47 protein-coding genes (2 of these 47 only partly in view) are annotated in these 57,671 nt (G+C 33.1%); 28 read left to right on the top strand and 19 right to left on the bottom strand.

The annotated features are described in order from the left end of the window. The 4 genes from ACFWV9_RS15065 to ACFWV9_RS15050 all read left to right on the top strand — a co-directional run. Positions 1-990, top strand: partial view of a pyruvate dehydrogenase complex dihydrolipoamide acetyltransferase gene (locus tag ACFWV9_RS15065; RefSeq protein WP_411896059.1) — the 3' portion only. It extends 624 nt beyond the left edge of the window; 990 of the gene's 1,614 nt are visible here — the last part of the coding sequence; its start codon lies beyond the left edge, outside the window; it ends in the stop codon at positions 988-990. 163 nt (positions 991-1,153) lie between these two features. Continuing rightward, the gene (locus ACFWV9_RS15060) at positions 1,154-3,049 is read left to right on the top strand and encodes a sensor histidine kinase (RefSeq protein WP_411896058.1); all 1,896 of its coding nucleotides are present in this window, start codon (positions 1,154-1,156) and stop codon (positions 3,047-3,049) included. A 27-nt stretch (positions 3,050-3,076) separates the two neighbouring features. After that, complete coding sequence (locus tag ACFWV9_RS15055) at positions 3,077-3,700, top strand: response regulator (protein WP_411896057.1); 624 nt, start codon at positions 3,077-3,079, stop codon at positions 3,698-3,700. Positions 3,701-3,784: 84 nt separating this feature from the next. Then, positions 3,785-5,416, top strand: coding sequence for an ELWxxDGT repeat protein (locus ACFWV9_RS15050; RefSeq protein WP_411896056.1), 1,632 nt, complete (start codon positions 3,785-3,787; stop codon positions 5,414-5,416). A 153-nt stretch (positions 5,417-5,569) separates the two neighbouring features. Here ACFWV9_RS15050 and ACFWV9_RS15045 read toward each other — a convergent pair whose 3' ends face one another. After that, entirely contained in the window at positions 5,570-5,893 is a 324-nt protein-coding gene (locus ACFWV9_RS15045) for a hypothetical protein (protein ID WP_411896055.1), read from the bottom strand. On the opposite strand from ACFWV9_RS15045, the gene ACFWV9_RS15040 reads away from it, so the two are divergent. The 7 genes from ACFWV9_RS15040 to ACFWV9_RS15010 are packed head-to-tail and all read left to right on the top strand — an operon-like array spanning position 5,892 to position 15,492. Next, positions 5,892-6,905, top strand: a complete 1,014-nt coding sequence (locus ACFWV9_RS15040; RefSeq protein ID WP_411896054.1) for a M28 family metallopeptidase — start codon at positions 5,892-5,894, stop codon at positions 6,903-6,905. The genes ACFWV9_RS15045 and ACFWV9_RS15040 overlap by 2 nt on opposite strands. Beyond that, positions 6,895-7,581, top strand: coding sequence for an SDR family NAD(P)-dependent oxidoreductase (locus ACFWV9_RS15035; protein WP_411896053.1), 687 nt, complete (start codon positions 6,895-6,897; stop codon positions 7,579-7,581). Before ACFWV9_RS15040 ends, ACFWV9_RS15035 begins: the two co-directional genes overlap by 11 nt. Next, on the top strand, positions 7,582-8,229 hold the full coding sequence (locus ACFWV9_RS15030) for an HAD family hydrolase (RefSeq protein ID WP_411896052.1): 648 nt from the start codon (positions 7,582-7,584) through the stop codon (positions 8,227-8,229). It abuts the gene before it with no gap. Positions 8,230-8,257: 28 nt separating this feature from the next. Next, complete coding sequence (locus tag ACFWV9_RS15025; protein WP_411896051.1) at positions 8,258-12,295, top strand: FG-GAP-like repeat-containing protein; 4,038 nt, start codon at positions 8,258-8,260, stop codon at positions 12,293-12,295. Positions 12,296-12,325: 30 nt separating this feature from the next. Beyond that, positions 12,326-12,925, top strand: a complete 600-nt coding sequence (locus ACFWV9_RS15020; protein WP_411896050.1) for a SprT-like domain-containing protein — start codon at positions 12,326-12,328, stop codon at positions 12,923-12,925. Further along, a complete protein-coding gene (locus tag ACFWV9_RS15015; RefSeq protein WP_411896049.1) occupies positions 12,922-14,004 on the top strand; it encodes a mannose-1-phosphate guanylyltransferase in 1,083 nt (360 codons plus the stop codon). The genes ACFWV9_RS15020 and ACFWV9_RS15015 overlap by 4 nt, the downstream gene beginning before the upstream one ends. A gap of 6 nt (positions 14,005-14,010) precedes the next feature. After that, complete coding sequence (locus tag ACFWV9_RS15010; protein WP_411896048.1) at positions 14,011-15,492, top strand: DUF389 domain-containing protein; 1,482 nt, start codon at positions 14,011-14,013, stop codon at positions 15,490-15,492. A gap of 5 nt (positions 15,493-15,497) precedes the next feature. Here the strand turns inward: ACFWV9_RS15010 and ACFWV9_RS15005 are convergent, their stop codons facing one another. Next, positions 15,498-16,265 carry an ABC transporter ATP-binding protein gene (locus ACFWV9_RS15005; protein WP_411896047.1) on the bottom strand — a complete coding sequence of 256 codons (768 nt, stop codon included), beginning with the start codon at positions 16,263-16,265 and terminating at the stop codon, positions 15,498-15,500. After that, a complete protein-coding gene (locus tag ACFWV9_RS15000) occupies positions 16,265-17,002 on the bottom strand; it encodes an MlaE family ABC transporter permease (protein WP_411896046.1) in 738 nt (245 codons plus the stop codon). The genes ACFWV9_RS15005 and ACFWV9_RS15000 overlap by 1 nt, the downstream gene beginning before the upstream one ends. Before the next feature lie 113 nt (positions 17,003-17,115). On the opposite strand from ACFWV9_RS15000, the gene pafA reads away from it, so the two are divergent. Next, positions 17,116-18,759, top strand: coding sequence for an alkaline phosphatase PafA (gene pafA, locus ACFWV9_RS14995; RefSeq protein ID WP_411896045.1), 1,644 nt, complete (start codon positions 17,116-17,118; stop codon positions 18,757-18,759). Here pafA and ACFWV9_RS14990 read toward each other — a convergent pair. The 4 genes from ACFWV9_RS14990 to gcvP all read right to left on the bottom strand — a co-directional run bounded on the left by ACFWV9_RS14990 (position 18,756) and on the right by gcvP (position 24,195). Next, on the bottom strand, positions 18,756-19,604 hold the full coding sequence (locus ACFWV9_RS14990) for a glycosyltransferase family 2 protein (protein WP_411896044.1): 849 nt from the start codon (positions 19,602-19,604) through the stop codon (positions 18,756-18,758). The genes pafA and ACFWV9_RS14990 overlap by 4 nt on opposite strands. Positions 19,605-19,629: 25 nt before the next feature. Then, positions 19,630-20,151 carry a methyltransferase gene (locus ACFWV9_RS14985; RefSeq protein ID WP_411896043.1) on the bottom strand — a complete coding sequence of 174 codons (522 nt, stop codon included), beginning with the start codon at positions 20,149-20,151 and terminating at the stop codon, positions 19,630-19,632. 29 nt (positions 20,152-20,180) lie between these two features. Beyond that, positions 20,181-21,239, bottom strand: coding sequence for a 3-oxoacyl-ACP synthase III family protein (locus ACFWV9_RS14980; protein ID WP_411896042.1), 1,059 nt, complete (start codon positions 21,237-21,239; stop codon positions 20,181-20,183). Between the two features lie 106 nt (positions 21,240-21,345). Then, the gene (gcvP, locus tag ACFWV9_RS14975) at positions 21,346-24,195 is read right to left on the bottom strand and encodes an aminomethyl-transferring glycine dehydrogenase (protein ID WP_411896041.1); all 2,850 of its coding nucleotides are present in this window, start codon (positions 24,193-24,195) and stop codon (positions 21,346-21,348) included. A 172-nt stretch (positions 24,196-24,367) separates the two neighbouring features. On the opposite strand from gcvP, the gene ACFWV9_RS14970 reads away from it, so the two are divergent. Next, positions 24,368-25,150 (top strand): hypothetical protein, encoded by a 783-nt coding sequence (locus ACFWV9_RS14970; RefSeq protein ID WP_411896040.1) that lies wholly within the window; start codon positions 24,368-24,370, stop codon positions 25,148-25,150. Here ACFWV9_RS14970 and ACFWV9_RS14965 read toward each other — a convergent pair. Further along, entirely contained in the window at positions 25,130-25,390 is a 261-nt protein-coding gene (locus ACFWV9_RS14965) for a hypothetical protein (protein WP_411896039.1), read from the bottom strand. The two genes, ACFWV9_RS14970 and ACFWV9_RS14965, sit on opposite strands and share 21 nt — an antisense overlap. 3 nt (positions 25,391-25,393) lie before the next feature. After that, complete coding sequence (locus tag ACFWV9_RS14960) at positions 25,394-25,948, bottom strand: sigma-70 family RNA polymerase sigma factor (RefSeq protein ID WP_411896038.1); 555 nt, start codon at positions 25,946-25,948, stop codon at positions 25,394-25,396. 222 nt (positions 25,949-26,170) lie between these two features. Between ACFWV9_RS14960 and ACFWV9_RS14955 the strand changes: the two genes are divergently transcribed. Genes ACFWV9_RS14955 through ACFWV9_RS14940 form a run of 4 tightly spaced genes read left to right on the top strand, consistent with a single transcriptional unit; the run spans position 26,171 to position 32,673 of the window. Then, on the top strand, positions 26,171-26,905 hold the full coding sequence (locus ACFWV9_RS14955; protein ID WP_411896037.1) for a hypothetical protein: 735 nt from the start codon (positions 26,171-26,173) through the stop codon (positions 26,903-26,905). Between the two features lie 29 nt (positions 26,906-26,934). Next, a complete protein-coding gene (locus ACFWV9_RS14950) occupies positions 26,935-29,673 on the top strand; it encodes a carboxypeptidase-like regulatory domain-containing protein (protein WP_411896036.1) in 2,739 nt (912 codons plus the stop codon). 4 nt (positions 29,674-29,677) lie between these two features. Beyond that, on the top strand, positions 29,678-30,910 hold the full coding sequence (locus tag ACFWV9_RS14945) for a DUF4249 domain-containing protein (protein ID WP_411896035.1): 1,233 nt from the start codon (positions 29,678-29,680) through the stop codon (positions 30,908-30,910). A gap of 5 nt (positions 30,911-30,915) precedes the next feature. Further along, positions 30,916-32,673: a hypothetical protein gene (locus ACFWV9_RS14940; protein WP_411896034.1), complete on the top strand. Its 1,758-nt coding sequence runs from the start codon at positions 30,916-30,918 to the stop codon at positions 32,671-32,673. On the opposite strand, the gene ACFWV9_RS14935 is transcribed toward ACFWV9_RS14940, so the two are convergent. The 8 genes from ACFWV9_RS14935 to ACFWV9_RS14900 all read right to left on the bottom strand — a co-directional run bounded on the left by ACFWV9_RS14935 (position 32,670) and on the right by ACFWV9_RS14900 (position 40,418). Continuing rightward, on the bottom strand, positions 32,670-33,854 hold the full coding sequence (locus tag ACFWV9_RS14935; RefSeq protein ID WP_411896033.1) for a hypothetical protein: 1,185 nt from the start codon (positions 33,852-33,854) through the stop codon (positions 32,670-32,672). The genes ACFWV9_RS14940 and ACFWV9_RS14935 overlap by 4 nt on opposite strands. A gap of 117 nt (positions 33,855-33,971) precedes the next feature. Then, positions 33,972-34,361 (bottom strand): hypothetical protein, encoded by a 390-nt coding sequence (locus ACFWV9_RS14930; RefSeq protein WP_411896032.1) that lies wholly within the window; start codon positions 34,359-34,361, stop codon positions 33,972-33,974. A 358-nt stretch (positions 34,362-34,719) separates the two neighbouring features. Next, positions 34,720-35,145: a hypothetical protein gene (locus ACFWV9_RS14925; RefSeq protein ID WP_411896031.1), complete on the bottom strand. Its 426-nt coding sequence runs from the start codon at positions 35,143-35,145 to the stop codon at positions 34,720-34,722. A gap of 66 nt (positions 35,146-35,211) precedes the next feature. Then, positions 35,212-35,715 (bottom strand): GbsR/MarR family transcriptional regulator, encoded by a 504-nt coding sequence (locus tag ACFWV9_RS14920; RefSeq protein ID WP_411896030.1) that lies wholly within the window; start codon positions 35,713-35,715, stop codon positions 35,212-35,214. A 47-nt stretch (positions 35,716-35,762) separates the two neighbouring features. Continuing rightward, complete coding sequence (locus ACFWV9_RS14915; RefSeq protein ID WP_411896029.1) at positions 35,763-36,539, bottom strand: hypothetical protein; 777 nt, start codon at positions 36,537-36,539, stop codon at positions 35,763-35,765. A 27-nt stretch (positions 36,540-36,566) separates the two neighbouring features. Further along, positions 36,567-38,597, bottom strand: a complete 2,031-nt coding sequence (locus ACFWV9_RS14910; protein WP_411896028.1) for a M3 family metallopeptidase — start codon at positions 38,595-38,597, stop codon at positions 36,567-36,569. A gap of 183 nt (positions 38,598-38,780) precedes the next feature. Then, complete coding sequence (gene purE, locus ACFWV9_RS14905) at positions 38,781-39,260, bottom strand: 5-(carboxyamino)imidazole ribonucleotide mutase (RefSeq protein ID WP_411896027.1); 480 nt, start codon at positions 39,258-39,260, stop codon at positions 38,781-38,783. A 3-nt stretch (positions 39,261-39,263) separates the two neighbouring features. Beyond that, positions 39,264-40,418, bottom strand: a complete 1,155-nt coding sequence (locus tag ACFWV9_RS14900) for a 5-(carboxyamino)imidazole ribonucleotide synthase (protein WP_411896026.1) — start codon at positions 40,416-40,418, stop codon at positions 39,264-39,266. A 148-nt stretch (positions 40,419-40,566) separates the two neighbouring features. On the opposite strand from ACFWV9_RS14900, the gene ACFWV9_RS14895 reads away from it, so the two are divergent. From ACFWV9_RS14895 to ACFWV9_RS14870, 6 genes are all read left to right on the top strand, one after another. After that, entirely contained in the window at positions 40,567-41,676 is a 1,110-nt protein-coding gene (locus ACFWV9_RS14895; protein WP_411896025.1) for an adenylate kinase, read from the top strand. Between the two features lie 84 nt (positions 41,677-41,760). Next, positions 41,761-42,759, top strand: a complete 999-nt coding sequence (obgE, locus tag ACFWV9_RS14890) for a GTPase ObgE (protein ID WP_411896024.1) — start codon at positions 41,761-41,763, stop codon at positions 42,757-42,759. Between the two features lie 12 nt (positions 42,760-42,771). After that, positions 42,772-43,485 (top strand): ion transporter, encoded by a 714-nt coding sequence (locus ACFWV9_RS14885; RefSeq protein WP_411896023.1) that lies wholly within the window; start codon positions 42,772-42,774, stop codon positions 43,483-43,485. Between the two features lie 48 nt (positions 43,486-43,533). Continuing rightward, positions 43,534-44,055 (top strand): DUF4136 domain-containing protein, encoded by a 522-nt coding sequence (locus ACFWV9_RS14880; protein ID WP_411896022.1) that lies wholly within the window; start codon positions 43,534-43,536, stop codon positions 44,053-44,055. A gap of 73 nt (positions 44,056-44,128) precedes the next feature. Then, on the top strand, positions 44,129-44,683 hold the full coding sequence (locus ACFWV9_RS14875) for a DUF664 domain-containing protein (protein ID WP_411896021.1): 555 nt from the start codon (positions 44,129-44,131) through the stop codon (positions 44,681-44,683). A 21-nt stretch (positions 44,684-44,704) separates the two neighbouring features. Next, the gene (locus ACFWV9_RS14870; protein WP_411896020.1) at positions 44,705-45,988 is read left to right on the top strand and encodes a hypothetical protein; all 1,284 of its coding nucleotides are present in this window, start codon (positions 44,705-44,707) and stop codon (positions 45,986-45,988) included. A gap of 57 nt (positions 45,989-46,045) precedes the next feature. On the opposite strand, the gene ACFWV9_RS14865 is transcribed toward ACFWV9_RS14870, so the two are convergent. Together ACFWV9_RS14865 and ACFWV9_RS14860 are read right to left on the bottom strand one after the other, a co-directional pair. Beyond that, complete coding sequence (locus tag ACFWV9_RS14865) at positions 46,046-46,417, bottom strand: DoxX family membrane protein (RefSeq protein WP_411896019.1); 372 nt, start codon at positions 46,415-46,417, stop codon at positions 46,046-46,048. A gap of 87 nt (positions 46,418-46,504) precedes the next feature. Next, on the bottom strand, positions 46,505-52,570 hold the full coding sequence (locus tag ACFWV9_RS14860; RefSeq protein ID WP_411896018.1) for an alpha-2-macroglobulin family protein: 6,066 nt from the start codon (positions 52,568-52,570) through the stop codon (positions 46,505-46,507). A gap of 179 nt (positions 52,571-52,749) precedes the next feature. Between ACFWV9_RS14860 and ACFWV9_RS14855 the strand changes: the two genes are divergently transcribed. From ACFWV9_RS14855 to ACFWV9_RS14835, 5 genes are all read left to right on the top strand, one after another. Continuing rightward, the gene (locus tag ACFWV9_RS14855; protein ID WP_411896017.1) at positions 52,750-53,703 is read left to right on the top strand and encodes a tetratricopeptide repeat protein; all 954 of its coding nucleotides are present in this window, start codon (positions 52,750-52,752) and stop codon (positions 53,701-53,703) included. A gap of 117 nt (positions 53,704-53,820) precedes the next feature. Next, positions 53,821-54,492, top strand: a complete 672-nt coding sequence (locus tag ACFWV9_RS14850; RefSeq protein ID WP_411896016.1) for a TetR/AcrR family transcriptional regulator — start codon at positions 53,821-53,823, stop codon at positions 54,490-54,492. Positions 54,493-54,496: 4 nt separating this feature from the next. After that, positions 54,497-56,158, top strand: a complete 1,662-nt coding sequence (locus ACFWV9_RS14845) for a peptidase domain-containing ABC transporter (RefSeq protein WP_411896015.1) — start codon at positions 54,497-54,499, stop codon at positions 56,156-56,158. A gap of 11 nt (positions 56,159-56,169) precedes the next feature. Continuing rightward, a complete protein-coding gene (locus ACFWV9_RS14840; protein WP_411896014.1) occupies positions 56,170-57,519 on the top strand; it encodes an HlyD family secretion protein in 1,350 nt (449 codons plus the stop codon). Positions 57,520-57,522: 3 nt separating this feature from the next. Continuing rightward, positions 57,523-57,671, top strand: the start of a protein-coding gene (locus ACFWV9_RS14835) for a TolC family protein (RefSeq protein WP_411896013.1). 1,255 nt of this gene lie beyond the right edge of the window; the window shows 149 of its 1,404 coding nt (coding positions 1-149); the start codon lies at positions 57,523-57,525; its stop codon lies off the right edge, out of view.

The following is a 57,671-nucleotide window of genomic DNA, read 5'->3' as shown; positions in this document are numbered from 1 at the left end:
TTTAGTATTGGAGGTACAGATAAAAAAGAAGAGCCAAAGAAAGAGGAAGTTAAAAAGGAATCACCAAAAGCTTCTGAGCCTAAGAAAACAGAAGTCAAAGCTTCACCCTCTCCATCAGTTTCAACGACTGATTCGGGAGGAAGAGTATATGCTTCACCATTAGCTAAGAAAATGGCTGAAGAAAAAGGAATTAATCTTTCTCAAGTATCAGGAACAGGAGAGAATGGTAGAATTGTAAAACGCGATATAGAAAACTTCACACCTTCAGCACAAGGAACGACGGTTGGTAAATTTGTTCCAATGGGTCAAGAAGATTTTGATGAAGTTCCAAATTCAAATATGCGCAAGGCCATTGCTAAGAACTTAGCTAAGTCCAAATTTACGGCACCACATTATTACTTAAACGTGGAGTTTGATATGGATAATGCTATAGCATTTAGGGCTCAATACAATTCAATTCCAGATACAAAAATATCATTCAATGATATGATTGTTAAGGCATGCGCCTTGGCATTAAAACAACATCCACAAGTAAATTCACAGTGGTTTGATGACAGAATGCAATTAAACAACCATGTTCATATAGGTGTTGCAGTTGCTGTACCAGATGGATTAGTTGTCCCTGTTGTAAAGTTTGCAAATGAGCAAAGCTTAACACAAATAGGAGCTGCTGTTAAAGAATATGCCGGTAAAGCAAGAAATAAAAAGCTTACGCTTGATGAGATGGAAGGAAGTACCTTTACTATTTCTAATCTAGGTATGTTTGGTATTGAAAGTTTCACTTCAATTATTAATCAACCAAACTCAGCAATTATGTCAGTTGGTGCAATTGTTTCTAAACCAGTAGTTAAAGAAGGGCAAGTTGTTCCTGGTAATACTATGAAGTTAACAATGGCATGCGACCATAGAACTGTTGATGGCGCAACCGGTGCTCAATTCCTTCAGACATTGAAAGGATATATTGAGAATCCTGTAACGATGTTGGTATAAGTTTTAAATTGATAAACTCATAATAGACCTGCTTCTTTAAGAAGCAGGTCTTTTTTTATGAATTAAATACCTACCCTTTTGGGTAGTATTTAACTCGCCTACCTTTTTGTATTTTTAGGCCTTGGTAATTATTTCGAAAAAATACTATTTCAATCAGTTTCTTATGCTGTGGAAAAAACTTGTGGCTTATGTCATTCCATTGTCGTTTTTTGTTGGTTTTGGTCAATCTATTTGTGATTGTAAACTGTTAAGTAATTCGTATGAATTATCATTAAAACCATCATTAGATTCATTAGACATTCAAAATACTTTAGAACAGTTCTATCCTTCAAAAAAGGAGCAATGTAGACTGTTTTCTGATCAATTATTACAATTCACCTATTTCTATAACCAACGAAATGAAGAAAAAATGAATACGCTACTTTCTTTATTGGACAATGTTGAGAAAAACAGTATTTGTAGTGGTCAAATACAGGCATATATTAACATCAATAAAGCAAAGTATTACAGAACCATAAATCAATTTGATTCATTAGGTAAATTTGCCTTTAATACACTTAAGTATGCAGAAACTCATAAAGACACCATTTTAGAAATAGAAGCTATAAAACAATTAGTGTTTATGTACACCAGAATGGACGAAGAGGAACAGCGATGGAATAATGTACAAAGAGCTAAAAGATTAATACTTAATCTTAAAGATTATCCATCTGTTTCTAGTAACTATAGATGGTTGGGCTACCAATATGAAAATCAATATTCAAAAACTGAAAATATAGGCTTGTTAGATTCCACTGAAATATTTATTAAAAAAGCTAAAAAGTTAGCCTTGTCATATCACTATTCAGAAGAATTGGCGAAAAACTATAGAGCATTAGAGGCTGTTTCATATCATCGTGGAAATCTAGAAGTTGCATTAAAGCATATAGATTCAGCTATTTATTATGCTAAGCAAGTAAAAGGAAGACTAAATTTTAGCGGATTATATCTCTCAAAGGCTTGGGATCATTTTGATTTGAATCAATATAAAGAAGCCGAAATATTTACTGATTCTATGCTCTATTATGATGACCAATCAGATTATGTTGGCTCTATGATGACCTTATCTCAAGCAGCGGAATTGTATGAAGGTATTGGTAAAACAGATAAAGCATTTGAAAGTTTTAAAAAGTACAGTAAAATAAAAGATAGCATTTTTACTAAGCAACGAATAAAGGCTATTAATGAGCTAGAAAAAAAATATGATGTTGAGAAAAAGGAAAAGGAACTTTTAAAAAATGAAAATAAGATTAAGCTCTTATATCTTTTAATAATTGCTGGTTTTTCTTTAGCTGTTTTTACTTTTTTGCTATTTAAAAATAATCAGCTCAAAAGAGAAAGAGAATTAAATCTTCAGTTGCAACAAGCACTCAACAATCAAGCAACATTAGAGCTAGAAATTTCAAATGCTAGAGAAAATATTGCCCAAGACTTTCATGATGAAATGGGAAATAAGCTTGCCAGAATTACCCTCTTGTCTAATTTGCTACAAGATAATACTTCTCAAAACCTAAAAGCAAAATCTAAAATTCAACAAATTACAGATGATGCCAAAGCTTTATATTTTGGTACTCGTGATTTTATTTTCTCTTTAAAATCTAATAGTGATTGTTTAGATGAAGTGATTACATATTTGTCTGATTTTGGAGAAGATTTTTTTAGTAAAAGTGATATTAGATTTATTCTAAAGCAAGATATAGAATCTAACATTAAATTACCTTTTTACTGGAGTAAGCAATTGGTTTTTATATTTAAAGAAGCCATGACCAATGCGCTAAAATATGCGCAGTGCACAGAAGTTTGCCTATCATTTCATCATAAAAACGAACAGCTCACGATTTCATTTGAAGATAATGGACAAGGTATTCCGGAAGATAGATTGAATTCTTATAATGGTTTGAATCATATGAAACAAAGAGCTAAAAAAATTGGTTGTACACTAATAATTAATACAAAAAAAGATTCTGGAACACAAATTATCTTTAAAGGTAAAACTACCTCAAAAGGTGGTATATGTTAGGAACGAAATAGTCACCTTTGTAATGGTATGAAAAATACGGTTGTCATCATAGAAGATAATATTCCTCTGGCAGAAGGCTTTGTCGAGGTGATTAATAATAGTAATCAATTTAAGGTTGTAGGTAATTATACTAATTGCGAAGACGCATTAACCAATCTTACTATTGATAATCCTGATATCTTGTTAATCGATATTGAATTATCTGGTATGAATGGTGTTGAAGGCACCAAGTTGATTAAGGCCAAAAAGCCTAAAGCTAATATTATCATGGTTACTGTATATGAAAATTCTAAAATGGTATTCGATGCCTTATGTGCTGGTGCCACAGGCTACTTAACTAAAAATTTAACGCCAAATGCTTTACTAGACGCATTGCATGAAACTATTGAAGGTGGTGCACCTATGAGCATAAAAATTGCTAAAATGGTCGTTGGCTCTTTTCAAAAAAAGCCAAGTAAAATTGAACTTTCAGAAAGAGAAAAAGAAGTACTTACATTATTAGCAAAAGGAAATAGTTACGATGGTATTGCCGATCAACTGTGTATAAGTAAAAACACCATAAAATTTCATTTAAAGAATATCTACATGAAGCTTCAAGTAAATACTAATATTGAAGCAGTAAATAAGGCCAATAAAGAAAATCTTATCTAGAGTATTTTAATTCTACCCAATTGGGTAGCACAACCAAATAGGTCTAAAAGTAATTTTATCACATAACTTTTAAACCTATTTATTATGAAAAACATTACGCGTGTTCACGAACATCAAATTTTAACATGTATTTTGAACAAACAAAATCTACTATTAGCTTTTTTAGCACTCACCTTTTTGTCTCAAGCTCAAGTGAGCTTGGTTAAGGATATAAATCCAGGTCCTAACAGTGGAATGGGGAATGAAATAGTTGCATTAAACAGCTTAGTTTTTTTTGCTGGAGATGATGGTGCTAATGGCTTTTCCTTATGGACTTCAGATGGCACAGAAACCAATACACTTGAATATTTACTTACTGGTAACGAAACCTTTAAGCAACCTCTAAACCTGTATTCTTATACATCACAAAATTTAATTGCATTCTCAGCAGAAGTTCAAACATCTGGTAGTGAATTATGGTTTACCAATGGGCTTGGTGACAATTTTGGCAATGGCAATTATAATCCTTCAGGAGATTCAGATCCAGGCGATTTCGGTCAGTTTAATGGTTTTTTGGTTTTTCCAGCAACTAACTCAACTACTGGAAGAGAATTAGCATATTCCTTTCCTTTTGGGGCTACTACACGGGTTGAAGATATTAATATTGGTCCTAGTTCTAGTAATCCTAGTGGTTTTACTCAGCTTTCTAACCAACTGTTTTTTTCGGCAGATAATGGTGTAAATGGACGAGAGCTATGGGCTAGTTTTTCAATTGCGCCAAACGCACCTGATTTATTTCTTGATATTAATTCAGGAAATCAGGGTTCAAACCCTTCAAACTTTGTTCTTTTTAATAACAAACTATACTTTACAGCTGATGATGGTGTTAATGGTCGAGAACTATGGGTTACTGATGGAACCGTTGCAGGAACGCAATTAGTACTAGACTTATTTCCTGGAGGTTCGGGTAACCCGACGGGATTAACTGTATTTAATAACTTTTTAATTTTTACTGCAAACAATCCGAGTACTGGCATTGAGGTTTTTAAAATGACAACGGCTGAAAACATTACATTACTTAAAAACATCAATTCAGGTACGGCTAGTAGTGCTCCATTTGGCTATACAGTATTTAATGGTGAACTTTATTTTGTCGCAGATGATGGAAATGGCGTAGAACTATGGAAATCTGGTGGATTTCCTTCAAATACTAACCTCTTAGCTGATATCAATCCGACTGGTGAGAGCACACCTTTAAATTTTGTAGCTTACAATGGTAAGCTCTATTTTAATGCTGATGATGGTGTTAATGGACGCGAACTTTGGGTGACTGATGGCACATCAGTAGGCACACAATTAGTCGAAGATATTTGGACGGGTGCATTAAGTGGCAATCCTCAAAATTTAACTGTAGCTGGGATTGACTTATTTTTTGCTGCTAATGACGGGGCTTCAGGAGTTGAATTATATAAATATAGAGACCCTACCTTATCTAACAATGAATTTACTTTAGCACCTGAAATTAGTATCTTCCCAAATCCTACTAACGAATCATTTCAAATTGATTCTAATGTAATTTTTGATAAGATAACATTATATAATATTCAAGGGCAGGAAGTAAAAACTTTTGAGAGTGCTCATACATTATATGACATTAGTGATTTAACCATAGGCATTTATATGATACACATTGAAACTGATGGTCAAAAAGTAACACATAAACTCATAAAGCAATGATGATAAACTTTATTAAAGAAAAGAAACTAGAGTTATTTTTGATTGTATTTTATCTTCTAATTTCAGTATTATTATATTACCTTTTGGTATAGAACAGTTTAGTTTTTTGAATTAAGAAACCCACTAACTTATTAACGCAGTGGGTTTTTTCTTTTAATTAACTCGTTGTCTTTCGTCTTCTGCGACTGTGTTACGATCTCTTGCAGATTTTAATTTACTGTTACCAAAGTTTCTGGTGTAGGTGAACTGAATTGTTCTATTACTAAAATCAAAGAGGTTATCGGTTTTAATATTTTGTTCTGGTAGGTTCGTTCCACCGTTGAATTCAACGCTGTCAAACATGTCGTTTAAAGCTATTTTTACTGTTCCCCATTTATTGAATATCAACTTCGCTAAAAAACTACCGTCGATTTTCTGTAATTTCCTTAAAGTTAAAGTACTTTTGGTGAAATTGGCTAAAAATCTAAAATAAATCATGAAGAAGATTCTTTCATTTATATGTGTGTTGTTAATTGTAGGTTGTGGTATTCGTCAAAAGAGAGCTGATGGTAAATCAGGTAAAGATGGAGTTACACCCAATGTAGAAATTACCTCAGAGACGGTAAAAAAAAGTATGGAGTATCTAGCTTCAGATGAATTAGAAGGAAGAGCCACAGGAACAGATGGCATTGAAAAAGCAGCAGTCTATATAGAGAATTATTTTAAAGAAAATGGTATTAACCCATATTTTGATACTTACAGAGATAATTTTGAATTTGAAAACAAGAGAGGAAAACAAGTAGATAGTCTATTTCCTATAATAAAAGGTTACAACATCGTTGGTTTAATTGAAGGTAATGATCCAAATTTAAAAAATGAGTATGTAATTTTAGGTGGCCATTATGATCATATTGGTAATGGTAAGGAGGTTAATGGAGACACCATAGCTAATGGAGCGAATGATGATGCTTCAGGCACCATTGTCGCTATGGAACTTGGTAGATACTTTTCTAAAACAAAATCGAATAAAAGAAGTCTCTTAATTACATTGTATGCAGCAGAAGAAATGGGACTTAAAGGTTCTGGACATTTAGCAGCACGTATAAAATCTCAAGGAATAGATGCGTATACAATGATTAATTTTGAGATGGTAGGTGTACCAAGAGCAGAAGGAAAATCCATGGCTTATATGAGCGGTTATAATAGATCAAATTTTGCGCCTAAATTAAATGAGTATGCTAGTGAGGACGTTGTTGGTTTTTTTCCAAAAGCCAAAGAATTTCAGTTGTTTTTTAGATCGGATAATTTTCCTTTTTACAAGGAGTTGAATATTCCAGCGCATGCAATTTCTACGTTCGATTTTACAAATTACGATTACTATCATCATGTAGATGATGAAGCTGATAAAATGGATTACGATCATATGGCAGCATTTATAAATAAAATGGTGCCTGCTTTCAAAGGAATTTTAAATTCTCCAACTAAAGAAGTTAAATTAAATGAAGAGTAAAAATATTATTATAACTGGTACCAGTAGAGGTATCGGATTTGAGTTGGTTAAGTTATTCGCCAACGATGGACATCATTTACTGGCCTTGTCAAGAAATGCAAAACCAGTTGAAGACTTAAAGCATAAGAACGTAACATCTTTGTCTTGTGATCTAAGTAATCTTCAAGATTATAAAAACGTTGAAGCTTTTATAAAGGAGAAATGGAACCAAGTCGATGTTCTAATCAACAATGCAGGTATGTTACTTAATAAACCGTTCTCTGAAACTACTTTCAGAGACTTTACAAAAGTTTACGAAACAAATGTATTTGGAGTTTCAGAATTGTCTAGAATAGTTGTGCCATTTATGCCCAAAAATGGTCATGTTGTTACAATTAGTTCAATGGGAGGAATCCAAGGAAGTATGAAATTTCCCGGTTTAGCAGCTTATAGTTCTAGTAAAGGTGCTGTAATTACTTTAAGCGAATTATTGGCAGAGGAGTATAAAGAAACTGGTCCGCAATTTAATGTATTAGCATTAGGTGCTGTGCAAACAGAAATGCTCAAAGAGGCTTTTCCCGATTACGAGGCGCCTACAACAGCTTTAGAAATGGCGACTTATATTAAAGATTTTGCTTTAACAGGTAACAATTATTATAACGGTAAGGTATTGCAAGTATCTAACTCTACACCATAAATGAGTAAATACAAGTGTATAATATTTGATTGCGATGGTGTTCTGGTGGATAGTGAACCCATTGGGAATCAGGTATTGGTTGATATTGCCAATGAATTGGGAGCAAACATAACTTTAGATTATGCTCTAAGAAATTTTAAAGGAAATTCATTCGATAATTGTGCAAATCAAATTTCTAAACTTGTAGGTAAAGCTGTTCCTGATGATATTGAAGCCATTTACAGAAAGCGATCTTATCAAAAATTTAAAGAAGAAATTCAACCAATACAAGGTATTAAAGGCGTTTTAGATGGTTTGGATATTCCCTTTTGTGTTGCATCAAGTGGTCCTGAAAGTAAAATTAAACTCAACTTAGAAGCGACGGGCCTTATCCAATACTTTACAGATAAAATATTTAGCTGTTATACCATAGGCAGATGGAAACCTGATCCATCGGTATTTATTTGGGCAGCTAAAACCATGGGTTATCAACCAAAAGAATGCTTGGTCATTGAAGATAGCATTATAGGCGTAGAAGCTGCGCTAAATGGTGGATTTGATGTTTTTGGTTTTACAGCTCATGATTATCAAGATGAATTGCCTAAAAAAGCGACAAAAACGTTCTCAGAAATGTTAATTCTCCCTGAGTTGCTACAGTTTAAACACTAATTTTTATATTTATAAAAAATACGTAGTTATGAGGAGAAAATTACCCCTTAAATTATCTTCTTCAATCTTAATTATTACATGTTTCTTTGCTCAATTTGGATTCAGCCAAAATTTTGATAGAGTTGAGAATACAGTTGGTTTAGATGTTTTACAAGAAAATAACGGTGTTGCAGTAGCAGATTATGATGGTGATAATGACCTAGATATTTTTGTTGTAGCAAATGCTGTAGAAAATCCAGAAAACCCTTCAAGTTTTAGCCGTTTATTTAGAAATAATAATGACGGTTCATTTACCGATGTTACAGAATTTGCAGGTATAACAGAATTACTTACTGAAGAGGATGATATACAAGCAACATTAGCCCAACAAGGATATAAATTCGGTGCTTCTTGGGGTGATTATAATAATGATGGTTTTCCTGATCTATTTTTAACTTATTCTTATAAGGTTCAATTATGGAGAAATCTTGGTAACGGAACCTTCGCCAATGTTACTGGAATTTCAGGATTTGACACATCTAATGAATGTATTAATACTGGAGCGACCTGGTTTGATTATAATAATGATGGCTATTTAGACATTTATTTTAGTGATTGGAATCGGTGTGATTCAAATTCCTTTTACAGAAATAACGGTAACGGCACATTCACAAATGTCACTGCTGATTTAGGCCTAACAGAAGTTGATTCAAACTATAGTTATACAACATTTCCATTTGATATTAATCAAGATGGTTGGATGGATATCATAGTTACTAATGATTTGGAGGATGCAAATTATGTTTATATAAATCAATCAGGTGCATCGTTTATTGAGGATGCAGCAACCTATGGATTAGATAATATGATAGATGATATGGCTCTGGCCATAAGTGATTTTGATTTAGATCAAGATTTTGATTTCTTCATTACTGGTATAGATGAAAATGCATTGTTAGAAAACAATGGGTCGAATAATTATTCAGAAAACGCATCAAATTACGGAATTAGTGCCACTGGTTGGTCTTGGGGTGCAAGATTTGCCGATTTTGATTTAGATGGCGATGAGGATCTTTTTATTGTGAATGGATATGATTTTGAACAGAGAGGACCAGAGTTCAATGTTTATTATAGAAATTTATATGCTCAAGGCCAGATGGGCTTTGAGGATGTTTCTGCGGCAATCGGTTTAAATGAAGATACCGAAAGTGTTGAAGCACTCGATTTTGATTATGATAATGATGGTGATTTAGATATAATAGTAACAAACGGAGATGGGTCTGTTTTGTTTTACGAAAACAAGTTGCTCAATTTTGACGATGCTACTGCAGCATCCAATTGGTTCAAGATTCATCTTGAAGGTACCGTTTCTAACCGTGATGCAATTGGTACGACGATTAGTATAACAACATCAGAAGGTACTTTTAAGCGCTATTACTCGGGAGTTGGGTTTTTAAGCCAAAGTTTACAAGCTGTCCATTTTGGATTGGATGATGCGACTACTATTACAGCTATAGAGATTCAATGGCCATCAGGACTTGTTGAGACCTACAACAACATTTCGACCAATATTGAGATAAAGGCTATTGAAGGTCAAGGCTATGTTGTATTGGATATTGAGCCTAGTCAGAAGGTTTATGGTTGTACGGATCCTGTTTCCTGTAACTATAACCCAGATGCCACCTTAGATGATGGGTCGTGTACTTATTTGGATCCTCAATCTATTATTGGCCCGACAACCTCTTCATTTTTAAGAGTTGAGACCTATAATTACGATATAGCAATTGGATCAACTGCTCAGTGGCAAGTTATTGGAGGTGAAATATTAAGCGGTCAGGGAACAGATACCATAATGGTGAGTTGGGGCATTGAAGCCTCAGGTTTTGTTTCAGTAATAGAATCCAATGACCAGTGTTCGAGTCTACAAGAATCCATAAATGTAGAATTAAGTACAGATGACTTACCTGAAGATATTTCTATTGCAAGACTGTGGAATGAAGCCTTGTTAGAAGCTATAAGGGGCGATTTTGCCAGACCGACGGTTCATGCCAGAAACCTTTTCCATACAAGTGTAGCTATGTACGATATTTGGGCCATTTATGATGAAGTTGCAGAGCCTTATCTTATTGGTAATAATGTCAATGGATTTAATAGTGGCTTAGAAGAATTTGTTCTAATAGAAAGCAAGGAGGAGTCCCTGAAGCGTGCCATTAGTTATGCGATGTACCGTTTGTTGACACATCGTTTTCAAAATTCTCCTGGAGTATTGTCCTCTCAGGAACGTTTCAACCTTTTGATGGACAAGCTCGGATATGATACATCTTATACATCTATGTTATATGAGTTTGGTAATGCCGGTGCATTGGGTAATTATGTAGCACAGACTATTATTGATTATGGCTTACAGGATGGTTCACGAGAGGCAAGCGGTTATGACAATGCCTATTATGAGCCGGTGAATGCTCCATATTCGCTAGACTCAAATGATAATGATCCTATAAATGATCCCAATAGATGGCAACCCTTAGGATTGGATATCTTCATTGACCAAGGAGGAAATCCAGTTGATGGTGATGTACCATCTTTTTTAAGTCCGGAATGGGGCAATGTTTATTCCTTTGCTTTGAAGGATGAAGATAAGGTCACTTATGAAAGAGATGGCAATCAGTACCATGTGTTCCATGATCCATCTGATCCACCATATATTAGTTGGACTGAGGACAATGAAATGAGTGATGCTTACAAATGGGGTTTTTCAATGGTTTCGGTATGGCAATCCCATCTCGATCCAACAGATGGTGTTATGTGGGACATTTCACCTAATAGCATAGGTAATGTAGATATCAGTACCTTCCCAACTGATTATAGCGACTATCCGAATTTCTATAGTTTCTTTGAAGGTGGAAGCACAAGTACTGGCCACAGTATAAACCCTTTTACAGGTAATCCCTATGAGACCAATATGGTTCCTAGAGGTGATTATGGTAGGGTATTGGCAGAATTCTGGGCTGATGGACCTGATTCTGAGACACCACCTGGCCATTGGTTTACGATACTGAACTATGTTAATGACCATCCAGATTTTGAAAAGCGATTCCAGGGTCAAGGTGAAATACTAGACGTCTTGGAGTGGGATGTAAAAGCATATTTCATTCTTGGAGGAGGTATGCACGATTCGGCAATTGCGGCATGGAGTGTAAAGGGTTGGTATGATTATATAAGACCAATTTCGGCCATAAGATCCATGGCAGAACGCGGACAGAGTACAGATTCAACACTTGATAATTATGATGTAGGTGGTATACCATTGATTGACGGCTATATTGAAGTGATAGAAGAAGGCGATCCCTTGGCAGGATTTGTAAATCAATATGTGGGCGAGATTAAGCTTTACACATGGAAAGGCCACGATTTTATAGATGATACGGAGGTTGACCAGGCAGGAGTAGGCTGGATAAGAGCATCGGATTGGTATCCGTACCAGAGACCAACATTTGTTACGCCACCATTTGCAGGCTATGTTTCAGGCCATTCTACATATTCTCGAGCGGCAGCAGAACTGCTTACTATGATGACCGGTAGCGAATATTTTCCAGGAGGTCTGGGTGAGTTTGAAGCCAAGAAAAACGAATTTTTGGTATTTGAGGAAGGACCATCAGTAGATGTAGTATTGCAATGGGCTACTTATAGGGATGCTTCTGACCAGACAAGTTTAAGTCGGATTTGGGGTGGCATTCATCCACCAGCAGACGATGTACCTGGACGATTTATTGGTCAGGATGTAGCAGAGGATACTTTTGCATTTGCAGTACCATATTTTGAAGGTTTCTTGGATATAGATCAATTTGATGATGAGGACTATTTAGTCTATCCAAACCCAACACTTAATAAAAGATTATTCATAACTAATACGAATGTATCCGATACCATTGAACTTTATGATATAAGAGGAAGAAAAATTAGTATTGACAATAGAACTTATGATGAGTTTAATAATACAACCAGTATAAATTTAAACTCAGCGACAACTGGTTTATATATGCTTAGTGTTAATAGAAATTCAAAAATGATTGTTATTAAAGATTAGAAATAAAAGATTACTTCTAGTTTTGTAACTATGCAAAAAACACTTTTCGATTACATTCCTGAAGATGCTACCAACATGGTACAAATTATCTTGGCTAATGATAATTTGGTAGTTAAGGTAAAGAATGAAAGAAAAACTAAGCATGGTGATTATAAAGAATTACCTAGAGGGAAGCACCAAATAACGATTAATTCTAATTTAAATCCTTATCGATTTCTGATTACCTTAATACATGAGATAGCTCATTTTGAAGCTTACAATAAATTTGGCAGAAATATTAGGCCGCATGGTAAAGAGTGGAAATATACCTTTCAACATTTAATGTTACCTTTTTTAAGACCAGAGATATTTCCAAATAAATTATTGCCTTTATTGGCAAATCATTTTAAAAACCCAAAAGCATCTAGCGATACAGATGCGCAACTCGCCTTAGCACTAAAGCAATTCGACGAAGGGCCACCGAAAACCTTTGTTTTTCAAGTACCTTTGGGTAATACTTTTAAACTCTATAATGGCAGAGTTTTTAAAAAAGGAAATAAACGTAGAAAACGCTTTGAATGCGTTGAGGTTAAAACAGGGAGATTATATTTGTTTAATCCTAATGCTGAAGTAGAAATAATTAATAAATGAAAAACAAGAATTATTACGCCATATTAATGGCAGGAGGAGTTGGATCTAGATTTTGGCCCGTAAGTACACAAGATTTTCCGAAACAGTTTCATGATATGCTTGGAACTGGAGAAACTCTAATTCAGAAAACATTTAATAGGCTTGCAAAACTAATACCAGAAGAAAATATATTCATTCTTACCAATGAACGTTATAATGATTTGGTGTTTGAACAATTACCCAGTGTAACCAAACGACAAGTCGTATTAGAACCTTCAATGCGAAATACAGCACCTTGTATTTTATATGCTTCGTTAAAAATACAGAAGGAAAACGAGAATGCTGTTATGATAGTGGCACCAAGTGATCATTGGATTGAAGATGAGGCTGCGTTTTCAAATAACGTAAAGACTGCATTTGATTTCTGTGAAGCTAATGATGCTTTAATGACACTTGGTATTACACCAACTTTTCCTAATACAGGATATGGTTATATAGAGTATGACAAATCATCAAACAGCGAGATAAAATCAGTAGATCAATTTAGAGAAAAACCAGATTACGAAACTGCAAAAACCTTTTTAGATCAAGGTAATTTTCTTTGGAATGCTGGTATTTTTATGTGGAGTGTAAAAACCGTGGTCAATACCTTCCGAACCAATCAACCTGATTTGTTTAAACTTTTTGAAAGTGGTTATAATGTCTACAACACTGAATTTGAAGATGATTTCATTAGAGAAAATTATGGCAAAGCTGAAAATATTTCTGTGGATTATGCCATAATGGAAAAAAGTAGCAACGTATATGTAATTCCTGCAACTTTCGACTGGAATGATCTTGGTACATGGGGAAGTCTTTATGACAAATTAGATAAAGACGATAGAGCCAATGCTATTGTTAATTCTAAAGTTCTTTTAGAGGATGCTAAGGGTAATATGATCCGTTCCAAAAAAGATAAAGTTGTGGTAGTTGACGGACTAAATGACTACATAATTGTTGATAAAGACGAAGTTTTACTTATCTTTCCTAAGGCAAAGGAACAGGATATTAAAAAAGTACTTCAAAATGTAAAAGCTAATTTTGGAGAAGAATACGGTTAATTATTAATGGAAGAAAATAAATTCAACTTTTCTGAAGAAGAAGAGAAACAACAATTAGAAAAGGATAAAGCTGTAGAAGATAAAAAAGAAGCGGTAAAACAAGACGCAAAAGGTCTTTTTGCGAGTATTTCTAACTTTTTAAGTGAACTTCTAGACTTTAGGGAAGATACAGATAGAGACGCAACCATTGGCGCAATAAAGGCAGATATTTCGTTTAAAGGAGCTACAGCATGGATACTTATTTGTTCCATTTTTGTTGCCTCTGTAGGACTTAATGCAAATTCAACAGCAGTTGTTATCGGTGCCATGTTAATATCTCCTTTAATGGGACCCATTTTAGGTGTAGGCATGTCTATAGCCATTAATGATATTGATACCTTAAGAAAGTCCATGATTAACTTGGCAATAATGATAGGGCTGAGTTTGTTAACAGCATTTTTATTTTTCAAGTTTTTTCCATTAAGTGAAGACACTTCAGAATTATTAGGAAGAACTAAACCAGATATTCGGGATGTATTGATTGCTTTCTTTGGTGGTTTGGCATTGATAATCGCAAGAACGAAGAAAGGGACCATAGCCTCAGTAATATTTGGTGTTGCCATTGCAACTGCTTTAATGCCACCATTGTGCACAGCTGGATATGGATTGGCAAAAGCTAATTGGAGTTACTTTGGTGGCGCTATGTACTTGTTTACCATCAATACTATTTTTATTGCATTGGCTACATTTATTGTTTTGAAGGTACTCCGATTTCCAATGCTCAAATATGCTAATTCAGCTAAGAGGAAGCGTATCGCACAAATAGCATCTATACTTGCATTAGTTGTTATGATTCCTGCTACTCTAACATTTTTAGATGTTTTAAAAGAAAGTAGATTTGAAATTGCGGCAAAAGCTTTTATTAAAAGTGAATTAGAAACACTTCCTAATAGTAATTATATTAAGAAGAATGCTAATCCAATTTATGATCCAGATGGAGAATCTATTATAGAGTTAATTCCTTTTGGAACTGATGAAATATCTGAAGATACCAGGAAATTATTAGAAGCAAGATTCAATGATCCAGATTATTATGCACTGAGGGATACAAAGTTATCCATTAACCAAGTTAAAAATAGAGCTATAAATAATTTGGAATATATGGAGGAACTTAGAACGAGAGACTCTTTAGATTTGCTTTCACAAGGACAAAAAATATCGTATTTAGAGGATAGAGTAAGAATTTTATCGAGATTAGAAAAAGATCAAATCCCTTTTGAGGAAGTGGTGCGTGAGGCAAAGATTAATTATGAGAAATTAGAAGCAATTTCCTATGCTAAAGAGATTAAGACAAACTTCTCTAAAATTGACACCTTGTCTGTATTTTCTATCAAATGGATAGATTCATTATCAACTCCAGAGTCTATCGATAAAGATTCTAAAAAGCTTGGAGAGTGGCTTAAAGTGAAATTGAAAAAAGATACTCTTGTAATTAAGCAATTAAAATAAGACGCCTATTGATTCTCTTCAATATACATCTTTCGCACTTTTTTAAAGAGTTCTGAGGAGTAGACAAAGTCCGTTACGGCCTTGTTGTCGGTTCTAAAAATGGTTTCTTTAGAGCCTTCCCATTCCTTGAATCCATCTTTAAGAAAAACAATCTTTTCTCCAATTTCCATCACAGAATTCATATCATGTGAATTAATTACGGTTGTAATATTAAATTCATCCGTAATTTCTTGAATTAAATTGTCAATTACAATAGCAGTTTTTGGGTCTAAGCCAGAGTTTGGTTCATCACAAAAGAGATACATCGGGTTGTTTACAATTGCTCTAGCAATGGCAACGCGTTTTTGCATTCCACCAGACGCTTCACTTGGCATTTTAGTATGAGCGTTTGGAAGATTAACACGATTTAAAACTACATCAACTCTTTCCTCCATTTCATCCATACTTTGTTTTGTAAACATACGAAGTGGAAACATTACATTTTCAGCTATTGTCATAGAGTCAAACAATGCACTTCCCTGAAATACCATGCCTATTTTAGCGCGTAGGTCTCTTTTTTCGTCAGGACTTAAGTGAGTTATTATATTACCGTCATAAGAAATAGTTCCTTTTTCGTAATCAAATAATCCAAGTAAACATTTTAAGAAAACCGTTTTCCCAGAGCCACTTTGTCCTATAATAAGATTTGTTTTGCCTTTCTCAAAAGAGGTTGTTATGCCCTTAAGAATATGAGCATCACCAAATGATTTATGTAAGTCATTAACCTCTATCATTAGCCTAAGAGTAAACTTGTTATTAAATAATTTACCAGTATAATAACCACACTTGTCCATACAAAAGATGTGGTACTGGCTTTACCAACTTCTAGAGCGCCACCTTTCATAAAGTATCCATAAAACGATGGTATGGTTGCTAAAATAAATGCAAAAACCATGGTTTTAAGAAAAGCGTATGTCATATGGAATGGAATAAAATCATTTTGAACTCCATCAATATAATCTTCCATGGTTCCATAACCTCCATAAACGCATGCTACTAAACCTCCTACAATACCAAGAAACATTGCTATTGAGATTATAAAGGGATATAATGTAAGAGCAATAAATTTTGGAAATACTAAATAATTTATGGCATTTATACCCATTACTTCGAGTGCATCAATTTGTTCTGTAACTCTCATCGTACCTATACTAGATGTAATAAACGAACCAACTTTACCAGCCATGATTATTGAGATAAACGTTGGCGCAAACTCTAAGATAATAGATTGTCTAGTTGCAAAACCAACTAAATATTTTGGTATTAATGGATTACTAATGTTTAAAGATGTTTGTATAGCAACAACGCCTCCCACAAAAAAGGAAATAAAAGCTACAATACCCAACGAGTTTATGATAAGATCATCTATATCCTTAAGGATAAGTGTTTTCATCACAGACCATTTAGTTGGTTTGCGAAACATATCTTTAATCATTATAAAGTAAGTGCCAATGTTATGAAGGTACTTCATGCAAGAATTTCTTAGCGCTAAAGTATAAAAAATGATTAGTTTATTAATGTTAATTTAAATTAAGATAGACTAAAATCCGTATTTTTGAAATACATAAAAAAGACTTTTCCAATATGAAAAATATCCTACCATTATTAGTTTTTATATTAGTTTTTGGTTCATGTGCTGCACAGAATACCAATACCTCAGCAAACGATTCTAGACCAAAATTAGTAGTTGGTATTGTTGTAGATCAAATGCGATATGATTATTTAACAAGATTTGAATCTAAATTTGGTAATGGTGGTTTTAAGCGTATGATGAACGAAGGATTTAATTGCAAAAACAACCATTTTAATTATGTGCCTACATATACAGGCCCTGGACATGCTTCTGTTTTTACAGGAACAACACCTAAGTATCACGGTATAATAAGCAATAATTGGTATGATAAAGAAATTAAAAAAGTAGTGTATTGTGCAGGTGATGATTCTGTTGAATCCGTTGGTACGCAAAGTGCAGCAGGTATGATGTCACCACATAGAATGCTAACTACTAGTTTTGCGGATGAGAATAGGTTGTTTACTCAAATGAGCGGAAAAACAATTGGAGTTGCGCAAAAAGACAGAGGTGCAATTTTACCGGCTGGTCATACTGCTGATGCAGCCTATTGGTTTCATGGAGCTGATGAAGGTGTTTGGGTGACTAGTTCATTTTACATGGAGACTTTACCAAATTGGGTTAAGAAATTTAATAAATCTGATGCAGCAGAATCTTACTTTAAAGATTGGGTTACCCTATATGATATAGCTACTTATGAAGAGAGTGGTGCTGATGAAAATGATTTTGAAGGTGGTTTTAGAGGGAAAGAGACAGCTACATTTCCTTATGAATTAGACAAATTGAAAGATCAAAACGGAGGGTTTGATATTATTAAATATTCAGCTTACGGAAATAGTCTAACTACGGACTTTGCCATTGCGGCAATTGAAGGTGAGGATTTAGGTGAAGATGAAATTACTGATGTGCTGACAGTAAGTTATTCAAGTACTGACTATGTTGGTCATAATTTTGGAGTTAACTCTAAAGAAGTAGAAGACACTTATTTAAGGTTAGATAAGGATTTAGAACGGTTATTCGATTTTTTGGATAAAAGAGTTGGTAATGGTGAATATACCGTTTTTTTAACATCAGATCATGGTGCTGTAAATGTACCATCCTATTTGCAATCGGTTAAAATCCCAGCTGGTTATTTGGACTATAATGATAGAAAAGCAAAGTTTACAGCGTTTTTAGAGGCGACTTATGGAACTAAAGATATTGTTGAAAATGTGAGTAATAATCAAATTTTCTTTAACAAAGCAAAGTTAAAAGAGTTAGGATTGAATATTCACGAGATTGAACAAGCCTTAGTTGATGAACAAATAAGTTATCCAAATATTGCAAAAGTATATACAGCGACAACCATGAATAGCACCAATTATAGCACAGGTATAGAAGTGCTTCTTCAGAATGGTTTTAATCAAAAACGTTCGGGTGATGTTATAGTTGTGGATGATATTGCGCATATAGCTTATAGTAGAACAGGATCAACACACGGCAGTGGACTGAATTATGATACACATGTACCTCTATTGTTTATGGGTAAAGGCATTAAAAAAGGCCATACTTTTGAAAAAACAGTTATTCCAGATATCGCACCTACAATGTCAGCTTTGTTGGGCATAAGTTTTCCAAATGGTTCAACAGGTAATGTTTTGGGTTTTGTTTTTGACTAAATTATTTTTTCCCAGATACCTTTCCATCTTAAATCCCTTATGAACTTACCTTCTTCTTTATTAACGAGGTAGGATGACTTATTGGATTTTGCCTTTAAATAACCAGAAACGTAATGCCAAAAAAGTCTAAAGCTACCTTTTTTATAAGCTAATTTTAAGGCGGAAATTAGTGTGATCCAAAATCCATAGCGCAATTTAAACATGGCCTCACCTTGAAGATATTTAGATGCTTTGTTGTAGGATTTACCTGTAGGTTTTAAGTGCTTTACATGCAAGGATTCATCAGTACAAATTTCCCACTTATTATATTTGGCCAAAAGCTCATCAACAGTGTCCCAACCCATTGATGCTTTTAATTTCCCAATTTGTAAAAAACAATCTTTTCTATAAGCTTTTAAAGCGCCTCTAATATGATCTTTATTAGTTAGATTTTCCAATACCCAACTGCTATTTTTATTTATATAACAAAATCCTGAAGCCATACCTAACTTAGAATTGGAGTCAAAGAGCTTTGATAGTCGTTCTAGATAGTTGGTTGGGAAAATAAGATCAGCGTCAAACTTGCAAATTACATCGTAATTATCATCTAATTGCTCTAGCCCTTTGTAAAATGCATTAACTATTTTAGAACCGGGTAAGTGTTCATTGCCAGATTGAATATTTAAATACTTAATCCATGAAAATTTATCTGCGTATGATTTTATAATTTTTTCAGTGCTATCAGACGAATTATCATTAACCACAATCAATGCTTTAGGCAAATGCGTTTGTTTTGAAAGTGATTCAAGGGTTTGAGCAATGAAATCTTCTTCGTTATGAGCAGGTATGACGATATAAAAGTTCAAAAATCTGAATTATATAAACTCAAAGTTAAACTCTTTCAGCATATACAATATAATATCTTGGTGTAAACCGCCTTAATAATGGTCTTAATCCTACTTTATTAACAGGATTTGTCCATTTTTCCCTGTCTTTAATTACCCATCCCGTTTTTTCAAGTAGCCAATCAAGTTGCCAATCTTCAAATTCATGAAAGTGTCTGTCTCTTTCATCCGTACTACTTCTGTATGCAGAAGCAAACCAAAGCCTTAGAGGTACACTTATTATAAGTTTATCGGAATTGATTGATTTTAAAACTTCATAAGGAGATAGTAAATGTTCAAATATCTCGAAAGCCGTAACAACTTCAGCTTCTGATTTTTCGATAGCGCTATGGTCTTCATCCAAATCCTCTCCGGAAGTATTTGAAACATTGTAGCCCTTAGAAATCATAATTTCAGAAAAAGGATTTTTAACACCTAAATCTAGAATAGTTTGAGAAGTATCAACATGTTTTCTTAAGAACTGAAGTGTATGCTTAAAACGTTTGTTTGGAAATGTTTTTTCGTACATGTTGAATTTTCAGTATGTATAAAATGAATTTAGTATTTGTATACAACAGCATTAATGTGCATACCAGCCCCTACACTAGCAAATATGATGACATCACCTTTCGTTATTTTGTGGTCATCTAATTTGTTACTTCTAATTAAATCAAAAAGTGTTGGTACTGTGGCTACTGAACTATTGCCGAGTTTATGTATACTCATTGGCATTATATCATCTGGAGTTTGAGCCTTATATAGTCTATAAAAACGTTTAATAATTGCCTCATCCATTTTTTCATTGGCTTGATGAATCATTACTTTTTTAACGTCAGAAATATCCACGCCACTTTTATCTAGGCAATCCTTCATTGCTTGGGCAACATTTGTTAAAGCAAATTCATAAATCTTGCGACCATGCATTTTAATGTAACGCGTGTCTGGGCATAGTGCTTTATTGTTAGAATTTCCAAAGAATAAATAATAGGCTTCATCATATGTGAATGATGCTGATTCGTGTGCTAAAATGCCACCTTCATCATCTGTTGCTTCAACAATACTTGCACCAGCACCATCTGAATAAATCATTGAATCTCTATCATGTTTATCAACCACCCTAGACAATGTTTCAGTTCCTATAACAAGACACTTTTTTGCCATACCAGCTTTAATGAATGCTTGTGCTTGTATAACACCTTCTAACCATCCAGGGCAACCAAAAAGAATATCATATGCAACACACTTTGGGTTCTTTATTTTTAAGCGATGCTTTATTCTAGATGCTAAACATGGCAAAATATCACTTTGAACAGTACCCGCTCTTACATCACCAAAATTATGGGCACAAATAATATAGTCTATCTCTTCTTGGTCAATATCTGCATCATCAATTGCTTTTTGGGCAGCCAGAAACCCAAGGTCTGAAGACACCAGGTTATCATCAGCATAACGTCGTTCTGCAATACCAGTAATTTCCTTAAACTTTTCAACAATTACTTCATTAGGGTAATTGATTGAAGAGCCATCTGCATTTAGAAATTCATGTTGATGAAAATCTTCATTTTTCTCAATTTTCTTTGGTATATAGCTTCCGGTTCCTGTTATTCTAATGCTCATAATGCCTTAACTAATTATTTTCAAATTTTCTGAAATCGCAATGTAATTATATTTAATTTAAACAAAAGTTCAGGGTGTCTATTTTTACGATGTTCAAACCTTATTATTAAGCTTCAATATAATCTTCAATAGGAGCACAACTGCATATTAAGTTTCTGTCACCATAGGCATCATCAACACGTCTAACAGTTGGCCAAAATTTGTTGTCCTTAACAAAATCTAGTGGAAAAGCTGCCATTTCTCTAGTGTATGGTAGTAACCATTCATCAGCAGTGAGTATTTCTAATGTATGAGGTGCATTTTTCAATACATTATTTGGTTCCTCCTTCGAGACCTGATCAATTTCTTTTCTAATGGAAATCATAGCATCACAGAAACGATCCATTTCTGTTTTGCTTTCACTTTCGGTTGGTTCTATCATCATTGTGCCAGCTACTGGGAATGACACAGTAGGTGCATGGAATCCATAATCCATAAGACGTTTCGCTATATCTGTAACTTCAATTCCTTTAGATTTGAAATCGCGACAATCAATAATCATCTCATGGGCAGCTCTACCATTTTCACCAGTATAAAGTGTATCATAGTAGCCTTCTAGTCGTTCTTTAATATAATTAGCATTTAATATTGCTACCTCAGTTGCTTGTTTTAAGCCTTTTGCTCCTAACATTTTAATGTAACCATAAGATATAATACATGCTAAAGATGAACCAAATGGAGCTGCCGAAATGGCTGAAATAGCTTGATGTCCACCTGTTTTAATTATAGGGTTACCTGGCAGAAAAGGTACTAATTGTTTTGCAACACAAATTGGTCCAACACCTGGTCCACCACCACCATGCGGTATAGCAAAAGTCTTATGAAGGTTTAAGTGACATACGTCTGCACCAATATTACCAGGATTTGTTAATCCAACTTGTGCATTCATATTAGCACCATCCATATAAACTTGGCCACCGTTATCGTGAATGATTTGAGTGATTTCTTTGATTGCAGACTCATATACGCCATGCGTTGAAGGATATGTAACCATAAGCGCAGATAAATTGTCTTTATGCAATTCTGCTTTTTCTCTTAAATCCTCAACATCGATATTGCCATTTTCTGAGGCCTTAGTTACCACTACCTTCATGCCAGCCATAACTGCGCTTGCTGGATTTGTACCATGTGCAGATGATGGAATTAAACATATGTTTCTATGATGATCACCACGCGATTCATGATATGCTCTAATTACCATAAGGCCTGCAAATTCTCCTTGGGCACCAGAGTTTGGTTGCAAAGATGTTGCTGCAAAACCTGTTATTTCTGTTAACTGATTCTCTAAAGAGTTAAGCATTAAGTGATATCCTGCTGCCTGATTAAAAGGAGCAAATGGATGCATATTGCCCCAACTACCCCAACTTAATGGCAACATTTCAGATGCTGCATTAAGTTTCATTGTACAAGATCCTAATGAAATCATAGAATGATTAAGTGCCAAATCCTTGCGCTCTAACTTTTTGATATAGCGCATTAATTCAGTTTCAGAGTGATAAGAATTAAATACATCGTATGTTAGAAATTCTGAATTACGTTTCAGTGAATCAGGAATTGTGTCTTCAACTGTTATAGTTGAAATTTTATCCGTCTCTTTTCCTGTTACTTCTTCAAAAATTGAGATTATTTCGTTTAAATCTGCTATTGTAGTAGTCTCGTTTATTGAAATAGTTACGGTATTGTTATCTGGATAATAAAAATTCGTTTCCTTTTTCTCGGCCTCATACTTTACTTTAACAGGGTCAGCTTTTATTTGTAGAGTGTCAAAATAATGTGAATTAATTTGCTCTAATCCCAGATTTTTTAAGGACATGGCTAGAGTTGAAGTTGAATTTTTTACTTTATCAGCAATAAAGGTTAATCCTTTAGGACCATGATAAACGGCATACATACCTGCCATTACAGCTAATAAAACCTGAGCAGTACAAATATTAGAGGTAGCCTTATCTCTTTTAATATGTTGCTCACGTGTTTGCAAAGCCATTCGCAAGGCTCTATTGCCATTAGTGTCTTTAGTGACACCAATTATTCTACCAGGAACATCACGTTTGTAAGCTTCTTTAGTTGCAAAATAAGCCGCATGTGGACCTCCATAACCCATTGGTATTCCAAAGCGTTGCGTAGTACCAACAACAACGTCTGCACCAAATTTTCCCGGAGCCTCTAGTTTTACAAGACTTAATATATCAGCCGCTATAGCAACCTTTATATTAGACTTATTGGCCTTTTCTATAAATGACTTTATATCTGTAATCTGTCCATCTTTACCTGGATATTGTAATAAAGCACCGAAAAACTCTTCACTTAAATTAAATTCTGCTTCATTACCAATAACCAATTCAATACCAATTGGAATGGCTCTAGTTTCGAGTAATGCAATGGTTTGTGGTAATACCAAATCTGAAACAAAAAACTTATTTATTCCGGCTTTCTTTTGAGCTCTCTCTCTAACAGCATATAATAATCCCATGGCCTCTGCAGCGGCAGTACTTTCATCAAGAAGTGATGCATTGGCAATTTCCATACCTGTTAAATCAATAACCATTGTTTGGAAATTTAGTAATGCTTCTAGACGACCTTGTGCTATTTCTGCTTGATAAGGTGTATAAGCCGTGTACCAACCAGGGTTTTCTAAAATATTACGTTGAATAACTGCTGGTAAATTTGCAGGATGATATCCTAAACCAATGTAAGATTTATAAATTTTGTTTAATTGGGAAAGCTTATAAATATGGTTTAAATATTCTTGCTCGCTCATGGCTGGATCTAAATTTAAATCCTTTTCTAGACGAATACCAGAAGGTATTGTTTCAGAAACCAATTGATCAATACTAGTTACACCAATTGTGTTTAACATGCCTTTTTGTTCATCAGAATTTGGGCCAATATGTCTAAGTGCAAAAGAGGTTGTGTCCATTCTATAAAATGCTATTTTTTTGATATGCAAAAATACGGAAATGCCCTCTTTTTTTAGTTAAGGAAAACTAAAGTTTTTAACGGATTCTTAGGGTTATTAACACATTACCTATTTTTGTAAAGTGAGGTCTTTAAAACAATTATTTCATTTCTATATTAATAGTAGTATTCATGTGGCACTAGCTGCATATGCTTTAACATGGATAACCTTGTTTCAATTTGAATTGGAATATGATAAAAACAGCCTCTATTTTGTTTTTTTTGCTACTATAACAGGCTACAATTTTGTCAAGTATTTTGGAGTTGCCAAATTTCACCATCGTAGTTTGGCGACATGGTTAAAAGCAATTCAGTTATTTTCTCTTGTTGCATTTATTGGTTTGGCGTATTACGCCTATCAACTTTTAATAAATACAAAAGTTTTAATTGGGCTTTTAGGCCTTATAACCTTTCTGTATGCAATACCCTTATTGCCAAAGAAATATTTTGTTGATGATCAAAGTAATTTACGGCAAATAAGTGGGCTTAAAGTATATGTGATTGCCATAGTTTGGTCACTATCTACAGTTGTTTTGCCATTGATACAAAATGAAATTGATATAGCTTCTGATGTTGTTATTATAACTCTGCAACGCTTTTGCTACGTTATTGTTTTGATGCTTCCTTTTGAGATTAGAGATTTAAACTTTGATAGCATAAAACTGGGTACAATACCGCAACGCATAGGAGTTAAAAGAACTAAGATTATTGGTATTTTACTTTTAATACCATTCTTTTTCTTAGAGTTTTTTAAAGACGAAATTGACGCAAGGTCAATACTTACTACACTGATTATTACATTTATAACAGCGTTGTTTATAGTCCTATCTAATAAGAATCAATCGAAGTATTTTAGCGCTTTTTGGGTAGAGAGTTTGCCTATATTCTGGCTAATATTAATTTTGATGTTTGGCTAGTTCTTCCTTAAATTGTTGGTCAAGTTTTTGACGTTCGTCAATTTTCAAACAATTAACATCAGCTTTTTCCATGGCTTCTGTTAGTTTGTTGTTCTTTTTTGAATACGATTTGGTTATATGGCACCAACTTAGTCTTAGACCTAATTTGAATCGTTCCCATCCTGAAGCTTCACCATATTGCTTTTTATCGCAAATATGTTTTGCTTCATCACAACTAATAAATAAAAAACTTTTTTTCATTATTTAAAACCAGTTTTTTTCAATGCAATCAGCCAAAGCAGTTCGTGCTCTATGGATGATTACCCAAAGGTTAGACGCAGTAATACCTAATTCATTACAAATAGTTTCTGTATCATAACCCATTATTGTTTTCATTTTAAAAACTTCAGCTTGTTTTTGAGGCAATTTGTCTAAACAGTTATAAATAGCATCTCCTAATTCGCTATTCACTAAAGTGTCTTCAGCTGTTTTATCAAAAGGATCTGCTATTCTTTCTTCTAACCAATTACCTTCAGCATCAGAATCACTACTATAACTCATCCTAACTTCAGCTTTGCCCTTGTTGGAATTAATTCTGCGATAGTGATCAATTATTTTTCTTTTAAGTATAGATACTAACCATGTTCTTTCACTAGCCTCACCTTTAAAATTTGCCATTGATTTAAGTCCTGCCAAAAAAGTTTCAGAAACTAAATCTTGCGCAATCACTCTATCGCTTACTCTTGTAACCGTAAAGTTGAAAAGGTAATCTGAATATTGTGAAATCCAGTTGTTTGGATTTATTTGATGCTTAGACATTCTTGTTTTTCATTGCAACTTCAAAAATAGGTTAAAATATTAAATTCTAAAACTTCAATTTTAGATAGATAATTGTGGCTATAATTCATTTTTAAACTATACCCATCAATATATTGAAAAAGAGATTGATGGTTTTAATGACTATCTAATCATGAAATTTCTCTATAGCCTATTTTCATTATATTTATATATAATAAATTATTCAAAAAAAGAAAAGCTATAATGCCAAAACGAATTTTGCTAGTACTGTTGTGCTCTTTTGCAATGATTAGCAAAAGCTCTTCTCAACAAGAACCAAACAATACTAGGATTTATAAATGGCTTGATGATAATACTGGCCAGATGAACTCGGGTTTATTTAATGGATTAGTCTATGCCGAAAAACATATTATGATTAATGAAAAGCATAAGTTTTTTGGCGATTTTAAATTTACCAAGGGAACTGTTGTATATAATAATGAGCCATATCCTAACATTCTAATCCAGTATAATGTATATCAAGATCAACTATTGGTTAGAAATTCTATAAATACTGCAGAGCCAATTGTGTTATTATATAAAGAAAAGGTTAGGAGGTTTACGGTTTCTGATCATGTATTTGTTAATCTAACTATTGACCTAGAAGACGATGAAACTATTGAAGGGTTTTTTGAATATTTGTTAAGGAGAGATTCTGTAAGTGTTATAAAGAAGCATCAAAAAAAGATTCGTGATAGAACCAATGACAGAATAAGATATCATGAATTTGAAGATGATTCATTTTATATAGTATTATTAGATAGTGTCTACACAAGAATTAGGGAACCAAAAAAACTTTTAAGACAATTTCCAGAGTATAAGGAGATAATTAAAAATATTGAAGAAGACTATAAAGATAGTAATAGCAGTACTAATGATAACTACATTGTAGCCGTTTTTGAAGCTATTGCTTTCCAATTAGAAAAAGGTAAAGAATAATGATGAGGTTAAAATTTCTACTTTATTTTTTGCTTTTATCAATTCATTTTGCTGGTAACTGTCAAGATGATATTATTATTTCTATTGATTTTGAAAAAATAAGCTTGAAGAATGCGCTTTTAAAGTTAGAACAACAAATTGATTTTAAATTCTATTTTGCTGACAAATGGTTGGATGAAAAATCAATAACCAAAAGCTACTCAAACCAAAAAATAGACTATATTTTATCAGATCTTTTTAACGATACATCATTAAACTACTACATAACTCCTGAAAGGAAAATTATCCTAACCCAAAACAGCATTATTTACGACGAATTGCCCAAGAGATATTTTAAAGAAGATAAATTAAAAGAATCAGTTTCTATTGATACATCTCGTGTAACAACACCAATATTTGTTAAGAGAAATCGACCAGTAAATCGTAAAATTAATACTGTAAGAATTGGTAAGGAACAAAGAGATAAGACTAAAAATAGATACTCTTTGAAAGGAATTATCACTGATGCAGAAACAGGTAAGCCATTACCAAACCAAGTTATAGTTGTAAAAGACAGAAATATTGGAAGCGTAACCAAAAGTGATGGTTCTTACGAATTAACTCTTCCAGCAGGTGTAAACTTAATTGAGACAAAAGGGCTAGGGGTTGAGAATAAACAAACACGTGTTATTATATATGAAGATGGGAAATTAGATATTAATCTAGAAAGTCAAGTTGAAGAATTAGATGAGGTAGTCTTACAATCACAAACAGATATTAATGTAAAAGATACTAATACAGGTAAAACTCAAGTTAGTGCTGAGGAATCTAAGGATATTCCTTTGGTATTAGGTGAAAGAGACGTGCTTAAGGTTGCAACCCTTCAGCCTGGAGTTACTACAACAGGCGAGGGTGCAAGTGGTTATAATGTAAGGGGAGGAAAGACAGATCAAAACCTTATTCTCTTGGAAGATGGTGTTATTTACAATCCATCACATTTTTTTGGCATTTTTCAGGCTTTAAATCCATTAGCTGTTAGTAATGTAAATATTTACAAAGGGAATATTCCAGCTGAGTATGGTGGTAGAATATCTTCTGTTTTTGATATTGAAACAAAAGATGCTAATAACAATAATTTTAGAGCAGATATTTCCGTTGGTCCTGTCACGGCAAATGTGCTTGTTGAAATACCTATTGTTAAAGAAAAGTCTGGATTATTAGTAGGTGCTAGAGGAACATACTCTGATTGGGTGCTAAGATCCTTAAATGAGGCAGAGTTGAATAAAAGTGAGGCATCCTTCTATGATTTTTTTGTAAAGTATAATCATAAGATTGATGATAGAAATTCAATACAATCTATGGGTTATTATAGCAAGGATAATTTCAGTATTACTTCAGATTCACTTTTTGGCTATAGTAATAGGCTCGTTTCCTTGAAATGGTATCGCCAACTTAATGAAAAAAATGACGCTACCTTAATTTTGTCAAATAGTCAATATAAATTCAATATTGATTATGATAATACAATGAATGACGATTTCATTCAAAGTTTTCAAATCGATGAGACCTCATTAAAATTAAAGGTAGATTATGCCCTAAATAAAACACATAAATTAAACTACGGTATACAAGGTAAACTCTATGGTATTAGACCCGGTGAAATTGAACCACAAGGTGCAAATAACTTAATAATGCCAGTAAGATTAGCAAAAGAACAGGGAGTTGAAGGCGCACTTTTTATTTCAGATCAATTTGAATTAAGTGATAAACTGTTATTGGATTTAGGTTTGCGGTTTTCCTTCTTTTCAGCGCTAGGAGAGGCACAGAGATTTGTTTACGCTGATGGTACACCAAGATCTGAATCTACAGTAATTGATACAGTAAATTATGGTAATAATGAGGTGATAAAAACATATGGTGGACCAGAATTTAGATTAGCCGCTAGATATTTATTGGCTGAAGACCTCTCAATTAAGGCAAGTGTAAATAATGCTTATCAATACATTCACACATTATCAAATAATACTACAGTATCACCAATAGATATATGGAAGTTGTCAGACAATTTTATAAAGCCGCAACAGGCAACACAGGTGTCACTTGGACTCTACAAAAACCTTGATGATAATAATTATGAATTTAGCTTAGAAGGGTTTTATAAATGGCAAAATAATATTCTAGATTTTAAAACTGGTGCAGATATTCAATTAAATGAAGCTATAGAAACTGAAATTTTGCAAGGCAAGGGTAAGGCTTATGGAGTAGAATTATTACTCAAAAAAAATCAAGGTGATTTAACTGGTTGGTTGGGCTATACCTATTCTAGATCCTTTTTTAAGTTAGAAAGTGATTTTGATGAAGAGCAAGTTAATGATGGGAGATACTTCCCTTCAAATTATGACAAACCGCACGATGTAAGTTTAGTTGTTAATTATAAGTTGTCACAACGCATAAGTGTTTCGAGCAATTTTATATATCAGACAGGAAGACCCGTAACTTTCCCGACAGGGAATTATCAATTCAACGGTGGAGAGTTTGTTTTGTATAGCGATAGAAACCAATTTCGTATACCAGATTATTATCGTTTAGATATTGGATTTAATTTTGAAGGGAACCACAAAAAGAAAAAGTTAGCACATAGTTTTTGGAGCCTTTCGGTATATAATGTATTGGGAAGAAATAATCCTTATTCCGTATTTTTTGTTAATGAAGAAGGTGATATTAAGGCACTTCAAAGCTCTATTTTCAATATACCAGTGCCTTCATTAACCTATAATATTAGTTTTTAATGAAATGAAAAAGATTATAAAACATATATACAATCAAAAAGGGATTAAGATTCTGCTATTGTTCATTTTTGTAAACATTAACTATACGTGCGTTGAACCTTTTGAGGGTTCGGTAGATAGTTTTGAAGATGTTTTAGTAGTTAATGCCATTGTAACAAATTATGTTAAAAGGCAAGAAGTGAATTTATCTAGGTCCTACAGATTTGAAGAAGACGAACCACCTATAGAAACAGATGCGCTAGTTAGTATAAGTACTAACAACGGAAATCAATATGCTTTTGAAGAAATCGAACCAGGTGTTTATAAATCAATTGATTCTTTTGGTGCAGAGTTAGGGACGGAATATACGCTTAATATTGAAACTTCTGACGGCCACATGTATAGCTCTAAACCTATGCAATTACCCGTAGCTTCTACTAATATGGATGACATATCGGTAGAACGAGTATTTAATAACGAAGGCGAAGAAGGGATAGCAATTAACGTAGATAGTTTTGATGCAAATGGAACATCGAAATATTATAGACACGATTATGTCGAAACCTTCAAAATTATTGCGCCACTGTGGAGTCCTTATGATGCAGTGTTTGTAATTGAAGGGATTAATCAGTACGAAATACCTGTGATACTTAGAGAACAAGAAGAACGTGTTTGCTACGGCACAAATAAATCAAGTTCCATAAGTGTATTGAGTACTCAAGGATTAGTAGAGGATAGGTTAGAAGATTACAATGTGAGATTTATCAACAGAGATGATTATGTCCTAACCTATAGATATAGCATATTGGTTAGACAGTATGTCTTAGCTCCAGAGACTTTTTCGTACTACGACACATTGAAAGGGTTAATCCAATCATCTACTACTCTTTTCTCTGAGGACCAGCCAGGGTTTTTAGCAGGTAATGTTTTTTCATTAACAGATGAAGAAGAAAATGTTGCCGGATATTTTGAAGTATCTGCAATAGATGAACAACGATTATTTTTCAATTGGGAAGACTATTTTCCAGGAGAAGAATTGCCACCACATATCATTCCATGTTCTTTTTTTAAACCTTCTTCTTCAGGTTCTTTTGGTGAACGAGATTTGGTAAATATTATAAGACAAGGAACTATGCGTTTTTATGATTTTAATACAAATCCGCAACCAGGTGAAGGAGAATATATTATGGTATTACCAGAATGTGGTGATTGTACCACATTAGGTAGCAACAATGTACCAGATTTTTGGATAGAATAAAAAGAATGAAACTGAAACTATATATATATTGTATTTTATTCATGTTAGCTAATATTAGTCTAGCACAAACAGACAGTGATGTTAATAACAGAACTGATATTGCCTTAGTAGAGTCAATATATATTCATACTAATGCTTCGCTCGTATTTTCTGGTGAATATTTATATTATTCTATTTATTGTTTTGATACTACGACCAAGAAGTTGAGTAATCTAAGTAAAATGGCTTATGTAGAATTAATTTCTAGTTCTGGTGAGCGAGTTTTTAGACATAAAATAAGACTTGAAAAAGGCAGAGGCTATTCTGATTTTTTTGTTCCTGTAGACTTACAAACAGGTAATTATAAATTAATAGGCTATACCAATTGGATGCAAAATACAGACCTAAACTTTTTTGGTAATGTCGAAATCAATATTATAAATCCATATAAAGTTACTCTAGATGAAACTTCAATTGTATCCAATAGTATTGTGAATTCAAATCAAAGGGATTCTTTTAATAAGGTAAATGTAAAAGATAATCAGATAGTTTTAGAATTGGATAAAGCAAATTTCAAAAGTAGAGAGAAAGCGGTAATTTCAATTAGTACTAAAGATATTAATGAAAATGGTTTTAATGGTAGTTATTCGCTAAGTGTAAAACGAAAATCAACAATTCCTCAGCCAAAGTCATTAAGTTCAATAAGTTACTTAAATACCTTAAAACCTGAGTTTGTTCGTATTTCCAATCTTGATAATAATGCAAAATTACCCGAATTGAGAGGTGAACTATTTAAGGGGATTATTAAAGGATTAGACAATACTTTTGCACAAGGTTTAAACATTTCAATCTCTTTTCCCAATGAAACAAACCTTTTACGAATTGCCAGAGTAAATGCTAATGGAGAGTTTTACTTTAATGTTAATAGTTTTTATTTCACTGAAGAAGTTTATTTTCAAATCATAGAAAAAAATATTCAAGATTATAGCATTGAATTAAAACCTAAGAACCAACCAGATTTATCACGTTTAGAGTTTAATGAGTTTAGTTCAAAACCAGAATGGAAGGAAGAAATTATAAATCAGAGTATTTATAACCAAATTGAGAATGCCTATTTTGAGTTTAGATCAGATTCTTTGTATATAGGTAATAAGAAAGATCTGTTAGAGGGTAAAGATTATGAGTTATATAATTTGGAAGATTATAATAGATTCCCAACATTAAAAGAGACTATTAAAGAATTTGTGAGTAAGATTTCTGTAAGAAGAGATGTTAACTTAGGTGAAGTATTTGAAATACAGGGCCTAGGTTTTGATACAAAAACCGGCATTAGACCTTTGGTTCTCATGGATGGCATTTTGGTTGATGATCATAATAAATTGATGGACTATAATGCCAATTATATTAAAGAAATAAAAATTTATAGAAATCAATTAGTTATTGATTTACAGGAGTTTCAAGGAGCTATGGTCATAAATACAATTGAAGGCTTTGATAAGAATGAATTTTTACAAAATGGGTTTTTCAATCAGCAAAAAATAGAAACACCACAATTTCAAAAAACATATTATTTACAAAAGTATGACGAGTCAAATCGCAGCTCAAGATTACCAGATTATAGACAGCAGTTGCTCTGGATGCCAAATATTAATGTAATGGAAACCAATAATCTTGAAATCGAATTTTATACATCAGATGTTAAAGGTGATTTTGAAATACGACTTGAAGGATTCACAGATGAGGGTATGCCAGTTTCAATAATGAAAGAATTTAAGGTCAACTAAAATCCAATAGTCCAATTTTGTGCCCAATCAGGTAGTTCATTTCTGTTGCCAGCACCAATTGCAATGCCTTCAGAATAGAAATTTGTAGCTCCACTATAATTTGTAGGTATAAAGTTTGAACTTGGGTTTTCAAATTCAATGTTTTCTATTTCTAGATTTCCAACATCAACCATAAGAGATTCGATATCGCTATTGATGTTAATACCCAATGAAATTGATGAGGTATATATATTGAAAAGATTAAAAAAACCACCACCATTATTATAAGCCAATGCTCCATTTGTAAGAGGACCATTAATCGTAATGTTTTCAATAAATGCATCAGTAATAGGTAAGGCATCAAAATTTATGGGGTTGTTGCCCAATTCTATCCCAGAATTATTTTGATTAGTTAAGTACCATGAATCACCAGCACCAGTCCAGCCTCCAGAAACTTTAATACCAGCTAAACCAGTATTTAAAGCTACTAGGTTTGAGATATTAAGTGTACCACCAAAAATTTCAAATGCATTTCCCATGCTCTCATAAGCCTGTATATTGCTAAAATTTGTGCTAGATCCAATACCATAAAGAGTGAGTGCATTGAATCTTTTCTCATTTCTAAAAAGAGCTCCAGTATATTCAAGCCTTAAGTATCGTATAGTTCCGGAACCTTGAATATTGTTATTTCCACCGTAAAATATATCTCCAAGATCGGATCGAGCATTTATTCCGTTGTTAGTTGTAGCTTGACCACAAATTACTAATCCGCCCCAATCACCAGGTTCTGGATTCTCACTGGCTGAGGTTATAATAACAGGATTATCTGATTCACCATAAATGTAAATTTGACCACCCTGTGCAACAATTAAATAAGAGTCGTTATTTGGTGTGGCTTTGATTATGGTACCTGCCTCAATTTCTAGAATTGCACCATCTCTTATGATGTAAGGACCGTTTAATGTATATTCTATCTCTGAACTTAGAATACGCCTCGTTACCAATTCACCTTCTAGTACTAATTCATCAAAGCATGTGTTGAAACAAATACCTCCACAATCTACACCTAGTTCATCCCCATTTCTGATACCGTCAAAGCAAGTTGCTTCAGGTTCTACTGCAGTCACATCATCATCAGAACAAGAAGTTATAATAAGCAGTCCTGCAAAAAGGAGGAAAAATTTAGTTTTAATCTTAGGCATTTTCAGAATAAAAAATCTTTATGACAAGTTAATAATAAAAAGTATAAAATAGACCCTCTGTTCTAATTCACAAAATCAATATAACGTGAAATAAAACAAAGGGTCTATGGTATAAAATTAATAGACAGGCCTAGTTTTTATTGTCATTCTAGACTTACTTCTGCCTCTAAAAAACAGGTATAAGTTTAGAAATAACATAACACCTAGGTATATTGTATAGCCACCGATCTTTTTACTCAATATTTCCATTAGGGTTTGGTTGCTCATGTCATAATTACTACTATAGCCATAAGTTTTCATGATATATAGAGCAAATCCAATATTGATGAGATAAAATCCAATTTCAAATAATTTATTGGTTGCTAATGCAATATCTTCTTTTCCTCTAAATATATCTATCATAAAATGCTTACCGTTTTTAAATAGCATTTTGGAAATGTAGATTGTAAGAACAATAACAATAGGTAAATAGATAGCATAACCGATTACAATTTTTGAATTTTCCATAATTAGTGATTTAAAAGTTTAGATTTATTTAATTGTCTTAACCAAAATATGTTGTTGTAATGCATAATAGCTAAGAGCAAGATTATTTTACCAATGGTTTTTGAGAGTGAATTGATCATCTCTACAATAGAGGACAAATTTTCCCAATATGAAATTGTTATGATGGCGTAACCTATGTTGGTTAAATAATAGCCAATAAGCAATAGATTATTTATGCTTTTAACCAGAGCTGTATTATTATGAAAAAGGTTTAGCAGAAAAACTTCACCATTTTTATAAAAAAGCCAACCAACTTTTACCATAATAAATGAGATTATTGGTAAGTATATGCAGTATGTTATGAAGTTATAATTCATTATTAAATTAGATTAGATATAGCCAGGCAAGTATATATTGTTGCGAAAAGAGTAAATAAGAAGTTCATGGAGTAACTACCTATTTTGAAAATTAATTTTTGAGGAATTTGATACATTGGATAGTAGGCAATTTGGGTTATTACTTTACCAAGCCAATAGGCAGCTATAAGTGTAGTTAAGGCCAAGGCCAGACTAGTTACATTTTTTAAATCATTGGGCTGCAAAATTGCTATTAACCCAAAAGAAAAGTTTAGGCCTTGTATGTATCTGCCGTATGTCTTTGCAATTTCTTGGTTAAGAGGTTTTAGCAATTTTACATCATTGTACCAATCGAAAACTTTATGTCTTATATATGGATAAATAAGTGCGGTAAAGATTTGACCAGCACCACCTAACATGATTAACCAATTTGGAATTTGAAATTTCATAGAAGTAGTATTTTAGTTTTTAAACTTTCAGAAAATATTGAAAGATATATTTAAAAAAATATGGGCCTATTTCAACATCTTTAAAACCGATTTTGTTACCCAATTTTGATTTTGATTTACCAGTTTGGTCATAAGGTTATCTAAGTCCTCAGTGATTAAGTGCAAAGCCTTGGTTTGCTTAATAAGTTCTTTTGTTTTTTCGCTTCCATCATTCTTAATAGAAGAGACTTCATTTAATACTTTTATCACAGGTCTTATTTCTCGTCTACTGCGTTCTTTGGCAATAACCCTAGCTAATTCTTGTACATCCTTTTCAGTCGTAAAATACTCTCTACGCTCGCCAGTTTTCAATACTTTCGTCACAATTCCCCAATCCATAAGTTGACGCAAATTCATGCTAGTATTTCCTCGAGAGATCCTAAGTTCTTCCATAATATCTTCCATAGAAAGAGGTTTAGTGGAAATAAAAAGAAGCGCTTGAATTTGAGCCATAGCTTTATTTATGCCCCAAAGTGTGCCTAAACTTCCCCAGGTATTAATAAACTTTTCTTTTGCTTCTTCGTAACTCATAGTACAAAGATACAATTATTTTTAAACTTTCAATAACTATTGAAAGTTTATTTTATTTCAAAATGAATATGATCATCATGGCGTACAGCCTGGCATCCATGAAAGCGAATTTCATTATAATCTTGAAGTTTGAGTTCTTTCTTTAAATAGGGTTCTATAAATATTTTGGAGTGATTTGCACGATAAAGTAATCCTTGAATAAGAGTTTTTGTATTTTCCTTATCCAAAGTTAGTTCCTCATTTGTGCCAAAGGTTATGTACTTTGTTATATCATATTGCCAAAAGCCTATTCGTTTACAGTAATTTAAGGTGGGATTTGTGTTAGATGTGTACGCACCATAACCGCTAGTTGACGGTTTTTTGTTTGTCCTTTCACCATTTACCAAATACATAAATGCAATATCTATTTTTTTACCATTATTGTGACTAATATGAGGCAATAGTGGAAAACCATCAATAAAAGGAAAATTTGCGTCGAGGTATGTCACTCTTATGCCAAGATGTGCCAAGTCAATTGATGATTGAATCAACAAGGAATCAAGTTCTGTACTAACATAATTTCTAAATAGTAATGGGTAAATTAAATTATGAGGTTTTAGTGTGCTACTTGTTACTGGTAGTTTAGTTCTACCAAATATTGGTGCGGTAATTGGAATGACAAACAGATTAAAGACCAGATATAAAATTGGAAAAGCATATCTTTTTTTCTTTTTCCATTTATAACAAATTATAAGACAGAGCAACCAAATTAGTCCTCCAATTTGAGTAAGAATTGTTAAGACAAAAACAATAAAGACATGTAAAACTATCTTAAAAAATATCATGTCTTTAGAACGAATTAATATTACATCTTATTTTATCAACCCAGCACGTCGTAATAAGGCTTCTGGTTTGGGTTCTTGCCCTCTAAATTTTTTGTATAAGGTCATTGGGTTTTCGGTACCACCTTGAGACAAGACATAGGTTTTAAACTTATTAGCAACTGTTTTATTAAATATGCCTTCTTCCTTAAAATACTCAAAAGCGTCTGCATCTAATACTTCGGCCCATTTATAACTGTAATAACCTGATGAGTATCCGCCTTGGAATATATGAGCAAACGCCGTACTCATGCAATTTTCTTCTACTTCAGGGTAAAGTTGTGTTTCACCAAAAGCTCTAATTTCGTATGACTTTACGTCTTTAATATCAGAAGGATCAACACCATGCCATGCCATATCTAGCATTCCGAAACTTAATTGTCTTAAGGTTTGCATGCCTTCGTTAAACGTTGCTGATTTTTTTATTTTCTCTATTAATTCCATAGGAATTACTTCATTTGTATCATAGTGCTTTGCAAACAGTTTTAATGTTTCTTCTTCATAACACCAATTTTCTAAAATCTGACTTGGTAATTCTACAAAATCCCAATAAACACTCGTACCTGAAAGACTTGGATAAGTTGTATTGGCCAACATGCCATGGAGCGCATGACCAAACTCATGGAAAAGTGTTGTAACTTCATTAAAGGTTAATAGTGATGGTTTACTTTTTGTTGGTTTTGTGAAATTACAAACTATCGATACATGTGGTCTTTCGTTAACGCCATTTTTTATCATCTGAGGTTTATACGATGTCATCCATGCACCATTTCTTTTGCCTGCCCTAGGGAAGAAGTCAGCATAAAAAACAGACACTAATTCACTATCTGAATCCACGACTTTATAGGTCATAACATCATTATGATACTTATCAATAGTATCAATTTCTATAAATTCTAGTCCGAATAATTTACTGGCAACGATGAATGCACCGTTAATAACATTTTCAAGCTTAAAATAAGGTTTGAGCTGTTCGTCATCAAGATCAAACAACTTCTGTTTTAACTTTTCTGAATAGTAGGCTGAATCCCATTTTTGAAGCAGTTCAATTCCATCCAATTCCTTGGCGAATTCCTGTAGTTTTTCAAACTCATTTATTGCTGCTGGCTTAGCTTTACTTAATAAATCGGTTAAGAAGTGATTTACCTTTTCAGGAGTTTCTGCCATACGTTCTTCGAGCACAAAATGGGCATGAGTTTCATAACCTAGTAGTTGTGCACGTTCATATCTTAGGTTGGCGATTTCTAAAACAATGTCCTGATTGTCTAATGTATCATTTTTAAATCCTTTGCTACCAAAAGTTTTTGATAATTTTTCTCTTAGCGTCCTATTTTCAGCATAGGTCATAAAGGGTATATAACTTGGATAATCTAAAGTAATTAACCAACCTTCTTTTCCCTTGCTTTCAGCTAACTGTTTGGCAGCTTCTTTAGCACCATCAGGTAATCCGTCAAGATCACATTCATTGGTTAAAAGCATTTCAAACTTATTAGTTTCGGCTAAAATGTGCTCTCCAAACTTCAGTTTTAATTGACTAAGCTCTTTGTCAATAACTCTGAGTCTTTCTTTTTTATCTTCAGGTAAATTAGCGCCATTTCTAGCAAAACTCTTATATTTTTTATCTAGCAATGTAGCTTGCTCAGCGCTTAAATCCAATTCTGATTTTGAATCATAAACAGCCTTAACGCGTTTAAATAAATATTCATTAAGCGTAATATCGTTGCTAAATTCAGAAAGCAGTGGAGAAACTTCTTGAGCTATTTTTTGAATGGCATCATTAGTTTCAGCAGAATTTAGATTGAAAAAAACACTTGAAATCCTATCTAATTCCTCACCAGAATAGTCTAGTGCCTCAATAGTATTTTGAAATGTTGGTTTATCATTATTATTAACTATGGCATCGATTTCTTTTTTTGCTTTTTTAATCGCCGTTTTAAAAGCAGGTAAGAAAGCATCATTTTTTATTTTTGAGAAAGGTGCTGTATTATATTGTGTTTCAAAGGGTTTATTAAGAATTGTCATTTTATACCGTCTTAATTTTCTTACTATATTATTGATATTCTGAACTTTAACTCAATTTTAAGTCCTTCAAAATCAATTTCGTATCTATCTTTTGTTTATTTTTGTAACTCTTTTAGAGCAAATTCGATTGTTCAAAAAGGATTGGTTAATAGCGAGAAGCCTTGGCGATAGTCAAGGCTTTTTTTATAGATCTTTTGCAGAGTCAATAACCTTCGCCTTTAAGCCTTGTTTGTAGACCATAATTTTATCTAGTATGCATTGGTCTGCACTTCCTAAAATTTGTGCAGCTAGTATACCTGCGTTTTTTGCACCATTAAGAGCTACTGTTGCAACAGGTACACCTCCTGGCATTTGTAATATTGATAATACAGAATCCCAGCCATCAATTGAGTTACTACTTTTAACAGGCACTCCAATAACTGGTAATGGCGATAAGGAAGCTACCATACCTGGTAAATGTGCAGCACCTCCAGCACCCGCAACAATAACTTTTATCCCACGAGTATGAGCATTTTTGCCATAATCGAATAATTTATCAGGTGTTCTATGTGCTGAGACTATATCAACTTCTACTTCAATATCAAATCCTTTTAAAATATCAATAGCGTCTTGCATAACAGGCAAATCGCTTTTACTTCCCATAATTACACCTACTTTACTCATAATTTATTCACTTATAACTTGAATTGTTCGTTTTACTTTTTCGGCTATGGCTCTAGCCTTTGATATGTCTTGATTTACTATTGTGACATGTCCCATCTTTCTAAATGGTCTAGTCTGTTTCTTACCATAGATATGTGGTGTAACACCATCCATAGCTAAAATCTTTTCAATGTTTTTATATAGCACATTTCCTGTGTAATCTTCAGCGCCAACTAGATTCACCATTACACCAGCAACTTTACTCTCCGTATTACCTAATGGTAAATCTAAAATTGCTCTTAAATGTTGTTCAAACTGGCAAGTGTAGCTAGCTTCTATACTGTAATGACCAGAATTATGCGGTCGCGGTGCTACTTCGTTTACTAAAATTTCGTCATCTTCTGTTTGAAACATTTCTACAGCCAACAAGCCAACATGCTTAAATGCTGCAGCAGTTTTCAAAGCCACCAATTCAGCTTTTTTTGCAATCTCATCTGGTATTCTTGCAGGACAAATTACATATTCCACCTGATTGGCTTCTGGGTGAAATTCCATTTCAACTACAGGATAGGTTTTTAAATCACCATTTGTATTTCTTGCAACAATAACAGCCAATTCATTTTTAAACGGAATTAGATTTTCAGCAATACATTCTACATTGGGCAAATCAATTAAATCTGTGTAGCGCTTTACAATTTTCACACCCTGACCATCATAACCAAATTTCGCACTCTTCCAGACAAAAGGGTAATGCAATCCACCATTGCCTACTGCCTCATCTATTTCAGATGTATATGCAAATCTCGAGAAATCTGCTGTTGGAATATTATGGTCTCTATAAAATAATTTCTGATGTGCCTTATTCTGAATTGTTTTTAAAGTCTTAGAAGAAGGATATACTTTCACACCTTCATTTTCAAGTTTTTCTAAGGCTTCAACATTAACATTTTCAATTTCAATTGTAAGAATATCTACGTTTTTCCCAAAGTTAATTACTGTATCATAATCCAATAAATCACCTACAGTAAATTCATCACATGCCAATCTTGCTGGAGCATCTTTATTAGGATCTAAAACGCATGTATATATATCAAATTTTCGAGTGGAATACAATATCATTTTACCCAACTGGCCACCACCTAAAATACCAAGTTTAAATTTTGAAGAGAAGTAGTTCATTTTAAAATATCTAACGAGATACCAACTTAAATTGCATTAAAAACACAAAAATACACTAATTATAGTACAAAGTTCTAAAATCATAAATCAAAAAATAGTCTTTCCTTAATCAAATGATTATCTTTGCATTTCTAAATTTTAGTACATATTGATTAAGCTTCACGACTTATATTTTAAACCATTTATATCAGAAGAGCAAATTCAGTCTTCTGTTGAAAAAATGGTTGAAGAAATTGCTTCAGACCTTGGAGATGAAATGCCTGTATTTGTAGGTATACTGAATGGGTCATTTATGTTTGTGAGCGACTTTGTGAAATTATACCCAAAACCTTGTGAAGTAACATTTATTAAACTTGCATCTTATGAAGGTGTAAAGTCTACTGAAGATATTCAACGGTTAATTGGGTTAACTCAAGACTTAACTGGTAGAACTGTAGTTATTTTAGAGGATATTATCGATTCTGGTAACACATTAGAGGAAGTGCACAGAATTTTTAGAAATGAAAATGTAAAAGAACTAATTATTGCTACACTTTTTTACAAACCAGAAGCTTATAAAAAAGACTATAAACTCCATTACGTTGGTATGGAGATTCCAAATAAATTTATTGTAGGTTATGGACTGGACTATAATGGTTTAGGAAGGGATATTCCAGCTGTATATCAATTAAAAACAACACAACACATGACTAATCTTGTTTTATTTGGCCCTCCAGGTGCAGGTAAAGGAACTCAAGCAAATTTTTTAAAAGAAAAATATGATTTAGTGCACATCTCTACAGGTGATGTATTTAGATATAATATTAAAAATGAGACTGCTTTAGGGATGTTAGCCAAATCCTATATGGATAAGGGAGAGTTGGTACCAGACCAAGTTACGATTGATATGTTGCAAAAGGAAGTTGAGAAAAATGCTGATGCAAAAGGCTTCATTTTTGACGGTTTTCCTAGAACGAATGCACAAGCGAAATCACTTGATAAATTAATGGAATCTAAAGACTCTCAAATTAATGCTATGGTTGCACTTGAGGTAGAAGACGAAGTTTTAGTTGGTCGCTTGCTAGAGCGCGGTAAAACAAGTGGTAGGGCAGACGATGCAGACGAGAGTATTATAAGAAATAGAATTAAAGAATACTACGACAAAACTGCAATATTAAAAGATTACTATTCTGACCAAGACAAATATTTTGGAGTAGATGGTGTAGGTAGTATTGAAGAAATAACAGTGCGATTAGGCGCTGTTATTGATAATCTTTAAACTGTCATTCCTGTGTAGGCAGGAACTTAAGAATTTATACTAAGGGTTGAATTAAAAAGATTCCCGTATACAAGGGAAGTAACCATGACAGAAGGAAATTTTGTAGACTACGTTAAAATGCATGTTACCTCTGGGAATGGAGGTAAAGGATCAGTGCATCTACACCGGGAGAAATATATTCAAAAAGGAGGTCCAGATGGTGGTGATGGTGGTCGTGGCGGTCATGTAATTATTAGAGGAAATTCAAATCTCTGGACATTAGTTCATTTAAAATTTAAAAGGCATATAAAAGCTGGTCACGGTGATCATGGCAGTTCTGGTAGAAGTACAGGAGCAGATGGACAAGATGCAATAATTGAAGTGCCATTAGGCACGGTTGTACGTGATACAGAAACTAACGATATATTATTTGAAATCACGGAAGATGGCGAAGAGAAAATTGTTGCAGAAGGCGGTAAGGGTGGACGTGGCAATTGGCACTTTAAGAGTTCTACGAATCAAACACCACGCTATGCACAACCCGGAATTCCTCTAGAAGAAAAGGATATTACATTAGAGTTAAAAGTCCTTGCAGATGTTGGACTTGTTGGATTTCCCAATGCTGGAAAGTCTACACTTTTATCTGTTTTAACTTCGGCAAAACCAAAAATAGCAGATTATGAGTTTACGACATTAAAACCTAATTTGGGTATTGTAAAATATCGCGATTATAAGTCTTTTGTAATGGCGGATATTCCTGGTATTATTGAAGGTGCTGCAGAAGGTAAGGGTCTTGGTTATTATTTTTTAAGACATATTGAACGGAATTCAATATTATTGTTTTTAATACCAGCAGATGCTAATGATATTGTTGAGCAGTACAAAATATTAGTCGATGAATTAAGGCGTTACAATCCACAAATGTTAGACAAAGAAAGATTTGTGGTTATATCAAAATCTGATATGTTAGACGAGGAGCTAAAAACTGAAATATCTGTTATATTAGATAAAGATCTTGAGGCTGATTATATGTTTATTTCGTCGGTTGCTCAACAAGGTCTAGTAGAATTAAAAGACAAACTCTGGCAAATGTTAAATGAATAATTGTTACTTATTATGAAGGCTTACATAAAAAGTATTGTCGAGTATAATAACAATAGGCTAAGCAGAAGCTTTGCATTTTTTATACAATTCTTAATTGTCCTTTCGGTCATAACCTTTTCAATTGAGACTATTCCAAATTTAAAGCCTCAAACACGAGTTATATTGAACTCTATTGAGATATTTTGTGTTACTATATTTACGATAGAATATATCGCGAGAATCTATGTGGCAGACAAAAAATTTAGATTCATATTTAGCTTTTTTGGTTTAATTGATCTTTTCGCCATACTTCCATTTTATCTATCCTTTGGTGTAGATTTAAGATCGCTAAGGGTTCTTAGAATGTTTAGGTTGTTTAGGCTCTTAAAACTAGTTAGGTATAATAAAGCCATGCGTCATTTCACAAAAGCCATGCTAATGGCTAAAGAACAGATAATTCTTTTTATGGCGATAACTTTGGTGCTGATTTATTTTGCAGCAGTAGGTATCTACTATTTTGAAAACGAAGCGCAACCAGAACATTTTTCTTCAATTTTTGAAAGTCTTTGGTGGTCAATAATAACACTAACTACTGTTGGTTATGGTGATGTCTATCCTGTGACTATGGGAGGAAGAATATTTACATTTTTCATTCTGTTAATTGGTTTAGGCATTGTGGCAATTCCTACGGGTATAATCTCGTCTTCACTTACCAAAGTCGTTGATTTCACGGACGATGATGAATAGTTAAAACGCTTTTAAGCACTCTACTTTTTTAGTATCTTTAAAAGAAAAATGAAAGTTTTTAAATACCTACTAGTTTTTCTAATGGTTGCATCTTGTGGGCCATTAGTTTCGTATGATTACGAAGAATCAACTGACTTCTCAAAATACAACAGCTATAATTATTTTGATGATATGGAAACAGGCTTAAATGTTTTTGATCAAAAACGTATAATTAAAGCAATAGATTCGCAACTAACAAGACTAGGCTTAGACCGTAAGGAAAATGCAGATTTTTATATTGATATAAGTAGTCAAGTTGTTCAAAAAAGTACTAACTCAAGTATAGGTGTTGGAGTAGGTGGAACGGGTAGTAATGTTGGTGGGGCAATTTCTGTTGGTGTCCCTGTTGGAGGTAACCAGCTTGCTAGACAAATAGTTATAGATTTTGTAGATCTCAAGGAAAGTGAAGAATTAATTTGGAAGGCAATTAGTGAATCGTACTATAAACCAAATGATACTCCTGAGAATAGGGAAGAACATTTTCACGCTCTTGCAGAAAAAATATTTAAAAAATATCCGCCTAAAAAATAAGTTAATCTACTGTTAATCAAAATAAACAGCTGCGTTTTGTTGTTATATTTATTGAAACAAATCAATTCAAATTATGACAACTAAAATTCTCTCAGCTACATTTCTGTTTATTTTTTCAATTTCATTATCAACTGCTCAGATGGTAGTTAAACCTCCAAGGGGTTTTACAAATGATATTGGTAATATGATATCAATGCTTGATAATCTTAAAGGTCGAGTGGAAAGACATGTGGTTAATTTAGATCAAGAAGGAACAGATTTCTTGTTAGATGACAATGCAAATTCTCCTGGAGCAATAATATATCATTTAGCAGCAACTGAGGCATATTATCAAGTCTATACTTTTGAAGGAAGAGGATTTAATTCAGAAGAAAAAATGAAGTGGGAGACAGCCTTAAATTTAGGCGAAAAGGCTAGGCAAGAGTTTAAAAATAGACCTATTGACTTTTATCTTAAAATATATGATGAAGTAAGAGCCAATACCAAGAAACTCTTGAAGAGTAAAGATGATGATTGGTTTAAGAAAAAAAATGAAAATATGAGTAATCATTGGGCTTGGTTTCATGTTATGGAGCATCAAGCTAATCATATGGGGCAATTAGCACTAATTACAAAGCGTATTAGATAAATAAAAAACCTAAATTTCATTATGACATCTATTAATCAACCATCTTGGTCTTTATTTGAAAAAATAGGATTCAGGTTTTCATTTGTTTATTTCTTCCTGTTTATAGCCTTTCAAAACAATAGTACTTTCCCCTTTTGGTATGATATATTTGAAATACCCTTAAAATGGACTAGAGAATTTATTCCATGGTTAGGAGAGCATTTATTTAATTTGAGTGAACCTGTATTTATTGGAATGACAGGTAGCGGTGATACTACTTACGATTTTCTTGTAATGTTTTGTATAGTCTGCATAGCTTTATTATGTACATTGGTATGGTCTGTAATTGACCGCAAACGTGATAATTATTCAAAACTCTATTATTGGCTAACAACTGGTATTCGCTACTATGTTGGGTTTATGCTGATTAATTATGGGTTTTCCAAGGTAATTCAATTACAGTTCCCTAATCCCGGACCTTATAGGCTTATTGAACCGTATGGTGAATCATCACCTATGGGACTGGCATGGACATTTTTAGGTTTTTCTAAAGGTTATAATTTATTTATGGGAATAGCGGAACTATTAGCTGGGTTGCTACTGTTTAGGAGGACAATGATTTTTGGTGCCTTTTTAACCTTAATGACGGCAATGAATATTATGGCAGTCAACTATTTTTATGATATACCTGTAAAAATAGTTTCGACACATTTGGTCATTATGACTTTATTCTTATTATTACCAAACATCAAAAGATTAACCTCATTCTTTTTTACAGATATTAAAACGAAGCTCAAGTTTATCAAAAGACCTCATTATAAAAGGAGTTTAAAAATTGCAATGAATAGTTTAAAAGGATTATTACTTGGGTATGTGTTTATATATGGGTTCATTGATACACTTGATGCTCAAAAGCTATATGGTACAAAAGCACCAAAACCAGATTTATACGGAATTTATGAGGTAACCGATTTTGTAATAAATGGTGATACTCTAACTGACTATAAAAATGAAAAGTTGTGGAAATCCATTGCTGTACAATGGGAAGGGTCATTACAAGTACGTACTTTTCAAGCCTCTTACCCAAAGTATTATGGAATTGAAAAAGACAGTTTAGTAGAAAATAGATTAAAGTTTACCAGATGGGGAAAACAAGACGAAAGTTTTTATTTCAATTATAAAAAAATAGATAGTACTGGCTTAGACTTTAATTTTATTTTTAAAGGAGACACAATTCAAGGATTTACAAAACGATATGATAAAGATGATTTTATTCTTAATAGTCGAGGATTTCATTGGATAAGTGAACAGGCCTATAATCGATAATACTGCGTAGTAAATATTAAAAAAAGAGGCACAATTAGGCCTCTTTTTTGTTTTCTATTATTTCAACATCGGTTTATATTTTTCCATATAACCTATAATTACTGCAATATTTAATATCAGTAGCACAACTGCTCCACCAATTCCTCCTGGGTCTAAAACAGCATGGAATAGAAATGCATTTATTGAAACACTCATTAAAATAAGAGCGAAAAGTGCTCCAAATTTATCGAAGATTAAAGCTAATCCTGCAACAATTTCTACAATGGCAACTAGCATTAGTGTTTTTGAACTTGAAAGTGCACCAAAGTAGGCACCTGCTTCTTCACTAAGTTCTGGCATCGGCAAGAAATTTGCAAATTTGTTAATCCCAAATACTAGGACAAAGATTCCAAGTAAGATTCTTAGAACCGTAAAAACTTTTGAATTCATATCAAATAATTATTTAGTTAGTGTAATACAAGTTACAAAATTTATTTTCAGATGCTTATTTGTATCCAAGCACTAATGTGTGTTTAATTATTGGATATTAATTCTAACCCCTTCGCTATGGCTACTAAACTCAGGTGCATACATGGACTGAATGGTGCTTATACCATTACTCATGTCACCTGCATTATTAACTCTTAAATCATATTCGAATACAAAAACGCCCTTGGGTAAATAATCTATAAAAAAGTTTGTAGAAGCGTCTTTGGTACTCTCATAATATCCAAGTCCATCTTGCCATTTGTATTGAGATAATACATTGATAGGCTCTAAGCCTGAAGCTCTCATATCCTTGAGGTGAATAAACTCCATAGAGCGATCCGTACTTAACTCAATGCGCACTCTTACGAGGTCACCAACTTTTAAATAGGTACTATCTGTGATTTCAGAGATTTCTTCACCTTTATCAGTGTTAGTTTTTAAGAAAAGTTTCTTACTTAATTTTAAAGGTGTCTCTGCTGAAGTAATTTTATCTAAATCTTCAAAATATTGCCAGTATATAGCACCCCAAGCAATACCATCACCTTTTTTGGTTATGGTTACATTAGCCATATTCTGTTTTATATTTGTTCCTGTCCACGATGTTTTATAGTAGCCTGTGCCAGCTTCAACCTTTACATCTTCTAATTTGTCAGGAGAAACAGTTTCATCACCAACCTGTACATCTACCATCTCTGTTACATCTAGCCAAGAACTGCCTTGTATTAATAGAGCATAAACTGCTTCAGTAGTTGCTTTAGTTGTTTTCCACTGGTTAGTTTGTTTGTTCTTCAACAACCAGATTTTTAAATTATCAATCGTAGCAATGTCATTATCAATTTCAGAAAAGGCTTCAATTAATAAAGCTTGGGTTTCTATTGGTGCTTGATGCCAGTACCAGGAGTTGGTGTTTTCTTTCCAATACATACCCAGTTCATCAGATGTTATACTATTTTCCTTTAAAGAATTCAAAATATTAGATGCAGTATTGTTTTCATCCATTCTATGCATTGTTAATGCCATTAGTCCTTTAGCATATAAGGATGTTTTTAACCAATACTTTTTTATTTGGTTTTTATAATAAGACAAGATCTCAACTAACTCTTTTGATGTACTTGCCTCAGGATAAAAACTACGCACATACATGTAATGCAGTTGCATATAAGACAAGTGATCTTCTGTTAAATCTATGTCTTTATTATATTTTTTAAGGTCTTTATATTCCTTAATGAATTGTGCATCTAAATAGCGTAAGGCATTTAATACCATATCATGGTTATCATCATGTTGAGGAATGTCCACTTTTAGTTGCTTTAAATGCCCAAAACCTGCCACAATATGTTGTGTGATGTAACGATTATCTCTACCGCCATTAAACCAAGGCCAAGCACCACTAGATGATTGATTGTTTTGCAACTTCATCTTGGCAGACAGCAACTCATTATTCATTTTATTTAGGTCGAAAAGTAAACCGATACGTTTCTTTTGTTCTGTTTCTGATTGTGCATCTCGTAACCATGGTGTTTCTTGGACTAGTATATTTTTTAGTTCTTGATTCTTCTCTAAATTAGATAATAAAGCATCCGAAGATTTCCATTGATTAAAAACAGCCTCAATTTTTGGATTTGATTTTACAATGTGCTGTGCTAATGCATTAGCATAATAGCGCGAAAATGTTTGCTCGTTACAATCGTAAGGGTATTCCATTAAATACGGTAATGCTTGTACGGCATACCACGCTGGATTTGACGTCATTTCTAAAGTCAACTTATGGTTGCTTAACGTTGTTGAGGTGTTATCTTTTAATTTATCTAAAGTAAAAGTCCTAGTCTCATTAGAGCGCACCCACATTGGTAGCGTTTCTGTAACCAACATTCTGTTGCTTAAAACTGGTAAAGCATTATGTTCACCATCGCTATAGTCACCAGCTTTTGCAATAACCTTATATTGTACAGCCTGTATACCTTGTGGTATTTCTATACTCCAAGTAACTTGTGTATTGCCTTTTGCATCTACTTTAAACCCTAAGTCATTAGAAGCGTTAGATAAATCGCCATCAATTGATTTCCCGGTAATAGGATCAGTTAATAATAATTGTGCCACGCCAGACAACTCTTTTTCAGTAAGGTTTGCAATTTTAGTGCTGATAATTATTTCATCACCTTCTCTTAAAAACCGAGGCGCATTTGGTAATACCATCAACTCTTTTTGTGTTACCGCTTCTAATTGTGTAACTGTGCTTTCTAATGTTTTAGTATGTGCTAATAATTGCAATTTCCATTTTGTTAAAGCCTCTGGAGCTTTAAAGTTAAAACTGACGTTGCCTTCATCGTCGGTTTTTAATTGCGGAAAGAAGAAGGCCGTTTCATTTAAGTTTTTACGGATTTGAATCGTAGATAATTCTGAAGTTGTGTATGTACTTTCTATATCTATTTCTTCATTATTGGCTCCACCTGTTACACCATAACCTGTAACTACAACTTCTTCTAAATTTGCTTCATCATCTTCAGTTACCATAAATGCATTGGTCATTTGTGGCGCAGACACAGCATCAGGATAAATACCGTCTCGAGCTCGCATTTTAAGCATTGCATAACCAGTATTACCAAAGTAAAACCCAAACCAATTTAACTTATCATATTGTTGAGGTTTAATCCCTGGAATAGTCATAAAGCGATTGAATAATTCAAAAGTTTCAACACTAAAACTATTCCTAGAGTTCTTATTTACTCGGCTATAATAATTAGGATTGTTTATTGGATTAAAATACCAATTGTGTGGTGCAAATTCGTCTAGTGAGGCATCGTACATACTGGCAAGTAATTCTGCAGAAATCTTATCGCTTTTTGGGCCCTTAATAGTAAAACTCCACGTTTCATCTTGGCCAGGTTGTAGTTTGTCCCTAAAAGTTTGGGTAATAATTTCTAAGTCTGTTTTAGGATACGGTACATTGACTTTGTAAGAACGTGTGATATATTCATTTGCAAATGCAAAACTACAATGCACATCAAATCCTCCTAAGTCATTGTCTAGAACAGGTATACTTATGGTTTGTTTTGAATTGTTGAGTTCAACTATATGGGTTACAATTATTTTCTTGTCTTTTTCTATTTCTATAGTAATGGTAACTTCCTCAGCACTAGAACCCAAAGTTAGTTTGGCCATTTCATTGGGCTTATATGACGATTGATTTAGCTGACCTTCAAACAATTGATGGTCTGCTATGGTTTTGTCCTTCTCACTATAAACAGAAACAAAGACTTCATCCTTTACATCTTGGTTAAATTGATCCTTACTTTCAGCAATAATAATATACTTTCCAGATTTCCATTTTTTTAGCTTTTTTAAAGTTATCGATTTGTCTTTTTCAGTATTGAATGTTGTATTAAATACTTCTTCTCCCTTATCCCAATTATTAATATCATGTTCGTTATTAAATGGATCATTTGGAAATATTGCTTTGAATTCTTCCTTAGGAATTACCTGAAAATCTGGAGCAGGCCATGGCCTATTTCTAAGTACTCCCTCAGGCGACTTTAGTTTATAAACTTTTAATAGACCTATTGAATTGACAGATTCACCATTGAGGTTTTTAGATTCTAGTGTTATGTCTATTTCTTTTTTTGATTTATCAATAGATTTTGGTGTAACGATATTTAGGGTCATGGCATGGTAACCCACATTTACAATAGTAGTTGTACTGCGAGTTTCGCCATTAATATCAGTAACATCAGCAGTAACCTCATAGTTAAATATTGGTAGGCTCTTATTAGAAACTGTTTCGTCTGGTATGGCCTTAAAAGTAATCTCAAACTCACCTTTATCATTGGTTTTGGTGGCTCCAAAAGTTATTTCTTGTGGTTCTGAATTAAAATGTGGTCCTCTCCAATAATACCATCTTGGGTAACGAACCATTCGTTTTACACGATACACCACCTTGGCATTAGTAATATTACTTCCTGCGAAGGCTTCTGCTTTACCTTTTACCGTTATACTGTCATTTACTTTAAAGGTGTCTGTAATTGGATTAAACTCAGGTTTAAATTTTGGGCGTTTGTATTCTTCCACCGAGAAACTTTGATAGCCTCTTCCTATTTTATTAGAAAATGATCTGATACTAAACTGACCCGTTAATCCAGAATTAGGTAAAATGAATTCACCTTTCACTGAGCCAAATTCATTGGTTTTCAATTCTAATTCATTTAGTTTTTCGCCATTAACATTTTGTAATACAACTGTAATCGATTCATTGTCAACAACAGTTGTTTTATCGTTTTTTCTTTGTGAAACTATACCTTTAAAATAAACTGTCTGTCCAGGTCTGTATATGCTGCGGTCTGTAAATAAATATGTTTGGTATGTAATATCTTTTGCAGTATTCTCTCTGTGTTTTCTTGACATATAATACTCGCCAAAATAGGCTCTTTCACCATCTTTGGTTGCTATAATCGTTATGTCTCTTCGATAGGTATTACCTTTTATTACCTCAAACTTGCCATTTATGTCAGTAGTGAAAGTCTTTTTCCAATTATTTTGGTTGTTGTTAATGGTGTAAGAATATTCAATATTAGCACCAACGACTGGCTTACCATTATTTCTGTCAATTAACTGATAGTAATGAATATTATCTGTATTGCTTTCAATAAGTGCAAAATTTGAGACCTGTATATGTGAAGTCGCAAATACACCTTCTTCAGAATTTGTTTTTGCCTCAACAATATATAGTCCGTTAGGAAGTTTAGGTAAAATTATTTCGGTGCTGTGATCTTGATAATCACCAACAGTCTTTAATGAACTTTTAAAAGATTTTAGAGCCTTAAGTCTTTTGATGAATTTTGCTTTGTCCTTTGGATTATAAATTTGTTGATACCTATTTAATTGTTTTTGGTCTATTTTATATATGTTGAAGGAAAGTGCATCTAAATTTTTATAACTAACCAATACTCGAGATGGTAAATTATTAGGTGTAAATTGTTCTGTTTGAAGCCTGAAACTTGGTTGTATAATGCGTTGCATTAAAACTTCACACTTTTTTGCACCTTCACTTTTAGGAAATGCAAAAACCACTGATTTGCATAGCTCATAGGCTTCTTTTAGATGCCATTGGTATTCGGTGTAAGGACTTCCGTTTTTTAAATTTGGATTAAACTTTAAACCTAGATTTCTTTTTTGTTTTGCTATTTCATAATTATACAATGCCGATAATTCTGAAGTTTTTAAAGCCTCTGCATTTTCATTAAGAACCTCATTTAGTAAAATTTCTTTATCACTAAATGTGGCATTGTTCACTACAAATCTTAGACGTTCAATATCTGCATTAACAAAGGCTTTTGATGTCTTATTTTTATTATGAAATTTTAATAAATTTTGATAGATTTTAAGAGCATTAAACTGCAAGGATAAGGTGTCTTTTGAGTTTAATTCTATATTAATGAAATCATCACTGTTTGATAAATAATCAACATTGTCAATGGTGAACTTATATGAGGGTTTCGTAATTGAATTCTCATCTGTTTTATAAAACTCTAGTGCATTATGATTTAGTAAATCATAAAGCGTAGGTCTATAATCTTTGGAACCTTCAGATTCAATAATTAAAGTATTGTATTTGTCAAGTGGCTCTTGTTGTAAAAGCAGACCATTTTTTAAAGACCGTTGATAATAGTCATGAATTTCATTAAAAAGTGTCTGTAAATCCCATGTTCTAAAGTCATCACTGACTTTTTTAGCAGTAGTAGTGCGGTTATAAAACTGATATCTATTTTGTTGAAAATATTGCCAGTATAAAGTGGCCATCATATTTTCCATCAGATGTTTGACAACTGTGTTTTTAGTACTCTCGATTTCCTCTTTAAAAAGATCTACTATATTTAGCTGTGCTTCTTCTTCTAGAATGAGCATGTACTTGCTATTATATAGCAATGTTTTAATACGTTCTTGAGTTTGCCCTTGCTCAACTGCAATAGCGTAGATTTCATCAACGAGTTCTGAAGCACTTTTTGTAAGTCCTTTACTCTCAAGTTTTGAGACCTCTTTCCATAGCTTGTCATTATTGTTTTGTGCATTTGTAAAAGAAGCGAAGCATATTAGCATTAGAATTGAGATATAGTTTTTCATGTACGATTTATTTTTCAACAAAATACCTTCAAAAGGCATTCCAAAAACAGTACAAAATAGTAAATGTACCATTTCGTTGAGTGAAGTTAAGCAATTTGTAAGTGAAACGAATCGTTATAATTCTATGATTTTACGACTAATACTTTAATTGTATTTTTGTGATTGAAAGCCCTTTTGTTATGTTAAAATATGTTTGGTTTCTTTTTATTTCCTCAATATGCTTTGCACAGAGTCCTATTGACAAGGCCGAAATATTTATTTCAACAAAAAAATTCGTGAACGCCCAAAATGAAATGCAGAATTATCTAAAGTCTAATCCTGATGATGAAAAGGCTATTGAACTTTTGGGTGACTCCTTTGGGTACCAGAAAAAATGGGACAATGCGATAGAACAATACGAAATATTAAGGGATAATAACCCTAATAATGCAAATTATCATTACAAATATGGAGGAGCATTGGGTATGAAGGCACAAAGTATTAGTAAGTTTAAGGCGTTGGGTATTATAGGAGATGTAAAACGTTCGTTTTTAACTGCGGCCAAATTAGATCCTAAACATATTGACACACGTTGGGCCTTAGTAGATTTATACGTGTCTTTACCAGGTATTGTTGGTGGTAGTTTTTCTAAAGCTTTGAAATATGCTGATGAACTCGAAAAGCTATCAAAAGTAGATGGTTATTTAGCAAAAGGTTATGTGTATGAATATGATGACGAACCCGAATTGGCTGAAAAGTATTATAGGTTGGCTATTAAAGTTGGTGGTTCTGTAACCTGTTATGAAAAATTAACCAACTTTTATGATAATCAGAATCAACCTGATAAGGCAATTGGTATTTTAGAAGCATCTCAAGAAATCCATCAGCGTAATGCCATTCACTATCAAATAGGTAAAGTTTGTGCGGATTACAATATTCAATTAGATAAAGGCGAAAAGTGCCTTAATGCTTATTTAGCTAACCATTCTGCTAAGGATGGTGTGCCTAAAGAATGGGCCTATTATCGTTTAGCGCAGATTTATAGGCATAAAAAGGAAAAATCAAAAGCATTACTCTGGATCAACAAAGCCATCGCTGGACTACCAAAAATCGATATTTTTATCAAAGAAAAGGCTTTAATATCAGGGCTTTAGGTTAAATACATAAATTTTATTTATAAATATCATTATCATTATTTATGATACTAAATATTTGTTAAATACGTAAAATTGATAGTATTACTATTATATTTGCAATCAAATATTTTAATAATGATAAATTTACTATCCAATTTAAAGATTCAAGTTCCAGATAAGATCTACATAAAAGATCCTGAATCATCTGATTTAGGAAAGCGCATCATTCAACATAGTATTTTATTAATTGAAGAAATTGGCTTCGATAGCTTTACGTTTAAAAAGTTAGGTACTAAGATTGGATCTAATGAAAGTTCTATCTATCGTTATTTTGAAAGTAAGCATAAGCTTCTGCTTTATCTGACGTCTTGGTATTGGGCATGGATAGAATATCAATTGGTATTCGCCACATTTAATATGCCAGATAAACAAGAACAACTTTATAGAGCTATTGATGTTGTTACCAAAACTATTGAAGAAGATGTAGCATTTTCTCATATTAATGAAGTGGTATTAAACAAAATTATAATTAATGAGTATTCAAAATCTTACTTAACAAAAGAGGTAGATAGTGAAAACAAAGAAGGGTATTTTGTGGTATATAAAAGACTTATCAGTAGACTTAGTGACATGATTTCAAATGTTAATGAGGATTATAAATATGCTTCAAGTTTGGCGAGTACTATAGTTGAGGGTGCACTTCACCAACATTTCCTTAAAGAACATTTTAGTTCAATAACGGATTGTAATAGGGATATTACACCAACAGAGTTCTTTAAGGAATTAACAATTAAAGCTATTTCATAATAAAATGAATAATACTAAAGAAATTATGTCTCCATTACAGAGACTCATCGGTCTTTTACGATTAGAGAAAAAAGATTTATTGCAAGTTATTTACTATGCTATCTTTTCGGGTCTTTTGGCATTAACACTTCCGTTGGGAATACAAGCCATTATTAACCTTATACAAGGTGCACAAGTATCTACATCTTGGATTGTTTTGGTAATACTTGTAACAATAGGTGTTGCATTTGTAGGTGTTTTGCAGTTAATGCAAATACGGATTATTGAGACAATTCAACAACGAATATTTACAAGAGCGTCGTTTGAGTTTACATATCGTTTCCCTAAAATTAAAATGAACGAACTTCGCAATTACTATCCACCTGAGTTGGCAAATCGTTTTTTTGATACACTAAATATTCAAAAAGGGTTGGCTAAAATATTGGTAGATATCCCTTCTGCAGTATTGCAAATTATTTTTGCACTGATACTGTTGTCATTTTATCATCCATTTTTTATTGCTTTTGGTATTCTACTACTTATTCTAATATATGTGGTATTTAAGTTCACCGCTCAAAAGGGTATGGATACAAGTTTACAAGAGTCCAAGCATAAATATAAAGTTGCACATTGGATTCAGGAGGTTGCGAGAGCAGTTGTAAGCTTCAAATTATCGGGTAAAACTAACTTAGCAATTAATAAGAATGATGATTTGGTGAATGACTATTTAGAAGCTCGTGAAAGTCACTTTAGGATTCTTGTAATTCAGTTTATTCAGATGATTGGATTTAAAGTGGTTGTGACTGCTGGACTTTTGCTAATTGGTGGGTTATTAGTATTAAATCAAGAGATGAATATAGGTCAGTTTGTGGCTGCCGAAATCATCATATTATTGGTAATCAATTCAGTTGAAAAGCTCATTCTTGGCTTAGAATCGTTTTATGATGTATTGACGTCTTTAGAGAAAATGGGTCAGGTTGTTGATAAAGATATAGAAATGCAAGATGGGGATATGCCTGAATTTAAAGATAATTTTAGGTTAGAATTAGAAAATGTAGTCTATAAAGTACCGCAAAAAGAAAGACATATACTCAATAATATTTCATTAAAAATTGAACCTAAAAGTCGTATTCTGGTGCGTGGTGAAAGCGGTTCTGGTAAATCAAGTCTATTGAGATTAATTGCAGGTGTTATTGAACCCACACTTGGGAGTGTATTTATTGATGATTATTCATTAAAGAATATAAACCTTAACCATTACAGGTCTAAATTAGGATTATCACTTGCGGATGAAACGCCTTTTGAAGGCACTATTAGAGAGAATATCACATTCGGTAATGTAGAAATCTCAGATGAGCAATTATTATGGGCAATAGAAAAAGTTGGTTTAAGTCAATTTATCAAAGAAAGTTCTAAAGGATTAAATACGGTTTTATATCCTGAAGGCAAACAAATATCATTTACAGTTGCCAAAAAAATTGTTTTGGCAAGAGCAATAGTTAGCAAGCCAAAACTGTTGATTCTAGAAGACCCATTAGAGCATTTTGAGACAGGAGAAGTAGATAGAATTATTAATTTTTTGACGGACAGTTCCAATCCTTGGGCATTGGTCGTTGTTAGTATAAGTAATGATTGGTCTAAAAGCTGTACACAAGTTATCACACTTAAAAAGGGTGAAATTATTTAAAAAGAAAAGCAATGTTAAATATATCTCATAATCAACTTAACAAATCAGTAGATTTAACTAAATCTAAATCTGGTAAGCGCGTATTTCATGGTAGGTATTACAAATACTTCAATAGATTTTTAGGAGCCTTTGCTATCGTTGGTGTAATTATACTTTTCCTTCCATGGACTCAAAATATAACAGGTAGAGGAGAAGTAACAACATTAACTCCAGATCAGCGCCCTCAGACCATACAATCTCCTATTCCGGGCAGTATTAAGAAATGGTTTGTGAGAGAAGGCGAATATGTTAAGAAAGGTGATACGCTCTTACAAATTGAAGAAATAAAGAGTGAGTATTTCGATCCTAATTTGGTACAACGTACAACACAACAAAGAGATGCAAAGGCTTTTTCCGTAAAATCTTATGAGCAAAAAGTAAAAGCTCAAGATGTGAGAATTGGAGCGCTTAGAAACGAGCGTGTACTCAAGTTAGAACAAGCTCAGAATAAATTAATTCAATCCAGACTAAAAGTTGAAGCGGATAGTATTGATTTAGAAGCCGCAAAAATCAATTTAACCATTGCTCAGACAAAGTATAATCGAGCAGATTCATTATTTCAAGATGGTTTTACAGCATTAAGGAAGGTGGAAGACGCCAGAGTGAAATTGCAAGAAACACAGGCTAAACGTATTTCACAAGAGGCCAAACTGTTAGCAAGTAAAAATGAAGTTATTAATGCTCAGGTAGAAATATCTCGCGTTAGAGCTGAGTATTCGGATAAAATTTCCAAGGCAGAAAGTGATAAGTTTTCTGCACAATCAAGCCAGTTTGATTCTGAGGCACAAGTACAGAAATTAGAAAATGAGGTGTCTAATTATACAATTCGTAATAGTTTAATGTTTATGACGGCACCTTATAACGGATATATACAAACTGCCTTGAGAGGTGGTGTTGGGCAGACGTTTAAAGAAGGGGAAGAGCTTCTTGGTATTATACCAGCAGAAGTAGATTTGGCTGTTGAAACATTTGTTGAACCAATTGATTTACCATTAATCCATAAAGGTGAGAAGGTAAGGGTACAGTTTGATGGTTGGCCTGCAATTATTTTTAGTGGTTGGCCAAATGTGTCTTACGGTACCTATGGTGGTGAAGTTGTAGCTGTAGAACGCTTTATTAGTCCAAACGGAAAATTTAGAGTATTGCTTAAACCAGATCCAGAGGACCATCCTTGGCCAAAAGACGTACGTGCAGGTTCAGGAGCATTTACAATGGCACTACTAGATGATGTACCAATTTGGTTCGAGCTTTGGAGACAACTTAATGGTTTTCCACCAAACTATTATCAACCTATAGAGGATACTAAAACTAAAAAGAAATAAAACATGCGATTCAAACTACTAGTTATACTTGTTTGTTTTAGTTTTTTAAGTAGCGCACAAACAGAGGAATTATCAAACATTTTGCGGTTTGATGAGTATTTGGGCTACGTAAAGAAGTTTCATCCAATTGTTAAGCAGGCAGAACTTGTTAT

The sequence above is a fragment of the Winogradskyella sp. A2 genome (genome assembly GCF_046762865.1).
Lineage (GTDB): Bacteria > Bacteroidota > Bacteroidia > Flavobacteriales > Flavobacteriaceae > Winogradskyella.
The sequence above is the reverse complement of the archived record's forward strand: the minus strand, read 5'-3'. Positions and strand labels throughout refer to the sequence as shown.

Coding starts and splice junctions, on each gene's coding strand:
- ACFWV9_RS14945 (WP_411896035.1), top strand. CDS start 29,678: ATGAAAAAGATTATAAAACATATATACAATCAAAAAGGGATTAAGATT.
- ACFWV9_RS14930 (WP_411896032.1), bottom strand. CDS start 34,361: ATGGAAAATTCAAAAATTGTAATCGGTTATGCTATCTATTTACCTATT.
- gcvP (WP_411896041.1), bottom strand. CDS start 24,195: ATGGACACAACCTCTTTTGCACTTAGACATATTGGCCCAAATTCTGAT.
- ACFWV9_RS15040 (WP_411896054.1), top strand. CDS start 5,892: ATGAAGAAGATTCTTTCATTTATATGTGTGTTGTTAATTGTAGGTTGT.
- pafA (WP_411896045.1), top strand. CDS start 17,116: ATGAAAAATATCCTACCATTATTAGTTTTTATATTAGTTTTTGGTTCA.
- ACFWV9_RS14910 (WP_411896028.1), bottom strand. CDS start 38,597: ATGACAATTCTTAATAAACCCTTTGAAACACAATATAATACAGCACCT.
- ACFWV9_RS14980 (WP_411896042.1), bottom strand. CDS start 21,239: ATGAGCATTAGAATAACAGGAACCGGAAGCTATATACCAAAGAAAATT.
- ACFWV9_RS15010 (WP_411896048.1), top strand. CDS start 14,011: ATGGAAGAAAATAAATTCAACTTTTCTGAAGAAGAAGAGAAACAACAA.
- ACFWV9_RS15020 (WP_411896050.1), top strand. CDS start 12,326: ATGCAAAAAACACTTTTCGATTACATTCCTGAAGATGCTACCAACATG.
- ACFWV9_RS15055 (WP_411896057.1), top strand. CDS start 3,077: ATGAAAAATACGGTTGTCATCATAGAAGATAATATTCCTCTGGCAGAA.
- ACFWV9_RS15060 (WP_411896058.1), top strand. CDS start 1,154: ATGCTGTGGAAAAAACTTGTGGCTTATGTCATTCCATTGTCGTTTTTT.
- obgE (WP_411896024.1), top strand. CDS start 41,761: ATGACAGAAGGAAATTTTGTAGACTACGTTAAAATGCATGTTACCTCT.
- ACFWV9_RS14865 (WP_411896019.1), bottom strand. CDS start 46,417: ATGAATTCAAAAGTTTTTACGGTTCTAAGAATCTTACTTGGAATCTTT.
- ACFWV9_RS14875 (WP_411896021.1), top strand. CDS start 44,129: ATGACAACTAAAATTCTCTCAGCTACATTTCTGTTTATTTTTTCAATT.
- ACFWV9_RS15035 (WP_411896053.1), top strand. CDS start 6,895: ATGAAGAGTAAAAATATTATTATAACTGGTACCAGTAGAGGTATCGGA.
- ACFWV9_RS14850 (WP_411896016.1), top strand. CDS start 53,821: ATGATAAATTTACTATCCAATTTAAAGATTCAAGTTCCAGATAAGATC.
- ACFWV9_RS14900 (WP_411896026.1), bottom strand. CDS start 40,418: ATGAACTACTTCTCTTCAAAATTTAAACTTGGTATTTTAGGTGGTGGC.
- ACFWV9_RS14985 (WP_411896043.1), bottom strand. CDS start 20,151: ATGTACGAAAAAACATTTCCAAACAAACGTTTTAAGCATACACTTCAG.
- ACFWV9_RS15050 (WP_411896056.1), top strand. CDS start 3,785: ATGAAAAACATTACGCGTGTTCACGAACATCAAATTTTAACATGTATT.
- ACFWV9_RS14885 (WP_411896023.1), top strand. CDS start 42,772: ATGAAGGCTTACATAAAAAGTATTGTCGAGTATAATAACAATAGGCTA.
- ACFWV9_RS14860 (WP_411896018.1), bottom strand. CDS start 52,570: ATGAAAAACTATATCTCAATTCTAATGCTAATATGCTTCGCTTCTTTT.
- ACFWV9_RS14920 (WP_411896030.1), bottom strand. CDS start 35,715: ATGAGTTACGAAGAAGCAAAAGAAAAGTTTATTAATACCTGGGGAAGT.
- ACFWV9_RS14925 (WP_411896031.1), bottom strand. CDS start 35,145: ATGAAATTTCAAATTCCAAATTGGTTAATCATGTTAGGTGGTGCTGGT.
- ACFWV9_RS14840 (WP_411896014.1), top strand. CDS start 56,170: ATGTTAAATATATCTCATAATCAACTTAACAAATCAGTAGATTTAACT.
- ACFWV9_RS14870 (WP_411896020.1), top strand. CDS start 44,705: ATGACATCTATTAATCAACCATCTTGGTCTTTATTTGAAAAAATAGGA.
- ACFWV9_RS15000 (WP_411896046.1), bottom strand. CDS start 17,002: ATGAAGTACCTTCATAACATTGGCACTTACTTTATAATGATTAAAGAT.
- ACFWV9_RS14855 (WP_411896017.1), top strand. CDS start 52,750: ATGTTAAAATATGTTTGGTTTCTTTTTATTTCCTCAATATGCTTTGCA.
- ACFWV9_RS14955 (WP_411896037.1), top strand. CDS start 26,171: ATGCCAAAACGAATTTTGCTAGTACTGTTGTGCTCTTTTGCAATGATT.
- ACFWV9_RS15005 (WP_411896047.1), bottom strand. CDS start 16,265: ATGATAGAGGTTAATGACTTACATAAATCATTTGGTGATGCTCATATT.
- ACFWV9_RS15015 (WP_411896049.1), top strand. CDS start 12,922: ATGAAAAACAAGAATTATTACGCCATATTAATGGCAGGAGGAGTTGGA.
- ACFWV9_RS14940 (WP_411896034.1), top strand. CDS start 30,916: ATGAAACTGAAACTATATATATATTGTATTTTATTCATGTTAGCTAAT.
- ACFWV9_RS15030 (WP_411896052.1), top strand. CDS start 7,582: ATGAGTAAATACAAGTGTATAATATTTGATTGCGATGGTGTTCTGGTG.
- ACFWV9_RS14915 (WP_411896029.1), bottom strand. CDS start 36,539: ATGATATTTTTTAAGATAGTTTTACATGTCTTTATTGTTTTTGTCTTA.
- ACFWV9_RS15025 (WP_411896051.1), top strand. CDS start 8,258: ATGAGGAGAAAATTACCCCTTAAATTATCTTCTTCAATCTTAATTATT.
- ACFWV9_RS14845 (WP_411896015.1), top strand. CDS start 54,497: ATGAATAATACTAAAGAAATTATGTCTCCATTACAGAGACTCATCGGT.
- purE (WP_411896027.1), bottom strand. CDS start 39,260: ATGAGTAAAGTAGGTGTAATTATGGGAAGTAAAAGCGATTTGCCTGTT.
- ACFWV9_RS14880 (WP_411896022.1), top strand. CDS start 43,534: ATGAAAGTTTTTAAATACCTACTAGTTTTTCTAATGGTTGCATCTTGT.
- ACFWV9_RS15045 (WP_411896055.1), bottom strand. CDS start 5,893: ATGATTTATTTTAGATTTTTAGCCAATTTCACCAAAAGTACTTTAACT.
- ACFWV9_RS14935 (WP_411896033.1), bottom strand. CDS start 33,854: ATGCCTAAGATTAAAACTAAATTTTTCCTCCTTTTTGCAGGACTGCTT.
- ACFWV9_RS14965 (WP_411896039.1), bottom strand. CDS start 25,390: ATGAAAAAAAGTTTTTTATTTATTAGTTGTGATGAAGCAAAACATATT.
- ACFWV9_RS14960 (WP_411896038.1), bottom strand. CDS start 25,948: ATGTCTAAGCATCAAATAAATCCAAACAACTGGATTTCACAATATTCA.